Raw genomic sequence first — 57,671 nt, forward strand, 5'->3', positions numbered from 1 at the left:
CCTCAGACATATCTGGACCATAGATAAAGTAGTAATTCATCTCACCTCCTTGCGCCCAGAAGCTTGTAACTCCCATACGCTCATGAGCAAAGTCGAAGTACGTCTTAAACGTGTTGTCAAAAAACACACCGTACGCCTTCTTTTGATGTAGCCCTATGTAAAAAGGAACTGCTTTATATATTGGATCTTGATCCTTTGCAAATGCATATTGATCTGTTGCCCAGTTATGCACTCGCTTTCCTCGTAAATTAGAATGCATAGGCTTATCACCTAGCCCATAATAGGACTCTGCATGCTGTGCTTTCTTACTCATCTTAACGATATTACCTCCATACTGGAAGCTCTCCTCGTAGTGAAAACCTAATTCGTCTTCATTAATAAGATTCCCTTTTGTATCGTAAATACTTGTCTGTAAACTCTCTTTCTCAATACGTATGTGAAGCTTTGCAGTATGTACGTGATAATATTTATCATCATCTGTAAGTTCCAGATGATTGTAGCCACGAGGTGCATCTTCATCTATCGCATAAGAAAAGTCTGGCTCAAAAACGCCACCTGTTGCAAAGCGAAAACGTATCACACTATCTCGCAACACAGTAAGTTCTAAAATCACCTCATTTGAGGTAGTAAAATATAAGATATCTGTCTCGTGTTTGACATCTACCACGTTTTTAGGAAATTGATTCCCTTTTTGCTCTAATTCTGTATTTACAATCATAGTAATTGTTATTTCCTTTCAAATAAACACTATATCGTGTAAAAATGAAGTTAATTCGTAATTAGTTATTAACGCTAACGTTTTCGTAAGCTCAGAAATGGTATTTATATCACCTTTAGAGTGTTTGGAACGCACAATCACAGCTCTTTTGCTAGATGTTCATCCCGCTTTCCATTTCAATTCCTCATCGCGACTTTGGTCTGCTCTTGCGGGATTTTCATTGCAATCGGGGTTATAGAGTCCCGCAAGTGTGCATTTATATAAGCCTCATTATTTTCTCAGTTTACCGAAGTGAAACCTAGTACGTTAACTACTTTTTCAATTCAAAAACCACTCCCGCCAAAGGCCCTATCTTCACTTCCGCCGAGTGGTCTTTTCCATTCCATGAAGTTTCGGTAACATCGAGTGTTTTGTTGTGATAATCACCCGTTCCAGCATACTTACTTGCGTCGCTGTTATATATTTCGCGTAAGCTTCCTTTAAAAGGTAACCCTATGCGATACTGAGGCTGCGGCGTAGGTGTCATATTAAAGACACACACAACTACACTATTCTCATCATTACCTTTTCTAATGTAACTTAGTATGGCATTTGTATTATCATCATGTGCAATCCATTCAAACCCTTCTGGTTCAAACTGCTTCTCGTACAATGCTGGTGTAGCTGTATACAGACCATTAATATCTTTAAAAGCACTTAGTGCTGCTTTATGAATATCATATTCAAGCACGTACCAATCTAACTGTTCTTGAAAATTCCACTCTGTACCTTGACCAAATTCGCTACCCATAAATAGTAACTTACTACCAGGATGCGTATACATATAGGTATATAAAAGGCGAAGATTTGCAAAGCGTTGCCACTCATCTCCAGGCATTCTACCTATGATAGATTTTTTACCATAAACCACCTCATCATGAGATAATGGTAGCATAAAGTTCTCTGTAAAACCATAGGTCATTGAGAAGCTAATCTCATTGTGGTGATGATTTCTATAGATAGTATCTCTTTTAAAATAAGCAAGGGTATCATGCATCCATCCCATCATCCACTTCATCCCAAAACCTAAGCCTCCTGAAAATACTGGCCTACTCACTGCTGGAAAATTAGTAGACTCCTCTGCAATGGTTTGAACATCTGGAAAACTAGCATACACCTCTGCATTAAGCTCCTTTAGAAACGAAATTACAGCGAGGTTTTCTCTTCCTCCTTGATCATTAGGCTCCCACTCGCCTTCTTCTCTACTATAATCGAGGTAAAGCATAGAAGCGACAGCGTCTACTCTCAAGCCATCTACATGATATTGCTCTAACCAGAAAAGCGCATTACTAATCAAGAAGCTTCTTACTTCATTACGTTCGTAATTAAAGATAAGTGACTTCCAGTCGGGATGCCATCCTTTCTTTCTATCTGGATGTTCATAACATGCTGTGCCATCAAAGTTACCAAGGCCGTGTGCATCTTCTGGAAAATGAGAAGGTACCCAGTCTAAAATTACTCCAATGTCATTTTGATGCAGCGCATCTATCAAAGTCATTAACTCCTCAGGATATCCAAAACGAGAGGTAGGCGCAAAATACCCTGTGATTTGATATCCCCAGCTAGGATCATAAGGATGCTCCATCACTGGCATAAACTCCACATGTGTAAAATTTAATTCTTTCACATAAGCCACGAGTTCGCTGGCTAGTTCTGTATAGCTAAGGCTACGATTTCCTTCATTTTGCTTTCTTCTCCAGCTTGCAAGGTGCATTTCATACACAGAGTACGGCGCATTGAGACTGTTGTGCTTATGGCGTTTTTTCATCCATGCAGCATCCTTCCAGTTGTGATTTGTTTTATAAACTACAGAAGCGGTTTGAGGTGGGTGCTCTGCTCGTCTCGCGTAAGGGTCTGCCTTTTCTGTGACAATACCATTGTGGTTAGAGTGAATTTTGTATTTGTATACTTCACCATGAGATACTTTTGGGATAAAACCTTCCCAAATCCCGCTTCCATCCCACCGTACGTTGAGAATATGCTCGTCTTCATTCCAGTAATTAAAATCACCTACTACAGATACTCGCTTTGCACTAGGTGCCCATACGGAAAAATAAGTTCCATCTACACCATCTACAGTTATGGGATGACTACCCATTTTATCATGAAGACGGTAGTGTTTTCCTCCCTTAAAAAGGTCAATGTCAAATGCTGTAAATAAGCTATGTGCTATTACTTCTGCCATTAAATAGTTGTTCCTGACACTATTGTAGCTCCATTCTTTACAACCACGATGCCATCTCGCACTACATAAGTATCTGTTTCTACATCGTCTAGATGTTTTCCTCCAGTAATACGAACATCGTCTCCTATTTTTGCATTTTTATCAATAATACAGTTGGTTATAAAACAGCGATCTCCTATACCTACGTGTGGGATACCTTTATCACGAGCCGCATTAATCTCTTCAAGATCTAAGAAGCGATTGCTACCCATTACATAGCAGTTTTCAATAACCGTTCCTTTACCTATACGTGATCGTATTCCTATCACAGAATTTGCAATACGACTACCGTGTATGATACTACCTTCTGCTACTATAGATTTTTCAAGTGTTGTTCCTGAAATCTTTGTAGGTGGCAATACTCGAGGTCTCGTGAGTATAGTCTGTCCTTTATTAAATAAATTAAATTTAGGCATATCTGACGTCAAGTCTATGTTTGCCTCAAAAAAGGAATCGATATTCCCTATATCTGTCCAATACCCTTCATAGGCATAACTAAGCACCTTATGGTTTTCTATAGATTGCGGAATAATCTCTTTCCCAAAATCCATAGTATCCGTCCCCTCTAGCAGATCGATCAATAAGTCTTTATTAAAAATATAAATCCCCATAGATGCGAGATAATGTTTACCCTCGCTCTTCATTGCTGGCGAAACCTCAGATTCCCATTCTGGAAGAAGTTCGGCAGCTGGTTTTTCTATAAAAGAGTCAATCATATTATCCTCCTTAGTTTTGAGAATACCAAACGACGTAGCATCTTTTGCATTAACAGGCAGTGATGCAATACTTATCTCTGCTCCCGAAGCCTTGTGAGCATCAAGCATTTCATTAAAATCCATTTGATATAATTGATCTCCAGAGAGTATCATAATATAATCAGACTCATAACCTTTAAAGTGGTGCAAACACTGTCTTACAGCATCTGCAGTACCTTGAAACCAACCTTTGTTTTCTGGAGTTTGCTCTGCAGCAAGAATATCTACAAAAGCATCAGAAAAATAAGAAAATTGGTAGGTATGCTTAATATGTTTATTAAGTGAAGCCGAGTTAAACTGAGTTAACACGAACATCCTTTTAATATTTGAATTCAAACAATTTGAAATAGGAATATCTACTAGACGATATTTACCTGCAATAGGAACAGCGGGTTTTGATCTCTGTGCTGTGAGTGGATATAATCTTGAGCCTTGACCTCCTCCTAATATAATCGCTAGTACTTCCTTATTCATTATTTATTGCTTTTAGAGTTTGGAATTTTTATTTTTTGATAGTTACTTTTTTTGGTATCATTTCTTCATATAACGAGGCGTAAGTTCCAGCTGCATTTTCCCAGCTGTGGTCTATCTCCATCATTTGTTTTTGATTTGCACTAAAGGCTTTCTTATCCTTATAAAAAAGAGAAGCTCGTTCTATACTGTATACAACATCCCATACAGAAGTTTGATCATGACAAATACCATTACCGCCATCACCTATGTCTACTACTGTATCTTTTAAACCTCCCGTACGGCGTACAATAGGCATACAACCATATCTCAAGCTATACAACTGATTTAAACCACAAGGCTCCACCCTACTAGGCATTAAAAGAAAATCTGCTCCAGCATATACTTGGTGTGACATCCTTTCTTCATAACCTATATGAGCATTATATCTTCCTTTATAAGTGGTTTTAAGTTCCTCTAGCTGGCGTTCTACTTCTGGCGAGCCGCTTCCTAGTAAAATGATATTAATATCGTGTTGCTTTAACGCAGTATCGATAATCTCAGGCAGTAAATCTGCTCCTTTTTCCCAAACAAGTCTACCTATAAACCCAAAGAGTGGTTTTGAGGCGTCTAGTCCAAACTCATCACAAATAGCCTTTTTATTAGCCTCACGGCCTTTAGCTCTTGTCCTTATTGTATAATTTTTAATAAGATAATCGTCGGTGGCAGGATTCCATGTTTCGGCATCAATACCGTTTAGAATTCCCACGCACTTTAATTTCTCTTCTCTAAGCAAGCCTTCTAATCCATTTGCTTTTTCTTGTAATTCCACCATATATGATGGAGAAACTGTATTCACTCGCCATGCACATTTAATAGCAGCAGCAAGTGGATTTATATCACCGTACCAATCTAGGAGTCCTAGATCGCTTTCGCGAAAGCGTGGTAACATCCCTACCATATCGTGAGGAAAATTACCTTGGTACTGCGCATTATGAATTGAAAGTAATGTAGGCACCTTTATAAGACTATCAAACTCTGGGCAATGCTGCATCATAAAGGGTATAAAACCAGTATGGTGATCATGACAATGTATGATGTCTAACTTTCTCTTTAAACTCAGCACCCACTGCAGCACTACTCGCTGAAAGGCAACAAAGCGCAAAGAATCGTCCTCATACCCGTATACATTTTTTCTATCTGTGAGTTCTGTAATTCTTACCACAAATAATGGAAAACCAAGCTCATTATCTACATCAATTACTTCGCTGAAATACGTCTTACCTTCAATCACTAAGTCATGACAAAAAACAATGGTGCCATTTGCATGTTCGACCCAGCTTGTTTTATAGTACGGCATAATAACCGCAGCAGTATGACCTATGCGATTTTGATATTTAGGAAGAGCTCCTACCACATCTGCCAGTCCACCCACTTTTGCAACAGGATAACACTCGGCACTTACGTGAAGAATATTCATAGTTTCAGGTAATTAGATAACATCTTAAATGTAACCGTTATTAAGAGTACGATGCTTTATGAGCTATTAAATATAGGTTAAATCACAAATAACTAAGCATGTTTTCGCAGGATTTATAGACAATTACTACAATTAATTTCACAAATTATTAATGATTAAGTAACATTACCTAATTAATCATTAATAATAGCGCCTTATGATTAGTATCATTTTATACAACCTCACGTCATTTTCACAATGCTTTAACGACCAAGTGTGAACTAATGAATTAACTTTACTTAAAAAGAAAATAGTTATGAGAAGAATAATTGGAGTATTTGCTTTGTTAAGCATTTTTACAAGTTGCAAGGGGTCTGCTCAGGAGAGTAAAAAAGAAAGTTTTGAGATTACAAAAACAGATGCCGAGTGGAAAGCACAACTCACAGAAGAGCAGTATTATGTATTGCGCTTAGAAGGTACAGAGCGACCGAATTCTAGCCCGCTCAATAATGTGAAAGAAGCAGGAACTTTTCACTGTGCTGCTTGTGACACACCGCTATTTAAAACAAAAGATAAATTTGACAGTGGTACTGGCTGGCCTAGTTTTGACAAAGGTATAGAAGGAAATATAGCGTATAGCTCTGATCGTAAACTTGGTTATACAAGAACCGAAGAGCATTGTGCTACTTGTGGTGGACATCTAGGACACGTTTTTAACGATGGACCTAAAGAAACTACTGGAAAGAGACATTGTATTAATGGAGACGCACTCGTATTTGTGCCTGAATCAAAATAATATGAGCTACCCAATAGAAAAAACAGAGGCAGAGTGGCTCGAGGAGCTGGGCCCAGAACGTTATCGCATACTGAGAGAAAAAGGAACAGAACGCCCATTTACTGGAACTTATAATCTACACAATGAAGAAGGCGCTTATCATTGTGGTGCTTGTGATCAAAAGCTTTTTGAAAGCGCATCAAAATTTGACAGTGGTTGTGGATGGCCTAGTTTTGACGAGTCCATACCGGGAACTGTAGCGTATGTACGTGACAAAACGTTAGGGATGATAAGAACAGAAATTCTATGTTCTAATTGTGGTTCCCACTTGGGACACGTCTTTGATGACGGCCCTACTGCAAGCGGACAACGATACTGTGTGAATTCGCTCAGTATAGACTTTGAAAAATAAAATATTTGAAAATAACGCTTTCGCGAAAGCGTAAAAACAACATTAAAAACCGAAGCAAACACTTCGGTTTTTCTGTTTTATATATGACGGGATAATCCGTATTTTTGAACTACAATAATTAGACTTAAAAAAATCTAGATATGAGCAAATATGATGTAATCGTTTTAGGAAGTGGTCCAGGCGGATATGTAACAGCAATACGCGCAAGCCAGTTAGGCTTAAAAACAGCGGTTATTGAAAAAGAAAGCCTAGGAGGTGTTTGTCTGAACTGGGGTTGTATCCCTACAAAAGCCCTTCTTAAAAGTGCTCAAGTATTTGAATACTTAAATCACGCAGAAGACTACGGTCTTAAAGCATCAGGAGTAGAAAAAGACTTTACTGCAGTTGTTAAACGTAGCCGTGGTGTTGCTGAGGGAATGAGCAAAGGTGTTCAATTCTTAATGAAGAAAAATAAAATAGACGTTATAAACGGTTACGGAAAAATCAAGCCTGGTAAAAAGGTAGATGTAGACGGTAAAGAATATAGCGCAAACCATATTATCATTGCAACGGGAGCTCGCTCACGTGAGTTACCTAATCTTAAGCAAGATGGTGAGACGGTAATAGGTTACCGTAAAGCGATGACACTTGAGAAGCAACCTAAATCTATGATTGTAGTAGGATCTGGAGCAATAGGTGTTGAGTTTGCTAGTTTTTATAACACAATGGGTACAGATGTAACTATTGTAGAGTACTTACCAAACGTTGTTCCTGTAGAGGATGAAGATGTATCAAAACAATTTGAGCGTTCTATGAAGAAAGCTGGAATTAAAGTGATGACAAACTCTTCTGTAGAGAAGGTTGAAAAAACAAAGACTGGTGTAAAAGCTACGGTAAAGACTAAAAAAGGAGAAGAAATCCTTGAGGCTGATATCGTATTAAGTGCTGTAGGAATCAAAACTAATATTGAAAACATAGGCTTAGAGGATGTAGGTATCGTAACAGATAAGGATAAAATTATCGTTAACGATTTTTACCAAACTAACATGCCAGGTTACTATGCAATAGGTGATGTAACTCCTGGTCCTGCTCTTGCTCACGTAGCATCTGCAGAAGGAATTACTTGTGTAGAGAAAATTGCAGGTATGAACGTAGAAAAAATAGACTACGGCAACATACCAGGATGTACATATGCAACTCCTGAGATTGCGTCTGTAGGAATGACAGAAAAGCAAGCAAAAGAAGCTGGATACGAATTAAAAGTGGGTAAATTCCCTTTTTCTGCTTCTGGTAAAGCAAGTGCTTCTGGAGCAAAAGACGGTTTTGTAAAAGTAATCTTTGATGCAAAATACGGTGAGTGGCTAGGATGTCACATGATAGGTGCAGGAGTTACAGATATGATAGCAGAAGCTGTCTTAGGACGTAAACTTGAAACTACAGGTCATGAAGTTTTAAAAACCATTCACCCACACCCTACAATGAGTGAGGCTGTAATGGAAGCAGTAGCAGATGCTTATGGAGAAGTAATTCACTTATAAAAGCTACACTTTATACATATAAAGTTTTTAGAAAATCCTGCCTTTGGCAGGATTTTCTGTTTTATAACCTCTCAAAATAGTTAGCTTTACTACCGGCACTTAACAGTTGTATTATGAAACATTCCGCTCTCTCAAAGTCATTATTCCTTTTAGTAATTTTCTTATCGCTGGCATCATGTGGATCCACTTCAAATGTGAGTAACTTTTCACCACTTACTACGGTAAATACTGCGGAGTCCTTAAAGAAACCATATGTTATGTTAATATCCTTAGATGGTTTTAGACATGATTATGTAAATACTTATAACCCTCCTTATCTAAGTTCATTTATAGAAGAAGGATCTCAAGCCGCTTCTCTAATACCATCTTTTCCCACAAAAACATTCCCTAATCATTACACGATCGCAACAGGAATGTATCCTGATAACCACGGGCTGCTTGCAAACTCATACTATGATTATGATAAGAAAAAAACGTACAGCATAGGTAATCGAGAGACCGTGGTAGATGGGTCTTTTTATAAAGGAACTCCATTATGGGTAAATGCAAATAGTGAAGGTATGGTAACAGCTAGTTACTTTTTTGTTGGCACAGAAGCAGATATACAAGGTGTACACCCTACTTACTATTATAATTACGATGGAAAAGTAACCAATCAAGAACGCGTAGATCAAGCAATAAAGTGGTTAGAAATGCCCGAAGAAACAAGACCACATCTTATCACTTTATACTTCTCTGATATGGATGATACTGGACATCGTTACGGTCCCAACAATAAAGAAAAACTTAGAGAAGCGCTATTTAAACTAGATAGTACACTAGGAGATTTATTTAGTCGCGTTGATAACACGGGATTACCAGTTAATATTGTCATTGTCTCAGACCATGGTATGGCAGAGCAATCTATTGAAAAACTCATTAGTACGGAGCCACTAATCAATGATGCTCTTTACAACATGGTTGACAATGGTGTCATTCTCAATATACACCCTCATAATAATGAGGAAACTGATAACATCTTCAACCGATTAAAGAAACTAGAAAACAAATTCACGGTTTATAAAACCAAAGACACACCACATTTTGAATATGTCCCAAAGAATAAAAACTGGGGACCCATACAAGTAATTCCTGACGATGGGTATTACTTTAGCTCAAGTAAGAGTATCGAAAGAAGAAAAGCTGGAAACCAAGAAGTATTTGGTGTGCATGGGTATACTCCTGCTTTAAAAGATATGCACGGCATTCTTTATGCAAAAGGTCCAGCAATAAACGTGGGAGGAAGTTTACCTTCTGTAAAAAACATTCACGTATACCCTATGATATGTAAAATTCTAGGGCTAGCTGTGCCGACTAATGTAGATGGTAAATTATCTTACTTAAAAGGTATGCTACAAGAATAACTCCTTAATGAATAGCCTTAAAATATCTTTCAATCCTTCATCAAGAAATTCTCAATAGCAAGATTATAGCTATTAAGACCAAAGCCTACTATTACACCTTTTACATATTTAGAGAGGTATGAATGATGTCTAAACTCTTCTCTCGCAAATGTATTTGAAATATGGACTTCTATAACAGGCGTACTTATAGATGCTACAGCGTCTCCTAGTCCTACAGAGGTATGAGAATAAGCTGCTCCGTTTAAAATCACTCCGTCAAAGGTATCGTTTGCTTCGTGCAATTTTGAAATGAGCTCTCCTTCTATATTACTTTGAAAATAGCTAAGCTCAGTATCTTTATATGCAAATTGAAGTTTTGTAAAGTAATCCTCAAAAGTTTCGGTCCCGTAAATTTCTGGTTCACGCTTACCTAGCATATTTAAATTAGGGCCATTTATTATAAGTAATTTCATAGTTTATAGTTGTTGAGTACGCTTTCGCGAAAGCATAAAAATACAGATTTACAAGGCGTAAAAAAAGCGCCTCTACTGAGGCGCTTTTGATAATTCTTTTTACTTATGATTTAAAATGCAAATCCAGCTCCTATCATGAATACTCTATTACGAGCATCAAGGTCAAAACCTCCTAAATCTTCACTACTAAAAACGTCAGAAAGTCCTAGATTATAACGTGCGTTAAAGAATAAACCATTGTTAAGTTTATATCCTAAACCACCTACAACAGCAAAGTCTACCGTGTTTATAGCGTCGTTATTAAAATCAATATCTCCAGAATCTCCATCAGGATTAGAATCAATCTCGCTATTTACATTAAATCCTATTTGCGGCCCTACTTCTCCATAAAACCCATCTACAAAATAATACTTTGCTAGTACTGGTACATTAATATAATCTAGCTGAAACTCGACATCATCTCCGTTATTAACACTCTGGATATCATATCCTTGCCCCGAATAATAAACCTCTGGTTGTATTGAGAATTTCTCTGTGATAGGCACTTCTACAAATCCTCCAAAATGGAAGCTTGTTCTTGCATCTGGATCATCAAAATCGTCTCCTCCTACGGTTGCAAAGTTAACTCCTCCTTTTGCTCCAAAAGACACCTCATCTTGTGCTTGAACTGCTACAGTCCCAAATAAGGCTGCGATTGCTACTACTACTATTTTTTTCATGTTTGTGTTTGTTTTAAATGATATTCAAAGCTATTCATCATCGTGTTAAATGCGTGTTAGGCACTTTCTAAACTCTTGTTAATTGAGAATCCTTTAATAATTGTATTTTCACTTTCGTGAAATGGGAAACAGGCATATCAAACTACAAAAGTTACTTACGTATAGAACGTGGTCTCTCTGAGAACACTATAGACAACTATGCTCGCGACTTAAAAAAACTAACGCGTCATCTGGAGCAATTAGATAGTGCCCCAGACCCTATTACTATATCTAAAGATGACATTCAAGATTTTATATATACCATAGCAAAGGAAGTACAAGCTAGATCACAAGCGCGTATCATCTCTGGGCTAAAAGGTTTTTTTAATTACCTGATATTTGAAGATTATAGAAAAGACAATCCTCTAGACCTTATTGAATCTCCTCGCCTAGGAAGAAAACTACCAGACACACTCGCCGAAGAAGAAATAGACGCTCTTATTTCCGCCATTAATCTTTCTACGCCTCAGGGCGAACGTAATCGCGCCATGCTAGAGACACTTTATTCCTGCGGTCTACGTGTAACAGAATTAATAAGCCTAAAGCTTTCTGACCTATATTTTGAAGAAGGGTTTATAAATGTGATAGGTAAGGGAGACAAACAGCGCTTTGTCCCTATAAGTGAGCATACTCAAAAGTATATCGACATTTACCGCAATGAAATACGAACGCATATAGACGTCAAGCCAGAGCATGTAGATATTTTATTTTTAAATAGAAGAGGTCGCCAGCTCACACGCGCCATGATTTTTACGATCATAAAAGATCTCGCAGTAAAAGCTGGAATTAAGAAAAGTATTAGTCCGCATACGTTTCGTCACAGCTTTGCTACCCACCTTTTACAAAATGGCGCCGATTTGAGAAGTATTCAGCAAATGTTAGGTCACGAGAGCATCACAACTACCGAAATCTATATGCATGTAGACCGCAGTGATCTCGCTCGCGTGATGGAGCAATATCACCCTAGAAAGGAATCTTAGGATTTTGTTTCAATTTTTCGCGAAAGCGTACTTGTATTACTTAACTATAAGTATTTCTTCCTGCCTTCCCGAAACATATCTAAAGCCATCTTCACCCCAAAATCCTGCTTCCTCAAGCATGATTCTAATGTCCTTATTCCACTCTGGAATGGTTACTGTAGTATTGAGTTCGATAGCGTATGCGGTGTTCTCATAAAGCTTGTAGTCTCCTGTTCCTGGCACACCACCTTGAGAATCCCACATCCCAATCGTAGGGCCAGCGGCATGACCGTATAGTCCAAGTGGGTGCGTATAGATAGAAGGAACAAGGCCTTCTGCCTTAGTTTCTTTTAGTGATTTTAAAAGAATCTCATTTCCAGTTTTACCTGTCTCAAAATTTGACGCAAGCACATCTTGCACACGGTTACCATCTGCAAATGCTTTACTCAAGAATGCTGGTAGTTCTTTCTCGTCATCCTTTAAAACGTATGCGTGTTGCTGGCAATCTGTATTGAGACGTAAGTAGGTTATTCCAAAATCACAATGTAGCAAGTCACCCTTCTGGATTACTTTGCCTTCTGGTCTATTAGAAAATGACACAATATGACTTTCTAATTTCTCTTCAGAACGCTGGATATCAACTGTAGGGTGAAACCATGTTTCTAATCCCATATCTGTAACTCGCTGGCGTAAATACCACACCACATCATCTGTAGTTGTAACACCTGGGACAATCACTTTATAGCTAAAGGCATCCTTAATAATATCATGCGTCACATCTACTAGCTGTTCAAAATATTTCATTTCAAGTGCCGTGCGTGTTTCTAGCCATCCTATAGCTAGATTCTGTGCAGAGACTACTTTTGCTTGTTGAGCAGATGATAGTTTTGATATAAATGCCTCATAATCTGTCTTTACAATTCCATCTGCAAGACCAAAATCATCAGAATAATTAAGACCAATTTTTGCAGGATTTCGCTCCTCTATAATCTCTAAAAGACGTGCCCATTGATCTGGTTGTTTTTCTTTATCCCATGCAGAGATGATATTCTTCCCTACGTTGTATCTAGCTACTGCTAGCTTTTCAATCGTGTTTTTTTCTTTATTTCTATAAAAAACTAATATGGTTCTTCTTCTCGCATTGAGCCACGTAGATGGAAGCATTGTTTTAATAACGGGATCTTCATTATATTCTCTAGAAATCACAACCCACATATCGATATCTGCACGATCCATTAAAGTAGGTAACAAATTATCAAATCTATCTGCCAAGACCTCATCGATTACGTCTGCTCTATCTCGTTCTGTTAAAATCTGACCGTACATACACGTAAACGGAAGTACTAAAAATAATAGTAATGTTTTCATAGTTAAGTTGCTAGTCCTTAAAAATACTAAAAACAAAAAAGAGTATTCATCTGAATACTCTTTTCTTAATTATAAATTGATGTATGACTATTTTATTTGTCGCCTTTATTTTTGCGCTTTTTCTTGCGCTCTTTCTTTTGCTTTTTTACTTTCTTTTCTGCATTTCCTGTTTCCTCTTCAATAATAAGTCTTTCTACTTGCTCTTCCGGAAGGAAATCATCAAGTAATGCTTTGAAGTCTTTTTTTTGTGTTTCTACACTCTTTTTACGGTCTTCTAGAGGAGACTCTTCGTCAAACTGAATTTCTATAAGTTTTGCATAATGGTCCTTCAAGTAGCTCTTTAAAACCTCTTTAGTAAATGCATCAAGCCCTAAAAGTTCTTCATACATTTCTGCCCTCTCTATGCTAAGTAGATTTGCATCAGGCTTCTCATTATAAGATGCTGCTACTCCAGGTGTAGATGGAACTAAACGTCTACCTCTTCCGCTATAGTTTGTTCCATTTTGACCTCCATAACTTTGAGCTTCTACACTCACTAAGGACAACATCATTACTATCACTATAAAATATCTCATAAACTAGACTTTCTATTTTTGCAAATATGCATAATTATTTCGTGAATACTCATATTCAATAATGATGCCCAAATTATTAATCCTTAATTACATCAAGTATTTCTGGCAATAAGGTTAGTGCAGTTAAAGCAATTGCGCCACCTAGGTTTTTATGATCTGCAGCTCTTGATTGTTTGCGCTGTTCTCTTTCTTGCTTTCTTTTATCACGACTAGTAACTTCTGTTCCTTGGTATAATGATGTTGTATTAGCCGGACTTTTTACACCGCTAGGGCTGGCGATTACCTCTTGCGCGTCTTCAATAAGATCAATTCCCGTACCTCTTATCATAATCACACTACTCACTCTTTCCTCATCGTAATGTGCCTCCATCATATCATAAGCTATAGAAATTCCAGAGGAAGCCATCGCAATAAAGTCACCCTTAAATAAACTTTCTACCGCCTCTTGCAATACTGCTGCTTTACTTACTTCTGTAAAGGAAAGAATATTTGCACTTATCGCTCCATAGGTTCCTATCGCTATCATATCATTATCATCAAGCCTTTTAATGAGCAGCTTTATTCCTTGCTCTATGTAAAACTTATCTTCGGGAGAGATTCCTGCCTTTCCCGTCTCTACCAGGATATAAAGTTGCTGGGCATCATCACTTGGGAAGTTTTCGGCAGCATAGGTGATGAGATGTTCTGCTTTTATAATGGTAGACTTGGTCTCACTTTCGTTTTGGGCAGATAGTTGGAATGCAATAAATAATAGGGCTAGTGTGAAGATACATTTCATAGGTCATACATTTTAAATGAGTTGTAAACCTATACTCTATACGATGTCATTTCCAGTTAGAATGAGCAAAAGCCTAGTACCAATGAGCGAAGTAGTATAATGTATTTATTACGCTTTCGCGAAAGCGTAACCTCAACTCTATAAACTATTTAAATATTCTTTTAAGGTTTGGCCTCGCTGTATTTTCCCTGTCGCCGTACGCTGAAAGGAAGTTAATGAAACCGCCAGCTTAGGTAGCTCAAAAGGTCCAAAAGCTGATGCATCAGTAATATAGTCTTTTATAAAAAGAGGTTCTTCTTGCTCTACAAATAACGTTAATTGCTCGCCCAGCAGTTCATCTGGAAATCCGGCTACAAAGTATGGAACGTGGATATATGGCGCCAATTTAGCTTCTATTTGTTCTGGAAACAATTTTACTCCACCACTATTTATCACATTATCAATACGACCTAGCCAGATAAACTTTTTATAGGTTATAAGCTTTACAAGATCATTTGTAATCACCGGATCTGAGCTCACTTTAGGAGCTTTTATAACAAGGCAGTCTCTGCTATCTGTATCCACTGTTACTTTATCCAGTACTTTAAAAGGGATAATTCCTTCTTTATTTTTTTTTGGATTTACTCTTCTCGCTGCAATATGAGTAACGGTTTCTGTCATTCCATAGGTTTCATAAACCTTAGTTTTTAGTCCTTGCAGCCTTAATGAAAGTGCTGGAGATATTGCTCCTCCTCCTACAATGAGCTTTGAAAGTAAGTGTAATCGCGATAACGAATTATCAAGCTGAAAAGGCGTCATTGCACAAAAATCATATGTTCTATACACAGCATCCAGCGGATTGGATTTTGGTTGCGCCATATCTATACGCCATCCCAATGTCATCGCCCTTACAAGCATCATTTTACCAGCGATGTAATGCGCAGGAAGACACAACAATGCCGTTGTCTTTTCAAAAACATTAAAATGTTTTGCAGTTGCTTTTGCACTATTGATCATATGTTCCTTGTTTATCTTAATAAGCTTAGGTGTTCCCGTAGATCCAGAGGTATGTACCGTCACATACTTCTTAGCATCTAGCCACTCTATAATAAACTCACCAACAGATTCCTCATAAGGTTCTCCTTCTTTAATAAAGGTATGCGCTTGCTCCTTTAATGAAGCAATGGTAAATGAAGCACCGTTAAGTTTAAATTTAGGGTGTAAGCGCGTATATTTTTCAGCAAGCTCCGTCATATCATTTAAATATACGGGTTCCTTGTAAGATTAATATTAAGCAAATGTAAAATGTAAGTCTGCTCAACTATTTAAGCAGTAACAGGAGGCTTTACACTACCTGTGAGTTTCTCTTTCCAGTTAGACCATTTATATTTTCTGGCAAAAATAAACATGAGAATAGGCAGTATTATGAAGATAGGAACAATCTGGCCTATAGCCGAAGGCTCTGCAACATCACGAAAGATAGAATTAGTTTGTAACGCACTCCAATCTGATGTCACTAATAGTGCAATAAACATATTATTTGCTGCATGAAATCCTAGTGCAAGCTCCATTCCATCATCCATAAGCGTTATAATGCCAAGAAAGAAACCTAGACCTATATACACTGATAAAATACTGTATCCTAGTTTTTCTATTTCTGGATTAAGCGCGTGCATGAGTCCAAAAATGAGTGAAGTAATAATAAGAGGCACGAGCTTATTACCCGCAGCGACTCCTATTCCCTGCATTAAATATCCTCTAAAAAGAAACTCTTCAAAAGAAGTTTGTAAGGGTAACAAAATTAATGTGATGGCTAGAAGCCCAAGAAAAGGCATGAGATTAAAATTCCACACAAGATCTTCTGGAGCAAAATAGTATGCCACTAATGTCGATACTACAGAAAAGACACCCCAAATAGCAAAGGCAAAGAAAAAACGAGACCAATCTATGTTTTTTCTAGCGGTTACTAGCTTTGTAAATCGCTGTTTATGGATATACTTTACCACAACAACGAGTCCAAGTAGCCCTCCTAAAAAGGTACAAAGTGCAAGTATTAAGTAGAGATTGCTTTCTCCCTCAAAAAGCGGAAAGAAGTTCTCTTCACCTGCTTCTAGAAAAGTATTTATATCACCAGCTCTCATCCACGAGCCTGCCATTAGTGGAATTGCTCCTAAAATTTGCCAGCCTACAAAAAATATGATTAAGAAACCTATTATATATCTCCATCCCTCGTGTAAGCTCTTGTACGCCTGCTCTATATACATATGTTATATTTTAAAATCCCAATACTTGTTATTATCCGTTCTCAAAGTCCCATTCACTACTTCTAGTGGTGAAGGAATATTATTTATAAAAAGGCTTCCAGTACCCAGTCCCTGAGGTCCTTTTACTCCTATTTTGTGCGTCCATTGTGCGATAGCATTAAGACCAACATTACTTTCTAATGCAGAGGTAACCCACCATGCAATTCCTAATGAATCTGCTACGTCAATCCACTCTTGACTTCCTTTAAAACCTCCTATAAAACTAGGCTTTAAAATAATATATTGCGGTTTTATGGTATCGAGCAATTCTTGTTTTGACGCAAGATTTGTTACTCCTATGAGTTCTTCATCTAGCGCTATGGGTGTAGGTGTACTGGTACATAAGTCGGCCATTTCTTTCCACTGTTTTGTAGCAATAGGTTGTTCTATCGAGTGAATATCTAGCTCGGCTAGTTGGGCTAGGACTTCTTTAGCTTTCGCGAAAGCAAAACCACCATTTGCATCTACCCTCAAGGTAAGTTGCTCTTTATTGTAATTCTTTCTTATAGAGGAAAGAATGGCCATTTCGTCTTTAAAGTCAATAGCACCTATTTTCATTTTTATACAATCAAAACCTTGCTCAAGCTTTTCGGCTACTTGGGTTCTCATAAAATCCTCATCTCCCATCCACACAAGTCCGTTAATATCTATAGCAGATGTTCCTTTTGTAAAAGAAGATGGAAATAGAACAAAGGGATCGCTAGATGCAAGCGATAAAAATGCCATCTCAACACCTGCCTGTATACTTGGATATTCCATTAGCTCGTCCCAAAGTGCCTGAGGTCCTTTTGAAATGTGAGCGCATACCCATTGCAATTTTTCTTCATAGCCTGGCACATCATCATAACTAAGACCTCTAAGAATACCACACTCACCTATGCCCGTTTTACCAGCATCTTGAATAATGATATACCATGTCTCTTTAGTACGCAAGACCCCTCGAGAAGTACCACTAGGTCTCTTAAATTCTAAAATGTGCTTTTTATAATGTGCTTTCAATAGGATTGTATTAGTCTCGTAAAAGTACTTAATCATATGCATACTTTACTAACAGAAAGATATTCTAAAGATCTCAGGTTTCCCGTATTTTCCTTAAAAAATAAGCGCTTCATCCTCTATTTATTGCCTTACATCTATGTTTTTTTACATGCCTGCTAAACCATAAAATTAATAATCCTCTTATTTACAGCTACTTAAGTTAAATTTTTACTAGTGAAAAATATTCGAAATATATTTTTTGTGATATAAAAAAAACCTAATTTTATATATATAAACGTCACTATTATGATTGCATATCCTACAAAGGGACATTTATTAGTAGCCGAACCATCTATCCTAGGTGATACATCATTCACTAGGTCTGTAATACTTCTTGCAGATCATAATGATGAAGGCTCTGTAGGGTTTATTCTCAATAAACCGCTGGATGTCACACTATCAGATTTAATTGAAGGTATAGAAGAATGTGAGATGCCTATATATAATGGCGGTCCTGTAGAACAAGAGAATCTCTATTTTATACACACTGCTCCAGACCTCATAGAAGGCAGCCTAGAGATAGCATCAGGTATTTACTGGGGTGGTAATTTTGAGAGAGCGCTAGACCTAATCATGAATAAAGAGATATGCTGTGAGAAAATTAAATTTTTTCTAGGCTATAGCGGCTGGGAGAGTAACCAGCTCAACCAAGAGATTATTCAAAACAGTTGGGTTATTCTTGAAAATGATCAACATGACGAGCTACTCAAAGATAACCACACAGCACTGTGGAGAGATAAAATTATTGAGATAGGCGGTGATTATGCATTATGGTCTAATGCTCCAGAAAATCCTCAATATAATTAACCTAGACGTACTTTTACATTAAGCTTTTTAAGTAACTCCCTAGATGTCTCTATTGTAAACTCCTTTTTTCTATATTTTGTTATGGGCTGTATTCCCATAATGGTGTTTGTAATGAAGAGCTCATCTGCCTTTTGCAATTCAAACGGTGATATAGAAGCCTCTTCAAAAGTATAGTCATCCATCAACCCTATAATACTAATGAGTTGTTTTCTAACAACTCCACGCAAGCAACCATCAGAAAGTGGTGGCGTTTTAATGTGGGTTCCTTTTACAAGGAATAAATTACCTTGCAAAGCTTCGGCTATATTTTTCTCATTATTGACAAGCAGACAATTATCATATCCGTTATCTTGAGCATAAATACTTCCTGTAACATGTACAATCTTATTAGTTGTTTTAAGTGTAGATATTAAATCTGCATTTATATAATGGTCTTTATACAACTCAACCTCATGAGGCTCTTCATTGAGAAGATAAAAAGGATTAGGGTGCGCTTTCGCGAAAGCGTAATAACCCACACCGCGCTCCTCTGGCAAGTAGGTGCCACCGCCAGATCTATACACTGTGATACGTATACGCGCTGTTTGATCAATTAAACCTGACGCCGTCAATGTCTTTAAGAGTTCTTCCTCAAGAAATTCTGGTGTAAACTCCATTGGGATTTCCATGCGAAGTATACGCATAGAAGCCATAAGTCTAAAGTAGTGGTCTTCCCAGAAAAGGAGCTTCCCATTTACTGCTTTAATTGTTTCAAAAAGTCCATCGCCATAAAGCAGACCTCTATTAAATGGATTAAGTTGCGCATCCTCTGGTGAGAATATTGTTCCGTTGTAATTTACCATAAAAAAACCGCCTCTTAGGGAGGCGGTGCAAAGATATTAATTAGGCTTTAGTTATGAAGAGCCTATTACTTGTTTCAACTCTGAAATTTGGTTTTCCCAAAACATTTTACCCTCATCAATCTCATCTTCCTCTGCAAAATCTGTTACCATGATAGATACATCTTTTGTGATTTCGTCTACTTGCAGGCGTAATTCAAAATAATACTCCTCTCCCTCGTCTGCTTCCCACTGGAATTTTATGCGGTCACCGTTCTTTTTAGTAAGAAGTTTTGCTATTTCCTCACTTCCGTCCCAAATAAAAGTATAGTGGTCACCTCTTAAATTTACATTATCTGCAAACCACTCACTCATTCCTGATGGAGTAGCTATATATTGGTATAATAAAGAAGGAGAAGCTCTTACAACAAACTCAATCTCATATTTTATTTTATCGCTCATAGAAAGGTATTAATGGAACGACAATATATTGAAAGTAATTTGTAGAACAAAGTAATTAAATTGATTTTATTTAAGAAAGAGGTTTGCACAACCACAAATATATTTTATATTTGCACCCGCTTAGGCACATTGCTTATGCGAGCATACAAAATTGCTTTTATTATTTATTGGCAATTTTAAATTATGGCGAGGTAGCTCAGCTGGTTAGAGCGTCGGATTCATAACTCGGAGGTCGGGGGATCGTGCCCCCCTCTCGCTACATAATTATAAAGGCTTTACAGAAATGTAAAGCCTTTTTTATTGCGGTTATTGCAGCGTTAGAATTTCATATTTCTTAAAGAACCCTCTTATATTCAGTATATTTAAAATTAATCTCTCTCTAAAAAAACTAGTTTCCCATTCGTTATCTGAAATATCTATTCAACAGCAACTTTTGCAAATTCTTTTAAATTATTTCCATTGAGATTATCTTACTTGAAATAGAAGTACTTCCTATCAAATAAAATTTACAAGATAGATTTACACCAATTCTTCAAAACTTCTTCAACCAAACGTATTTTACCCAGGTCTTGATTGTACTTAGGCAGAAACTAATGTCTATTATAAGTTTATAGAATCAAACTTCTCTTGATGTGGAGTACGCTTTCGCGAAAGCGTAAAAAGAATATACAAAGTGCGTATAACTGACCCTATCATTTGTAGGTAACAATATCAATATAGAATAAGTGAAACACTATCACAATAATGAATATTCATTTTTTATACATCCATGTAACATATTCAAAATAAATATTTTACAGTAAAATCTTAAAGTAGAAAGAGACTAGAATTACACGCAAATTCAAGAATACTATATGTGCTATTTTAAATCTTTTTGATGTATAAACAGCTTGTTTTTAATGGCATCTTGATATTTCCTTAAGACAACATCATTTTGTTCTATTCTCGCATCGCCCCAGTGGTGCCACTGAAAACCTATTTTATCAGACCAATATACCCAGTCCCAGTTAATGTAACATATTGCTTTAATTCCAGGTTGATTTTCCACCATTTTGAAATAAGGTGCAAACCAATCGTTCCATGATTTTTCTCCATCCAGCACCCCTACTTCTCTTGGAGTACTTTCTCCTATCATCACGGGTTTTTTATGTGTATTCGCTTTCGCGAAAAAAGCCTCTAACCCCTCATTTGTAAATTCTTCAGGGCTAAAAATATCGATACCCCACCAATCCACATATTCATCTCCTGGGTAAAACTCCATAAGTTTAGGCATTGCCATAAAATTTGCCGATCCTCCTCCAGAACACCACACCGTTGCCGAATGAATGTTTTTTGATTTAAAATCTGTCGCAATTCTTATGAATACAGCCTTATAACTTTCTGGCGAATAACCGTTCCAAGCTCCCTCAAATTCGTACCCTATTCGGGTAAAAGAAGGACGATCTAACGGAAGTAATGCTCTATAAAATGCCTCAAGCTCCTCATCATAGTCTCCAGCTGCGACTGCTTTGTCAAGACCAGCTCCCGTATCATTACCTCCAGTAAATGCCAGTCCTATTTGCGGCATAATTCCGTGAGGCAAGGAATCAAGTGTCTTTTTTAAATCTACTCCCCACTTTTCAATTGTTTCTGTATCGCTAGCGATATTAACATACGTCATATACAAGCTAGGCGTATATAAAGTTCCAACGGCATTTACATAGTCATTAAAGCCATCAGGATCTTGGCCAGCACCGTGATATATACCATCTTTGGGCTCATATTTTGCTTGATAATTTTCTCTTTCAAGCATACTACTAGTGGTCTGGCAGCTTAATAGAAAAAGGCTACTAAATGCACATAAGAAGCGTACTAAGTAATTGATGTTAATCATTTTGATAGGGTTATTTAGAAATTATTGGATTCATATCTAGATTTCTATTTTCAAACCAAGAAAAGGTTGCCGAGTTTGTGCTTTCACTCCCTAAGGAAGTGGTATATAAGCCATAAAATGCTCCAACAAAGCCTCCTGCTGTTTTAGTACTTAAGAAAGTAGCATCGACTCCCTGAGCAATAAGGTTCCAGTTTATATTATCACTTGAATAATAAAAATCATACGTACTGCCTTGGGCTTCAATTTTCAAAAAGAGTACCCCCGCTTCATCTATCTCTTTTGTTGCGAGAACCTTCATCTTCTCGCCTTCAGATTTATTTAAAACGATTACTTCATTTCCATCTCGTAATGACTTACTTACATAATAATAGTGAGATTCATTTTGAAATATGATGAGACCGGCATGCTCATTTTCTTTTCTAGGGGTAAAATCAAGCGCCGTGGTAACAATTCCTTTTTTATGTTCTTGCCTATACCCTAAGAAACTAGGATTTGTAGGCGTACCACAACTTTCTGGTCTCGTTTTTATTGTAACACTAGAAGTGCCTAAGTCGTACCACTTTGTTCGTGGTGTTCTCAAAAACGACCATTTCAGATTTAGCGAATCATTTTTGAAATCATCATAAAAGTAAGTTCGCTTTTTAAATCGTTTATTTTCTGAAAGTGCGTTTCCAACATATATTGGGTAAGTATCTTTTACTAAGGAACCCCCTAAATCGACTTTTGGCCATCCATTTCCCCAGATAACAGGTGCCATGAATGTTTCCCGCCCCGTATTGTAATGGTTATCCTCATAAGGCCTACATCCTAAAAAGACACTCCACCATTGTCCATTATCATCGGTTATAAAGTCTGAATGACCCGTTGAAGTCACTGGGTTGATTCGGTCTGGATCAAGGTCTCGTTGTGTAAGTATGGGATTGCTAGGGTTACTTTCATAAGGACCCCATACATTATTACTTCTAAAAACTACTTCGGAGTGATTATCACTCGTGCCACCTTCGGCCGCAATGAGGTAATAGAAATCATCTTTTTTAAAAATATGAGGACCTTCTATCCATATTGGATTTACAGAATTAGTTGAGCCTTTATCTACAATAATCTTTTCCTCGCCTATCACGCTTCCTTTATTTAAATCAAACTCATACATCCTCAAAGTACGATGCCCTCCATAGGCTTCACCATCTAGTGGTGGAACACTATTATACAAGATGTAAGCAGTACCGTCCTCATCTATAAATAATGATGGATCTATACCTTTTACTTCAGGTATAAAGGTGGGATTACTCCAGCCGCCCTCAATATGTCGTGTGGAGATTATAAAATTCTCTCCATTATCTATAAGGGTAGATGTAATATAAAACACGCCATTATGATGCCTAATTGCTGGTGCAAAAATACCTCTAGAAACCCCCAAACCATCAAGATTAAGCTGTTCTGGACGATCTAATGCATATGAGATTTGTTCCCAATCTACTAGATTTCTACTATGAAAAATAGGTATCCCAGGGAAATAAGCAAACGTAGAGTTCACCATATAATAATCAGACCCAACCTTGCAAATACTAGGGTCAGGATAAAAACCTTGAAGAATAGGATTTTGGATAGAAACTTCCACCAAGGATTGCTCAACAAGCTCTTCAGCTTGTGCATTTTTACAACTTATTACAAAACTTATTAGAATGCAATACATTGCAATTTTTAAAACATAGTTTTTGGTAATCATATAGAGCTAATGTTTGAATCTAACTGGAACTGTAAATTCGATCTATAAATTAAATGACATCACTTAGCAAGATGCTTTGTAACTGCTAAGAGTGGTAATTAAAAATGTGAACTAAGAAATCCATACTACGACCGAGATATACACTTTAACTCCAAGAGAAAGTACGTATCTATTGCAATACTGTATACATAATCACAACAACTTATTATCCTTATAGTGATAAACCTGCACCTTTTAAATAGGATTCTTTGACAATGTTTCAATCTAAAAATCCAAAACAAAGAATCATCACTCCTAAGGAGTACAGACAACAAATAGTTACTATTATGAATATAATTTAAGTGCCTAAGGCTCTACTTACCCTTGATGAAGTAGAACCAGCAATTCCAATGGCCGTTATGGTCTATCCACCAGCTCGGCCTATCAATACCTAATTAATCATTAGAGACAAATACCGCTACTATGATATCTTATGAGATTGATTATAACATGGAATAATGACAACTTAGTAAAGTGACTCCAGAGATATCTTTAGAGCAATATTTACTACACTTTAACTACCTATAATAATTAAAAAAATCATCCCGAGATAAGTAATAGATTTTATGGCTTTAAGATAAGTTCGACGATAAGGAAAGTTTTTCAAAATCTATTGAAACTCCATCTAAAGCGTTCTAAACTTAGTAACTAAAGCGCTAACTCACAACCTATTATCTCGGAATGATTGTATTACAATATTTAATCTATTTGATTGATATATTTTTCACCAATACCTCTGTGGTAGGCGCATCTGCTATTCCCTCAAATCCAGGTTGCTTTCCACCTACCTCAACAATTATATCTTGTGGCTCAAAAACTTTCTGGCCATCATCATTTATTCGTGCATAGGTCTCAGGAGCAACCTCAAATGAAACCGTTTTAGACGATCCCGCTGCTAATGAAATACGCTTAAATGCAACAAGACTACGATTAGGATTCATTCCCTCTACTCCTTGGTGTTTTACATAAACCTGAACAACTTCATCTCCATTCAAATCTCCTGCATTATGAACATCTACCGAAAATTTGAGTGGTGCTTTTACTCCTATTTGTTCGTTTAGAGTAAGATTGTCATATTTGAAAGTTGTGTAGCTCAGTCCATGACCAAAAGGGAAAAGTGGTTCTCCTTTGAAATATTTATAGGTTCTACCTTCCATGTCATAAGATTTAAAATCAGGCAGATCATTAACACTCTTATAAAAAGTAACAGGTAATTTCCCTCCAGGATTATAATCTCCAAATAACACATCAGCTATTGCTTGACCACCAAACTCACCTGGATACCAAGCTTCAAGTATAGCGGGCACTTTATCTGCTGCCCAATTAACTGCAAGAGCACTTCCATTCATCAAAACGATAACGGTTGGTTTACCAAGTGCTTGAACTTTTTTCATAAGTTCTATTTGAGTTTTAGGGAGTGTAATTTCTGATCGGTCACCCTTATCGAATCCTTCTAGTAATACCGGCATCTCTTCTCCCTCAATATCTGGTGAGAGACCCAAACAAAGAATAACAACTTCAGACTTTCTTGCTGCCTCTAGGGCTGGAGTAATTAAATCCTGATTCATTTTTGCCCATACAAAATGAGCTTGCGGATCTGCATGGTAATTATAATAGTCAATGCGTACTTTACTCACTTCTCCTTCGTCAAGTGCTACATCAAAATATTTAGTCTTAGGCTCGTGGTCATCCATGAACTCAAACTGTAAAGAATCATTTACATATAATTTAGCAGCGCTACTCGCTTTTACTCCAATTCTATAGGTACCACTCTCTGGGGCTGTAAGCTCTCCAGACCAACGTACCGAGAAGGTATCAGTACCTAAACTATCAATTGGCTTTTCTGGCATCCAAATGAAATTTACATTTTCATCTACTCTAGTAAATGCAGGTTCACCTTTCCATGAACGATTAGCAAAATATTCTGCTTTTAAACCAGGCTTACCAGAATGTGATAATGCAGAAGCTGGAATAACATCAAGAATAGGCCAACCTTCAGCAACATCACTTCCTAAAGCGTAATGTACTTGAGCATTTGGAAGTTTTTCTCGTATAGATTTTAGCGGTGTATAATAGTTTGCAGGTGTACCGTGATAATTCCCTAGTAATGCTTGCTTTGAATTTGCATTAGGACCTATAACAGCAATAGATTTTATATCCTTATTCAATGGCAAGAGGTTATTCTCATTTTTGAGTAACACCATTGATTCTCTCGCAACCTTTTTAGACAATTCATAATGCTCTTCACTTGCAACCACATCATAAGAAATATCTGCCCACTTAACATTATCATCAAACATTCCTAATTTAAAACGCGCAGAAAACAGTCTTGTTAGCGCAATATCTAATTTGGACTCATCTATCAGCTTTTTGAGAACAGCTTCCGTAAGAGAAGGATCATAAACGCTTCCACAATTTAAATCTGTACCTCTATCAACTGCTAATGCTCCTGCGGCTGCCGGAGTTTCTGCCAATCCATGTTTTCCAGGTTCCCAGAAATCATTGATTGCCCAACAATCTGAAACAACATATCCTTTAAATCCCCAATCATCTCGCAAGATCCTATTAAGTAATAGATTACTACCACAACAAGCTTCATCTCGATATCTATTATACGCGCACATGACCGAGTGTACATTTGCTTCTTTGACTGCTGCCTCAAAGGCAGGTAAATAAGTTTCGTATAAATCCTTATCTGTAGTATGATAATTATCCTCATGCCTAGATTTCTCTGGACCACTATGTACCGCAAAATGCTTTGCAGTGGCAACCACCTTTAAGTAATCTGGATCATCACCTTGTAGTCCCGTAATATAGTTTACACCCATACGACTAGTTAAATAAGGATCTTCTCCATATGTTTCTTGCCCACGCCCCCATCTAGGATCTCTAAATATATTAATGTTAGGAGTCCAGAACGTTAAACCCTGATAAATACCTCTTTTACCTTCATTTACAAACTTATGGTGTTTTGCTCGAGCTTCATCAGACACAGCGACACCCATCTCGTGAATTAATTCCGAATCCCAAGTAGCACCCATTCCAATTCCTTGTGGAAATACTGTTGCTAGTCCAGCTCTCGCCACACCGTGTAAGCATTCATTCCACCAGTTATACTCAGGTACTCCTAATCTCTCGATAGCTGGAGCATCATAACGCATTTGAGAAACTTTCTCTTCCAAAGTCATTTGACTAATCAAATCTTTGACACGATCTTCTCGTGGAAGTTTCTGGTTTTGAAATGCAAATTCATAAGAGATTGCCTTTTCTTCACAACTCGAGAGCAATGCAATACATATTGCTAAAATTGATATAGTAAGTATTCTATTCATTCGGCTACTGTAAAAATTAAACTATTTATAAATGCAAGAATTTTATTCTCAACACTCCCAAATTTAATCTCTTTATCAGCACACTGGCTAGAAGACATAAAGCAGTACATGCCATTTATGTTGCGATTAAGTGCTTATATGCCCCAAATGCAACATTTGAACTATATCGTGCTTCATTTCTCTTACATGACCGAAACTAGCCAATTGCTAAGGGAGAAATGTATCTAGTGAAGAGATTTGATTGTAAGTGATGTTTTAAAAAATGCTATTATAATGTATTTCTTAAAGGAAATAGAAGATTATATGTTAATCAATCTCTAGGCTGAGCCTCCGTAGGTAGAATTCCAAAATGCGCTTTAAAACACTTCGTAAAGTATGAAGGTGAGGAAAAGCCAACTTTATAACAGACTTCACTTACGTTGGCATTTTCAGTTTGCAATATCTGTTTAGCTCGCTCTAATCTAAGCTTACGCACAAATTCATTAACTGTTTGCCCCGTGAGTGATTTAACCTTGCGATAGAGTTGACTCCTGCTAAGGCTAAGTTCTGATGCTAATGACTCGACACTTAAATTAGAATCACTCATATTATTATTTACATAAGTTAGTACCTTCTGTATAAATACTTTATCAATAGAGGTTGCACTAGCATTCTCATCTGATCCACTTATGGCTCCAAAATATTTATCAAATATCAACTGTCTACTCTTTATGAGCTGCTCTAAACGTAATTTAAGTAGTCTTAAATCAAAGGGCTTTACCATATAGGCATCTGCGCCATACCCTATTCCCTCTATACGATCGTCTATGCGCGCTTTGGCTGTAAGCATTAACAAGGGAATGTGGCTTGTGCGTATGTCGTTTTTAATTTGCTTACAGAATTCAAAACCATCCATTTCCGGCATTATCACATCAGTAATAATAATATCTGGATTCGATTCTTTAGCAACATTAAGTCCTTCAACCCCGTTAGCCGCCTGTAAAATTTTATATGTCCCTTTAAGTTCGCTACGCAAGTATTTTCTAAGTTCCGTGTTGTCCTCCACTATCAATAGGGTGTGCGATCTATGTGTAGGTACAACATCAATTTCTTCTGGGATATTTGTTATGAATGTTTGTGGAGTTTTTTCTTTCTGTATCTCGAGATCTGTTTCTATGGATATTAATTCTTTCTTTTTAAAATGCTTTTTACCAGAGGGCAATAATATTCTAAAAGTTGTTCCTTCCCCATACTTACTATCTACCCTAATTTCACCTCGATGGAGCTGCACCAAATCCTTTACAACCTCTAGACCTATACCTGTCCCACCATAATAAGTTTTATTAAGATTTTCTACTTGGTAAAAACGATTAAATATACGTTTGAGTTGTTTCTTTTTAAGTCCTGGTCCAGTGTCGCTAATGATGATTTCGACTACTGCAATTTTTTTATCGGGATTAATTAACGGCATTATCTCGCCAGCCTCATTTAATTTTACCTCTACATTTATTGCTCCGCCGTCTGGGGTTACTTTTATAGCATTTGACATGATATTGAAAATAACTTTTTCGAGCATGCCTTCATCTGCATATAACTTCACATCTGGGATTGCGGCGTCTACCGAAAGATATATATTACGATTAAATGCTTCCTCTTTAAAATATGAGATAATATCTTGTGTAAAACTAAGTGCATTAATCTTCTTTGCTCGTATTCGTAATTTATTCAATTCAAGCTTACGCAGGTCCATCAATTCATTAATGAGCCTAAATAATCGATCGGTATTTTTATAAATGATATGATGCTTTTCCTTTATACGTTGTGGCAAATTGAGTGTTGTGTCATTGAGAATATCCTTCAGCGGACTAATCATTAAAGTAAGTGGAGTTCTAAACTCATGTGAGATGTTTGTAAAAAACTGTAGCTTTTTCTCGTGTAATATGTCTTCTTGTTCACGTTGAGCACGCTCGTTTGAGATTGCCTCTTTTTCGCGTAAGCGTTGCTTTGAAATCTTACTTATAATGTAAAGGCCTAGTACAAATAACAAGACATAACATACAATCGCTAGATTAGTCTTCCACCAGGGAGGAAGAATTTTAATTTTTAATTCTAGAATATCTTGATTCCAAACACCATCATTGTTAGCAACCTTTACTTTAAAAGTATAATCGCCATTATCTAGATTGGTATAAGTAGCACTTCTTGCATTTCCTACATAATTCCAAGTTGTTTCTAGCCCCTCAAGATAGTAGGCATATTGATTTTTTTCAGGACGTGTAAAACTTACTCCAGCATACTCAATAGTAAATACAGATTGCTTGTGATTAAATATAATTTCACTAGTCTCGGCGATTGATTTTTTAATAGGAGCATCCTCTTGTGAAGGATCTACCTCTTCATTATAGATTTTTAAACCTGTAAAATATAAAGAAGGAACGTTGTTATTTATTACAATCTTGGCTGGGTTAAAAAAGTCAACTCCCCTATAATTACCAAAATATAATGTACCATCACCATCCTTTAAGACTGCATTAAAATTGAAATCGTTAGAGAGTAAACCATCACTACTGGTGTACTCTGTAAACGTGTTTTTTAACACATTATATTTAGTAATTCCAGAATTACCTGCAAACCACATATTGCCGTCGTTACCCTCAATAATACTTACTACGTTATCATTACTCAATCCGCTGTTGGTGTTTAGCCATCTAAAAGAGTCATCACGTATACTATAATGACACACCCCAGCACCTCTAGTTCCTATCCACATATCACCATTTGAGCTTTGATATATGGATAATATATGGCGCGCACTCTTTCTATTTTCGCCTGGCTTTTCCATACGGTCTACTAATGAAATCGCACGCCACTCTTTATTTGCAGATTGGTCAATTTTAAAAAGCCCATCTGTAGATCCTAACCATATCGCAGAATCACGGTCTACGAGCACCTTACGCACATCACTAGTCTCAATGCCCAAACTTTTAAAAGCTTCATCATCTTGATGTACAATTGTCTTAGTGACTGGATCAAGAGTATGCAACCCTCCATAAAAAGTACCTATAATGATTGTTCCATTTTCATCTTCGGCAAAGCTCAAAATAGCATCAGAGATAAGGGCTCCATCCGTATTTACGCTATTAAAATTTTTAAATATTTGAGAACCTTTCTTTAAGAAGTAGATACCATTATCCCAGCTCCCTATCCACACATTCTCTTTGCTATCTATAAAAATTGTTTGAAGATAGTCACTATCTAATCCTGCATACAGATTTGTGTTTTGTCCGTTTACGTGCGTAACTTTATTCGAACTGGGATCATAGATATCAAGACCACCGCCATCCATAACTACCCAGATATTACCTTCGGCACCTTTTGCAATACCAGTGACAGAGCCTACAGTAAGCGAATTGTTATTATTAGACAGGCTCTCAATATTATCAAACTTATCATATAAGCTATCACTTACAGCTACGCCATTATTGTAATACCCCATCCATACTCTATCATTATCATCCAGAAAAAGTGACCAGATGGAGTTTGATAAAATACTATTATCATCCGTACGATCAGATAGATAGTGTGTAATGAGCGTTCCGTCACTTCTCAGATGAAATAAACCATCGTTCTCACTACCGAACAATAAAGAATTATCTGGTAAAGTGATTGCAGAAAGTATACGCTTTCGCGAAAGCGGGAAATGCTCCACCTTACTTACTGTCGTTCCATTTTTCAACGTAAGTTTATAAATTCCTTTAGATATAGTCCCTAACCATAAATTATCTTCATTGTCAAAAACAAGCGTCTGTATTTGAGTCTGAAGCACCTCAGCGTTTTCTAATTCACTAGGAGGCAACAATACTTGATTAGTATGTTGATCATAAATACGAAGTCCATCTAAGGTTCCCAGAAAGGAGAAATCTGATGTACTATTTTTTTTAATACTAGACTGCCCGAGAGTGCTAGCCCCCTTATAATCGTCTAGTTTTTTACTTTCTAAAGTTGCTGTATTTAGTATAAAAAACCCTTCTTCTTTGGTGCCCAGTAAGAGCTCATTTTCTTTAGATGCTCCTATAATTAAGACTGACACATTTGCTATCGCCTCATTGCCAATACTTATTTTTTCAAATCTATCTAGAGTTTTATTATAGCGATTAAGGCCATCTTCTGTGCCTACCCATAGTATGTTTGCGTCATCTAAATACATACTATACACAAGATTACTTGATAGAGAGGTAGGAGTATCAACTTGATGTCTATACAAGGTATATTCTACACCATCAAATTTGTACAATCCGCTGCCGTTGGTCCCTATCCAGATAAAATCATAATCGTCTTGTATAATAGACGAGATCCCTACTTTAGATATTCCATCCTTTATGCTTACAAAATTTAAAGATTTTGTACCATTCTGTGCTTGAGGCAACAATGACTGAAGACAAAACAATATCGTAATCAGTAAAAGTAATTTTCTGAAAATCATAAATAATTAAAAATTATTGTGTCCTAAAGGTACTGTCTTTTCTAAGAATAAATTAATCTCAAGCACCTCTACCTGTCGCAGTGAAGAAGGGTGATTATGATTTCCAGTTTTTCTTATCTAAAAACTTGATCATCCTAGATGCGCGTTATGGGTAATTTGAGGTGAGTGCAGCAGTAATATGTTCTTATAAAAGAACTACTATAAGCGTACTCCCAGAAATAAACAGAAAAAAATACAACTCAGGTTCATTGGTTTTCTATTTTAAAACGTCTTAAAAGCACGCGTAGAATCTCTCTCAATGAGGGAGGTGCAAATCACTTTTGTTTGGTGATCTCCAAAGTGTTTCTTTTCTAGTCTTTTTATAAGCATCGTCGCTGCTGTCATTCCTATTTTTCTTGCATGCTGACTCACTGTTGTGACCGCAGGTGTTAGAAATTTTTGCAAGTCATTATTTGTAAAGCTTATGACAGAAACATCTTCAGGAATCCTTTTTCCTAACGTTTTTAAAAGCTGTACTGCATTGAGAGTTGCTGTTTCTTCAAAGCATAAAAGCGCATCGATACGATGCGTACTAAGCACCTCTATAAGGCATTCTGTAATGTCTTCACTTTTACCGATACTAAAAATCATTTCGGGTTGATCCGGATTATAATCTTTAATAGCACTTTTATATCCAGCCGCCCTCAATTTACCTACAGATAACGCATCTAGTTTTGATACTACTGCAACATGTTTACATCCAGATTGTATTAGTTTTCTAGTGGCATTATAAGCTGCATCAAAGTCATCTACAATTATTTTATCACAAGACACATTATCTACCACTCGGTCAAATAACACAAGCGGTATCCCCTCGTCTGCAACATTTTTTAAATGCCTATAGTCCTTTCTAACTTCTGTCTCCTCTGCTATAGACAAGATAATACCATCTAATGCTCCATTTTTAAGCAACTCAATAGTCTTCACTTCTTTTTCATAAGAATCGTCAGATATACAAGAGATAAGTGTGTAGTCGTTTGCACTACACACTTCCTCAATACCCGCAAAAGCTTTAGAAAAAAAATTATTTTGAATATTAGGCACAACCACACCTATTGTTTTGGTCTGACTGTTCCTTAAACTTCTCGCAATACTATTTGGCTTATACTTAACAAAACTCGCATATTTTTGAATCTCAATTTTTGTGTCCTTACTTATCTCTACGCTATTATTTAAAGCCTTAGAAACAGTACTTATGGATACACCAAAATTTTCAGCAATCATTTTAAGTGTAATTCTTTGTGCCATTTCCTGTCTGATTCTATCAATGTTAGTTCACTATGTCTGGCTTACAAGAATTAATTTCCCTTGTTGTAATCTGCAAGAAATTTCTCGAGTCCAGAAGTAGTAAGTGGGTGATTAAGCAATCCTTCAATGGCACTTAAAGGTCCTGTCATCACATCTGCACCTAGTTTTGCACAGTTAATAACGTGCATTGTATGTCTTACTGATGCGGCTAGAATTTCTGTCTCAAACCCATAATTATCGTAAATCAATTTAATTTCTGCAATCAAATTGAGTCCATCTGTAGCAATATCATCCAGACGTCCTATAAATGGTGATACATAGGTAGCACCGGCCTTTGCGGCAAGTAATGCCTGCCCTGCCGAAAACACCAAGGTTACATTTGTTTTAATTCCCTTATCACTAAAATATTTACAAGCCTTTACACCGCTTGCTATCATAGGTAATTTTACAACTATTTGAGGATGTAACGCAGCGAGTTCCTCTCCCTCCTTTACCATGTTTTCAAAATCTGTCGCAATAACTTCGGCACTTACGTCACCATCTACTAGCTCACAAATATCTCTGTAATGTTGCAGTATATTCTCCTTTCCACGTATGTTTTCCTTAGCCATAAGTGACGGATTTGTAGTTACCCCATCAAGCACACCCAGTGCTTGGGCTTCTTTTATCTGATCGAGGTTTGCAGTATCTATAAAAAATTTCATTTTCTGTTTTCTTTAATATTTATGTGTATATTACTTACGCTTTCGCGAAAGCGTAACCTATCTCAATTACTTCTTAATCCAAACGTCTTCCATCTCTTCGAGTGTTTTTCCTTTGGTCTCTGGTATAAATTTCCAAATAAAAAGCATCGCCAGTACGCTCATACCTCCGTAAACCCAATACGCAAAACCGTGATTAAACTGCTCTGTGAGGTAGGTGTTATCATCCATCATAGGAAAGGTAAGCGATACTAGGTAGTTTGCTATCCATTGTGCCGCTACTGCGATAGACATTGCACGACCTCTAATTTTATTAGGAAAAATTTCTGAGAGTAACACCCATGTAACAGGACCCCAACTCACGGCAAAACTTGCTACATAAACCATCATACATGCAAGTGCGAGATATCCAGTAGCGCCGGTAAAAAAGACAAATCCTAATGAGAACATAGCAACAGCCATTCCTAACGCACCTATCATCATTAAAGGTTTACGCCCATATTTATCTACCGTTTTTACGGCAACGATGGTAAATAAGAAGTTTACAATACCTACAATAATCGTGAGTAAGAGTGCACCATCTGTATTAGGATCTATCTTTTTAAATATTTCGGGAGCATAATATAAAACCACATTAATCCCTACAAATTGCTGGAATATGGAAAGTAAAACCCCCACTATAATCACTAGCCATCCAAAGGAAAGTAATTTACCTGAGTGCTGCGTGAGCGACCCTTTGATCTGATCTAAAATATGTTGCCCAGCCACTTTTCCATTCACTTTTTCAAGTACGTCAAGTGCCTCTTGGGGCTTGTTACGCAGCATTAATGAGCGTGGTGTATCTGGAACTCCTAATAAAAATATGAAAAAGAGCCCTGCAGGTATAATTTCACTAGCAAACATATAGCGCCATCCTACCGTATTAAGCCACTCGTCAGACCCTCCAGTTTTTGAGATAAAGTAGTTTACAAAATAAACTACCATAAATCCAGCAACGATAGCCAGCTGATTGTAAGAAACAAGCTTCCCTCTAATATTTGCAGGTGCAATCTCTGCAATATATAATGGTGACATCATAGACGCAAGTCCCACTCCCATACCACCAATAATTCTGTAAACGATAAAAACAGTACTAAATGTATGATCACCTTGACCTATACTCTCAAAAAACAACTCTGGCATCGCCGAGCCTATGGCAGATATCAAGAAAAGTATAGCCGCAAGAATTAATCCATTCCTTCTTCCTAGCCAGCGACTTACAAGACCACTCAAAGCTCCACCTATAATACAGCCTATAAGGGCACTGGACACTATAAATCCTTTGAAAGCATTTGCTGCTGTCTCACTAAGCCCTTTAGGCATTACAAAGAAGCTATCTAGAGAACCTACGGTTCCAGAAATAACACCTGTATCATACCCGAAAAGGAGTCCTCCTAAAGTTGCAACTACAGTAAGTTTGAGTAAATAGCCTGATTTTTTATCGTTTGACATCTAATTAAGATTATATGTATTGATTAATGATGTTCTCAAAAAGCTCTTGCTTTCCACTAATTAATGGTAACTCTCCGTTTTCTTGAGCTATTTTGTATAAATCAGTAAGGTCTAGTTTTCCGTTTTCAAATTCCTTTCCATTACCTCCGTCAAATGAGCTATACCTATCTGTCACCATCTTTTTATAAGGTGAAGATGTAAGAATTTTATCTGCTGTGATTAAAGCACGTGCAAACGTATCTGCACCTCCTATGTGTGCAAGAAAAACATCTTCCATATCTGTAGAGTTTCTGCGCACTTTTGCATCAAAGTTTACACCACCGCCTTGCATTCCGCCAGCTTGTAAGAATACAAGCATCGCTTCTGTAGTTTCTTGAATATTATTAGGAAACTGATCTGTATCCCATCCATTCTGGTAATCACCACGGTTTGCATCAATACTACCTAGCATTCCCGCTTTTGCAGAGACTGCAAGCTCGTGCTGGAAAGTGTGCTGCGCAAGTGTAGCGTGGTTCACCTCTATATTCATTTTAAAATCCTTCTCAAGACCGTATTCATGTAAAAAGCCTATTGCAGTAGCAGCGTCAAAGTCATACTGATGCTTCATAGGTTCCATAGGCTTTGGCTCGATAAAGAAATTTCCTTTAAAACCTTGGCTACGTGCATAATCTCTAGCCATTCCAAAGAAACGACCTAGATGGTCTTGCTCACGTTTTAAATCTGTGTTGAGTAAAGACATATATCCTTCACGACCACCCCAGAACACATAGTTCTCTCCATCTAATTTCATGGTAGCATCTAGTGCCAGTTTTATCTGTCCGCCTGCTCTTGCAAGGACATTAAAATCTGGATTACTCACAGCACCATTCATATATCTAGGGTTAGAAAAGCAGTTTGCCGTTCCCCATAATAATTTGATACCAGTATCTGCTTGCTTTTGTTTGATATAGTCTGTAATACCGTGAATTCTTTTTTCACTTTCGGCAAAGGTTGCTCCCTCTTCTACAAGATCAAAATCATGAAAACAGAAGTAGTCAAATCCCATTTTTGTAATAAATTCAAATGCTGCATCCGCTTTCGCGAAAGCGGCATCCATTGGATCTTTTGGTGCATCCCAAGGAAAGTTTTGTGTTCCAGGACCAAATGGATCTGCGCCCTGCCCACAGAAGGTATGCCAGTAAGCAATTGAAAATCTAAAATGCTCACGCATAGTTTTACCTGCCACTACTTGGTCGGGGTTGTAATATTTAAACGCAAGCGGATTATCTGAATCTTTGCCTTCAAATTTGATTTTTTCTATGTTGTTGAAATAAGTTTTTGTCGCCATTAGTTATGTTTTTGTACTATGAATTCTAATTCTGTTTTCCAGTTATTATATGCCGCTTCGTAGGGCTCTTTATTTTTAATAGGGATATAGGTCATCACGTGGTCGTTCTTTGTAATACTTTCTCCAAAACGATCAAAATCACCATCTGTAAGTCCGGCGGCTCTTGCTGCACCTACGGCACCCGTAGTATTATAAATCTCTATTTCTTGACCTATGAGAGTTGCTACTGTATTTGCAAATATTTCAGAACGGAATAGATTATCATTTCCTGCTCTTATAACGTTGATTTCGGTTTGATCTTTCTTAAGTATATCCATCCCATAGACAAATGAGAAAGCAATACCCTCCAGTGCAGCCCTATATAAATGAGCATTGCTATGCTGGTTGAGATTGAGATTACAAAAGTGCGTACCCACATTTTTGTTATCCAGCATACGTTCTGCACCGTTACCAAAAGGGATCACAAGAACTCCATCTGATCCTATAGGTAATTTTGAAGCCTTACGATTCATGTTCTCGTATGAATTCTCTACACTATTATTGCGTAACCAGCGATACTGGATACCCGCACCATTGATATTGAGTAATCTCCCTACAGTGGGAAGCTCTTTTGTATAATTTACATGAGCAAAATGATTTACTTTACGTATTTCTTTAAATTCACTTTGATCTGTTACTGCATAAATCACCCCTGAAGTTCCGCCGGTAGCGGCAACTTCTCCAGGTCTAAAAATGTTAAGTGACAGTGCATTGTTAGGTTGGTCACCAGATCTGTAGGTCACAGAGATTCCCTTAGGTAAACCTGTAGCCTTAGCTGCCGCAGTGTGCACTTTACCTTGATCTTTAAAGTTATCTACAACATCAGGGGTAAGACTGTGATCAATTCCATAATAATCTAGAAGCTCTGTAGCGACTTTATTTGTTTTATAATTCCATAAAGTACCTTCGGCTAGACCATTTTTTGTGGTTACTAGTTCTCCTGTAAGTTTATAGGCTATGTAGTCTCCTGGTAACATATATTTATGAATCTGTTCATAAATATGTGGCTGGTTATCTTTAACCCATTTTAACTTAGATGCAGTGAAGTTTCCTGGTGCGTTGAGTAACTCTGTGGCGCAAAACTCATGACCTAAATCTTGATATGCCTTGTCTCCTATTGCTACAGCTCTACTATCACACCATATGATAGAATTGCGAAGGCTATTACCCTCTTTATCTACTAGTACTAAACCGTGCATCTGGTATGAAATACCGATGGCAGTAATTTTAGTGGCATCTATATTTGCTTCCTGAAGAATGCGTTTTGTCGCTTTACAAATGTAATCCCACCATTGTTCTGGATCTTGCTCTGCCCAGTCTCTTTGTATGGCGATAATCTCCATTTCGCCTGGTGGCTCATGCAATGAAGCCAGTTTTTTGCCCGTCGCGGCCTCAACTATGGCAACTTTTACCGACGAACTCCCGATGTCATATCCTATAGTATACAATATATGTTATTTTAAATTTTAATAAATTTTATCTGTTTCCTATCATTAGTAAGGATATCATACACACGATTTTTTATGAATGCATACTCAAACTCACCAATTACCTCATCACATTAAAGAAGAGTTGCTGCTACTTTTTATGTACTCTAGAATGCTAAATATGGTCATACTCAATTTCATTTTTGCTACAAAAAGAAATGCGTGGATAATGTATGTTTAACAAGAAGCTAAAAATAGTCTTAGACCTAAATTGAGCTTAGAACAAATCGAGCATCTTATAGAACAAATGATGCGAATAGCAGTAAAAACAACAATTTACAGCCTCATACAAAGGATCAAATCAAAACTTTTGAATTATAAGCAACGCTTATTTTCTTGCAAGAACTTTACGTGCTTTAGAAACAATTGCAGCTGCATTGAGCTCATATTTCTCCATAAGTTGTTCTGGTGTCCCACTCTCTCCAAAGGTGTCTTGCGTCGCTACAAATTCTTGTGGTGTGGGATGTGTAATTGCTAATTCTCTTGCCACACTTTCTCCTAATCCGCCTAGAAAATTATGTTCCTCTGCAGTTACAACACAGCCCGTTTTCTTAATAGATGTAAGAATAGCCTCTGCATCTAGTGGCTTTATGGTATGTATATTTATTACCTCTGCGCTTATCCCTTCTTCATGTAAGGTTTTGGCTGCTTCAAGTGCTTCCCATACAAGATGTCCTGTGGCTACAATCGTAACGTCTGTTCCTTCTTGGAGCAGTACCGCTTTTCCTATTTCAAATTTTTGATCTTCTGGCGTAAAATTAGGAACTACTGGACGGCCAAATCTTAGGTACACAGGACCCTCAAAATCTGCAATTGCGAGGGTTGCGGCTTTAGTCTGGTTGTAATCACAGGTATTAATTACCGTCATCCCAGGTAACATTTTCATGAGTCCTATGTCTTCAAGGATTTGGTGTGTAGCTCCATCTTCGCCAAGCGTAAGACCAGCGTGAGAGGCACAAATTTTTACATTCTTATCTGAGTATGCTATAGACTGGCGTATCTGGTCATACACACGACCTGTTGAAAAATTTGCAAAGGTCCCTGTAAATGGGATTTTACCACCTATAGTCAATCCAGCAGCAATGCCCATCATATTTGCTTCGGCAATGCCTATTTGGAAAAAACGCTCTGGGTTTTCATCTATAAAGGTTTGTATTTTTAGAGAGCCTATGAGATCTGCACACAAGGAAACTACCTTTGGATTCGTTCTTCCTAACTCGGTCATTCCCGCTCCAAAACCTGATCTTGTGTCTTTACTGCCTGTATTTTCGTATGTTTTCATTCGTTATTTATTGTAGTATTATGTGCTTGCGTAAAAATTATCTAGCCTGCGTTATAGTCTTTATTCACATTTTCGCGAAAGCGAAATATTAATAGTCACCTAAAGTTTCTGGGTTTTGACTTAATGCTAGCACTAGTTGCTCATCGCTGGGTGCTTTACCATGCCAAGCGTGAGTGTGCATCATAAAATCTACTCCGTTACCCATTACCGTATGTAAGAGCACACAGACGGGTTTACCATTTCCAGCAAGCGTTTTTGCTTTATGGAGTCCCTCTATTACAGCGGTCATATCGTTACCTCGATCAACATCCAGTACTATCCAACCAAATGCCTCAAACTTTGCTCGTATGCTCCCCATATGTAAGACATCATCTGTGCTTCCATCTATCTGCTGGCCATTGAGATCTACTGTTGCAATAAGGTTATCTACCTTTTTTGCACTAGCATACATAATTGCCTCCCAGTTTTGTCCCTCTTGCAATTCTCCATCACCCATTAAGGTGTAAATGGTATGGTTATCGTTATTGAGTTTTTTTGCTTGTGCAGCACCTATTGCTACACTCATACCCTGTCCTAAAGAACCAGATGCTATGCGCACTCCAGGTAAACCCTCATGCGTAGTGGGATGCCCTTGAAGTCTAGAATTTAAAAGTCTAAATGTGTTAAGCTCTTCTATAGGAAAGTATCCTGATCGCGCAAGCACACTATAAAATACAGGTGAAATATGTCCGTTTGAGAGGAAAAATAAATCTTCGCCTACTCCATCCATATCAAATCCCTCCTTACGATCCATCACTTCTTGATATAATGCTACAAGAAATTCTGTACAGCCCAGAGAACCTCCAGGGTGGCCTGAGTTTACTTTATGTACTTGTCTTAAAATATCGCGACGCACTTGCTGTACAAATGCCTCTAATTTTGGTATGTCTGCCATTATCATTTTATATTGATTAATTTTTATTTAATAGTGTATTTAATGTTGTCGTTCTAGCCACTAGCTAGAATTATTTTGTAAGTTCAAAGCTTCACTTTGAGAACCATCTTTTTAACTCATAGTGTAAATTCATCTATGATGCAACACTTGTTATAGCACTGTCTAATATCTAGAGACTTTGCCACAGGAGAACGTAGTAAGGATGAAAAAAGACGAAATAATTTGCACAGATATTGATTACACGTGGCATCATTATATTTTTACTGCAAATTAAAATTCAAACCCTTTTAAGGAGCATACAAACGATGCATATACTATTACAAATGTTGTATCTGTGTATTTATGGCCACAATAGACCGCAGGATTTCTTATGTTTATTAAAATTTTAAAGACAACTATGCAGTTATTTCCAGCTACAAATTTTCAAGAATCTTTTGGGTCAAAAAAGTCAAGCTTATTTACGATACAGAACTCCAACGGGATGACCGCCCAGATTACAAATTATGGAGCAACACTCGTTAGTTTGTGGGTAAAGAATGCTTTGGGCAAAGAAAACGATGTGGTTTTAGGATATGAGCGATTATCTGATTATCGCAAAATGACTAATCCGTATTTTGGAAGAACTATTGGCCGTTATGGAAATCGCATCTCAAATAGTCAATTTACTATTGAGAATAAGGTTTTTACACTAGAGAAAAACGATGGACGTCATAATCTACATGCTGGAAGCGATGCATTTCATACTGTAATATGGGATCTTGTTACACATACTACAAACACACTAACACTATCCTACCTATCACCACATCTTGAAGGTGGATTCCCAGGAAATCTAACTGTTTCTGTTATATTTAAAATCACAGAAGAGAATGCTTTAGATATATCTTATAAGGCAACAACAGATGCTACAACCCATGTTAACCTCACTCATCACTCTTACTTTAATCTCAACTTAGATAAAACGGAGCCTATAGACAATCACTTGCTCCAAATACACGGAAGGTCATACCTCCCGATAGATAAAGAATGTATCCCTACAGACCATATAGAAGCGGTTTCTAATACTCCGTTCGACTTTAGAAATTTTAAAAAAATAGGACAAGACATTAATGCTCCAAATGAACAAATGGCACTAGCAGGTGGCTATGATCACAATTTTATTCTTGATGGGAAAGAAATGAGAGTTGTCGCACAAGTAAGTAGTCCATCCTCAGGGATTACGATGACTGTTACTACAGATGAGCCTGGATTGCAGTTTTATAGTGGTAATCACATATCCTCTACTCCTGTTGGAAAATATAATGAGACCTACATTGACAGAGGTGGTTTTTGTCTTGAGACGCAGCACTTTCCAGATAGCCCCAATAGAGCTGATTTTCCATCTACTCTTTTAGAGGCTGGATCCGTTTACACTTCAAAGTGCATATATACTTTCAGCATAACTAAATAAATATAAACGCTTTATAGCAGTGCTTTCTGTCTTAACGACATATTCTAAAAATAAATTTAGAACGTAACATTATAATCTTCTTTAGACTTTACTAATTTTTGATACTTAAATTTGTGCAGAATGGTAATTATAAAGCATGAAGCAAAAACTAGCATCACTTATTTATTGGATTAAAAGTTTACTAGTCAAGGTATTTAAAAAATATGATGGTAGATGGGCTTATATCATCACCACAACCATAGCCTTAGCACTCTTTATAGGCGGTATTAAATTATTTATATCCCTTACAGAAACTTTAAAAAGCACCTATCTAGCTGAGTCTGATACGGCAATCTCTAATTATGTAGCTAGCTTCCGGACACCTTACCTCACTAGTTATTTTGTTTTTGTCACAGATCTAGGTGATGCGTTAGGCTATGTAATCACATTTGTATTATGTACGATTATATTTTACTTTACGTTTAAAAAATGGAGATACGTTGCTCAGCTTGCATTTGTAATGGTGCTTGCACTTAGTTCTAATCTTCTCTTAAAACAGATAATTAATAGAGCGCGACCAGATGTAGAACACCTCGTTAAGGTAGAAACTCTGAGTTACCCAAGCGGGCACGCTATGATGGCAATGGCTTTTTACGGAACCTTGTTGTTTTTAATTAGTAAGTTTCCAATTAAGAGGCTCTATAAAATCCTATTTATCACTTTGTGCTTAATCCTGATTTTAAGTATCGGTATAAGTCGTATTTATTTAGGAGTACACTATCCCTCAGATATTGCAGGTGGATTTATTGCAGGCTTTGTTTGGGTAGTATTTTGTGTGATTGTTTTTGATCTAATTCAGATTTTTAAACGTGATCCAGCTACCTAAATATATGTTTTAAGCTTTCGCGAAAGCAAGAAGAAACACACTCACAGTATCTTTAAAAAGAAATCTAATGAACTATAGAAAATATATACCTCACCTATTTATTGTCACTCTCGCAATCATTCTCACTATAAGCTGTGCAAATAGCTACAACGGCCAGAGCGATGAAGAAGAAAAAACAACGATTCAAAAAAAATCTAAGGAGGACTATACAATTATAAATACTTGGAAAATGCCAGAAATTTTAAATGAGGTAAGTGGTATCTCGTGGATTTCTGAAAACACCATAGCCTGTGTAGAGGATGAGGACGGTATCATTTTTATATATGATCTCAAAAAGGAAAAAGTCATTCAAGAGATAACATTTGCTGGTAGTGGAGACTATGAGGGTATCGCGATTAATGACAAGGATGCTTATGTGATGCGTAGTGATGGATTGATTTATGAGGTATCACGCTTTCGCGAAAGCGAACCTGAAATAACTACTTTTCAAACAGCATTTACCGCTCGTAATAATATAGAAACACTCACGCTAGACGCCGAAAAAAATAGCCTCGTAGTAACACCAAAAGATCGCGATCAAAATGATGACTTTAAAGGTTTGTATTATATCACGCTAGATGCAAAAACGATGGATGAAAAGCCGCTTTTACGCATAGATATGAATGATAAAGCTTTTAAGGATTATAAAAAGAAAAAAGCATATCGCACCTTTAGTCCCTCTGACGTGGCAATACATCCAGTGACAGGCGACTACTATGTGCTCGAAGGTAAAAACCCAAAGCTAGCGATACTAGATAGCGATGGTACAATTAAAAAAGTATACAAGCTAGATAAAGACCACTTTGCCCAGCCAGAGGGAATTACTTTTAGTCCTGACGGAAAACTTTTTATATCTAACGAAGCTAGAAAGGACGAAGCAACTATTGTAGAGGTGGTTTTTAAATAAAAAAAAGATTCTCTTGTTAATTAAAACAATACATTCTTAAAAGAAGCATAATTTACTCACCATAAATTTATAGGCATAGCATTTATGCCGTTCCATGATACTGCCTTTACAATTTATGGAAACAAGTTGAATGAGATTTTCACTCCTTCTATAATCATTCCCGTGCCTATGATACCTATAATTAATCCCATAATTTTACCTATTACGGAAATTACATTATTGCCTAAAACCTTTACGATAAGTGTACTTGCGCTAAAAGTAACATACATTAACAAACACATAATTCCAAAAATTACAATCACCATGCCTATCTGTATATAAGTGGCATCTGAGACAGTATTCATGGCTGTAACAATGGTTCCTGGACCTGCAATAATCGGTATAGCTAAGGGTGAGATAGCAATATTTTCATCTATGTCTACTTCCTTTAAATGTTTGACATTAACTTTTTTAGACTGTAACATATCAAATCCAATAAGAAACACTAGGATGCCACCAAATATTTTGAAAGCAGGAATTGTTATTTGGAATAACTCAAAGATAAATTTACCTAACAAGACAAAACCTGCTACAATAATAAACGCAACTATGTTTGCCCTTTTATTGATATTCTGCTTTGTCTTTTTATCTGCTCCCTCTGTAAGCGATAAAAAGATGGTCATGTTTGAGATAGGATTTGTTATAGCAAAAAAGCCTGTAAATACAGTAATTGCAAACGTAAATAGGTTATCCATTAATCGCTAGGTTGTTTCTACTAGTTAATTTTTAAAATGATATATAAACGCTGTAATACCCTTATTATCTAGTGTTAAATATAGACTATTTAAGAAATATCATAAAAATAAGGAGATTAATATTTTCTAATGATTCCCACAGTATGAACATTCTCAAATAGTTACTCTTACTGAAAATCAGCTGCTTTAAAAGGATATTTTCTTGGTGTTTTTTGAATGGTTATCCAATGTGCTACGGTAAACGATTTCACACCCCATTGTCCATTAAAACGACCTAGACCTGAGTTTTTAACTCCTCCAAATGGTGCATAGGCACTATCATTAACTGGCTGATCATTAATGTGCGTCATTCCAGCTTCAATGCCTTGTGCAAATGCCATTCCTTTTGCTTCGTCTTGTGTAAACACAGAGCTAGATAAACCGTAATCTGTAGCATTTGCTAATCGTAGCGCATCTTCTGTATCTTTTGCTCGAGCAATTGACACTGCTGGTCCAAAAATCTCATTTTGAAACAATGGGCAGTTTTCGTCAACGTCTACAAAAACGTGTGGCGGCATATGTAAACCTTCAGCTTCACCACCTAATGCCATTTTATATCCTTGTTCTTTTGCATCGTCTATTAAGCCTTTAACAGTATCAAACTGATTTTGGTCAATAATAGGACCTATAAACGTATCCGGATCATTCATATCCAAACGTTTTAAGGTCTTAACTTTTGCTATAAACTTCTCTGTAAATTCGTTATAGACTTTATCTTCCACGATAATTCTGTTGATAGCCATACAGATTTGACCTTGGTTCATAAATTTACCCCAAGCAGCAGCTTCAACCGCTTGATCAATATCTGCATCTTCTAGCACCACAAACGGACTGTTACCACCTAATTCTAACTCGATATTTTTAATGATATCTGCTTCCAGAGCATTTTTACCAACTTGACGACCAACTGGTGTTGAGCCTGTAAACGAAATTAGTTTTGAAATAGGATGCTTTGTAATTGCCGTACCAATAGTGCTTCCTCCCCCTGGCAAAACGCTTAATAACCCTTTCGGGAAACCTGCCTCTTCTAAAAAAGAAGCGAAAATTAATCCGCCTGTTACTATAGACGTTGATGCCGGTTTTAAGACCACAGCGTTACCAACTGCCAATGCTGGACCTAAAGTACGCGCGGTTAATTGACCCGGAAAATTCCAAGGAGAAATTAAACCAATAACACCTAATGGTTTTCTAACAGCCATAGATTCTTTACCATCAATATCTTGTGGTAATATTTTACCTTCTACTAATAATGGTAAATGCACAGCACTTTCAAAAACGCTAGCAACCAATTCTGCTTCAAAATACCCTTTTGCTAATGTTGCTCCTACTTCTTTTCTTGCCCATTCTGCAAACTCTTGTTTTCGGTTTCTTACCACTTCGGCTAGTTTAAGCATCATTCTACTCTTTTCAGGAGGTAGTACGGCTGCCCATTTTATCTGCGCAACTGCTGCTTGTTCAAAAGCTTCATTTACATCATCTGTAGTAGCTCCATTTAAAGAGAATAACTCCTCTTGGTTCCAAGGGTTAATATCTTTAATTGCTGGTCCTTTTCCGTCTTTCCATTCGCCACCAACAAATATTTTTCTCGTATAATCCGGTAATTTAACTTGTGTTTTCATATTCATTGTGTTTTAATAGTTAATACTAAAGTGTCACGATTACTTTACCCACTGTTCTTCCTTTTTCAACTTCAGTATGGGCAGCAGCCATATCTTCAAAAGCAAACGTTTTGTAAATGTTTGCTTTAATGCTACCGTTTTCTAACATTTCTTTTAAGGTGTTCATATCTTCAGCACTAGAGTGTACTAAAATGTCTGCAACGGTTTTGTTCTCCTTTTTGGCTGATGCTTTCAAGTCATCTAAGTCCATACCTACTGTTGTATAAGCTGTACCACCGCTTTTTAAAACTTTTACTGAATTTTCTAATACTTCACCACCTTGCGTATCTAACACAAAGTCGATATCAGATAGAATTTCTTCAAACTTTTCAGTGTGATAATCAATTGCATTATCTGCTCCAATAGAGGTGACAAATTCGCTATTTTTTGCCGAGGCAGTAGTATTCACAAAAGCTCCCATTGCTTTTGCAATTTGAATCGCAAAATGACCAACACCACCAGAACCAGCTTGTATTAGTACTTTATCACCTTTGTTAATCCTTCCTTCTAAGATTTGTAATGCAGTTAAAGCAGCTAAAGTTGTAGCTGCAGCTTCTTCAAAAGAGACGTTGTCTGGCATTATAGCCAAATGTGCTTCTGGCGCAGCAACAAATTCCGCGTAAGCGTTACCAACACCAGGGAAGTTTACCATACCAAAGACTTTGTCGCCTATTTTAAAATTGGTAACATCAGTACCAACTTCTGTTATGGTTCCTGCTATGTCCCAGCCTAAAATTACAGGTCGTTTTTCACCGTACATCATATTAAGCATCTTATCTTGATACTTTGGTTTTACATCTGCCGGATTTAATGAAATAGCCTTTACCGCTACTAATACTTCGTTATCTTTTATGCTTGGTTTTGCTATTTCTGCTAAATGAAGGTTTTCTGGTCCTCCTGCTTTTTCTAATACTATTGCTTTCATAGTGTGCGTTTTTCAGTTAGATTTTATTTACCGTTTTGCTTTGCTGTTGCTTTTGGTGAGGCACCTTGCTTTAACGTTTTGTTTCTGAATTTTACGGTTTGAGGAAGCTGCAAGTTTACTTGGTTTATTTCTTGAATTTCTACTTGAAGTTTATCAAACTTGATATCTTCTAAATGTCCTCCCAGTGTTATATCTTCAGATAAAAAGTGAAAGTGCATTCCCGGAATCACTACGTTTCCAATATAATCTGGCGTAAATAAGCCTACTAAAGTTCCTTTAATATTATCTCTAGTATACATTACTCTTGTATCTAAATATTCAAATAGAGAAACATCTTCATTTTCTACTTTATGTGCAGATGCCATTTTTAGATACCCAAACTCCCCTTTAATTCTGTAGGCGTAAAAACTGTTTTTAGAAGTAGAGTATTTTTGAAGTTCTTTGTTTAGTTCTTCGTAAGAGGTAATGTTTTCAACGGTTACCGTTTTTTTGGGTTGAAAATTTATCATCGTCATATTAGGCGATTCTAAATCTTCTGGTGCCTCTTTAATTCCGCCTTCAGCATCGATAGTATATACCACACCGTCAACAGCAACCAGTTCACCTGCTAGGTGATTTACGGTACCAATACCAATATTACCTTGCTGTACCATTTGTTCTGGCGTAAAATCACCTTCATAAATACTATTTAACAACGCAACCGTTGGCGCATATTGATGAATGGTGTTTTCCGTATGTGGTGCTAATCCGTAATCATCTACGTTGTGTGGATGCGGATGTTCGTGATCCTGCGTTTCTGTAGTTGAAACTGCTTCTTTTTTGTCCTGATTTCCACAGCTTGCTAAAATTGCCAAGGAAACTAATAGAATTACTTTTTTCATAAGAGTGCTTTTAAGTTGATTATTGATTTCTCTTAAATTTCTGTAACGAAATTCATATACTGCTTTAAATCACCTATCACAGCTTCTTCCATTAGTTTGCCTGTTTTTACTGCATAAGGTTGATTAAAGTGAATGTCCCAAACATCAGATTCTTTTCTCCAATGCTCGTAAACTGCTAGGGTGTCTTTTTGATCATCTACTGTGTATAAATCAAAAAGGATATTTCCTTCTTCCTCTTTTCTTGTGTGGGTAATGTGATCTTCAAACTGCTCTATAAGTGCTTCTCTAAATTCAGTTTTTAGTTTAAAAATGAAGAAAATAATAAATACGTCATCTTCAGGATTTGCGGATTTAGAATGGTCTGGAAGCGGATTTGTATCGCCTAAAAAGTAGAAATCTGGAGCAGATTGTAAGGCGGTCTGTCCTACCTCCATTAACTTTTTGGTATGTGGCTCATTATCGTGAGCTGTAATAGCAGCTTTATCTGTCCAACGTTCGTAAACAAAAAACACATTGTCTTCTGCTTTAGATACAAATACTCTAATCTCTTTATTACCAGCCTCTTTTTGTGTTGCCGATTGTGCTTCTTTAAGCGTTGCTGCAAACGTATCTTTGTGTTCTGGTTTTGCTGTAAATTTTACTATTGTACTTTTCATAATATATAGATTTAAACTTTTACAATTGAGTAATCACTGTCTCTTCAGGAAATCTAGATTTCGGTAATTTTGCATTAAAGTCACTGTCTTTTCTATAACCTAAAGACACAACTGCAAGAGCGGTGAAGCCTTTTTCGCGTAAGCTAAATTCTTCGTCTAAGGCTTTTACATCTACACCTTCCATTGGGCAAGCATCAATACCTAAGGCAGCTGCACCTAATAAAAGTGCGCCCATATTTAAATACACTTGCTTTTCCATCCAGTGTGGTAAATCTTTAAGGTCGTAGCGGTGAATATTTGCAAATAGCATACGACCACCGTGCATTTGATCTTTAAACTCTTGTGCTGCAAAGCGACCATCTTGGTCTTCTTGTTCTAGAATGCTGTTCATATAATCATCGTCTGCATCTGTGCGAGCTGCAATAACAATTACGTGAGATGCGTCTAAGACTTTTGGTGTGTTGAATTTGAAAAATCCTTGTGTCCCTTTTGCAATTCGTTCTTTGCCTTCTTGAGTATCTGCAATTAAAAAATGCCAAGGCTGTAGGTTTACGCTAGACGGACTTAAACGCAGTACATCTTTTATTTGTTGAAAATCTGCATCTGATATTTTCTTAGTTGCATCAAATTCTTTTGCAGAGTAACGGTTGTTTAATATTTCTGTTAGATTCATTTTATAATTTATTTAACTTATTGATTATTAATACTATCAAAATTATAGTGCAAATGTATGCGTGAAGTTGATACGCGTCAATAACGGTTAAGAAGTATAGTATATAAAATAAATTATAATACACTATGTATCAGGTAATTAAATATATAATAAATTACTATAAAAAGTATAGTTGCATACTATTTTAAAGCATATTATCTTTGCATCGTTTTAAATGTTATGAAAATGGATAGAAAGGAATTGTTTGAAAAGAAACCAAGAATTAAAATCAACGATAAAATATCATATTGCCCAACAAGCGCGGCAATGGAATTGATAGGTGGAAAATGGAAGAGTGTTATACTAACCCATTTAATAGGCGATAAAAAACGCTATAATGAATTACGGAAGGAAATTCCTGGTATTACTGAGCGTACGTTGAGCTTACAATTAAAGAAATTAGAAGCAGATGGTATTATAAGTAGAAAGGTTTTTACTAAAAAACCGCCATTAAAAGTAGAATATACGCTTACGGAGTTTGGGCAAACATTGGTTCCTATTTTAAACCTAATTGTTGATTGGGGATTACACGCTGCCGAAACCAAAGGTGAGTTTTTGTTTGAGGAGTAATATAAATTCTGATCATAGATATAACTTCACGTTTTAATATGATGATATACCATTTGAATGCAAAAGCATTGATAGGTTTTACAATCGTTAAGACCAACCTATCTGCTATCATAAAGTAATGAATAAGGGCGCCTTAACACCTAAAACTAACAAAGGGTATCTCTCGATACCCTTTGAATCACAAACTACGTGTACATAAACAAACTAATTCAAATAATTGTGAGTCTTGTGATGGTTTATCCTCTTATAACTTTAATTAAATCGATAGCAAAGGCTGTCTTTTCTTCTATTTTTTTATAATCCCATGCGCCATTCTCATCTACTGCTATGAGCTTTGAGCCTAGACCTACACAGGTTACTCCTGCATTAAACCATTCTTCTAAGCTTTCTTTTGTAGGAGAAACACCGCCTGTAGGCATTACTGAAGTCCAAGGACATGGTCCTTTTATAGCTTTTACAAACTGGGCTCCATAAATACCTCCTGGAAATAGTTTTACAATCTCACAGCCTAGTTCTTCGGCGCGAGCAATTTCTGTTAGTGATCCACAGCCTGGTGACCATAGTACTTTTCTTCTATTACACACCATGGCGATATCTTCACGTAATACGGGAGTTACGACAAAGTTTGCTCCTAGCTGCAGGTATAAAGAAGCTGCTGCTGCGTCTGTAACACTACCTACACCAAGTATTAACTCAGGTAATTCCGCTTTCGCGAAAGCGCACAACTCATCAAACACTTTATGTGCATTATCACCGCGGCTGGTAAACTCTATTACTCGAGCACCACCGTTATAACAAGCTTGTAATATATGCTTGCCTACCTCAACAGATTCATTATAAAACAAAGGAACAATTCCCGTGTCTTTCATTGCTTGTGCTACTTCTAATCTTGTAAATCTTGCCATAATTATCTTGAAACTTTTCCTGATTGATCTCCATCCATAAATCGTTCTATATCTTGCAAAGAGACCAAGTTGTAATCACCATAAATGGTATGTTTTAAACAACAAGACGCTACAGCAATATCTACTGCACGCTGCTTGTTTATAGGGTCATCTATGAGGCCAAAGGCTAGACCACCCATAAATGCATCTCCACTACCTACGCGGTCTACCACGGGCGTTACTTCTTGTATGTGTGCTCTATACACTTGCTCTCCATCATATAATAATCCTCCTATGCGCTGGTGAGATGCACTCACAGAGTATCTTAATGTGGTCGCAACCTGCTTGAGGTTAGGGCATAGTTTAAAAAGCTTATCATACAAAACAGGAAGTGATTTTTCATCTTGATAGTTAGGACCTACTTTGTCCTCACCTAGCATAAAAAAAGCAGTGTCTATATCTCCTAATATCAAATTACTATAGTTAAGAAGTTCAGGCATTACATCCTTAGGCTCCTTGCCCCATTTCCAAAGCTTTGAACGGTAATTTAAATCTGTAGAGATGGTGAGTCCCATCTTACTTGCTACTTTTACAGCCTCTAGACACTCTAGCGCTGCTGCTTCTGATATTGCTGGGGTAATACCACTCCAGTGAAACCATGTTGCACCTTCAAAAATAGCTTCCCAGTCAAAACATCCTTTTGTGATAGTAGCCATAGAGCTACCAGCGCGATCATAGACCACGTTGCTAGCTCTTGTTCCGGCTCCTGTTTCTAGAAAGTAAATCCCTAGTCTATCTCCACCTCTTGTTATATACTTATCGCCTACTCCAATTTTTTTAATTTCTTGAAGTGCTGTATCGCCTATTTCATTATTAGGAAGCCTAGTAACAAAGTCTGCAGAGACGCCTAGATTATTAAGTGAGACTGCTACATTAAATTCGCCTCCACCATAGGTTACCCCAAAAGTTTTGGCTTGAGAAAATCTCAAGAATCGCTCTGTAGAGAGCCGTAACATAATCTCACCAAAAGTGACTACTTTACTCATATTCTAAGAATATATTTTTTTTTTAAATACCTAATGCTTGACCACCACCTACTTGAATTGTCTCGGCAGTTAAGAAGGCCGCATCTTTACTCGCAAGGAATGATACTACACCCGCTACATCATCTGGCTGACCAAGACGACCTAACATAATATTATTTGCCCATGAAGCAAACACTTCTGGCTTAGTCTCTTTAATTTGCTTGTGGAAAGGTGTATCAATAGTTCCTGGTGATACTGCATTCACACGGATACCATATTCTGCAAGATCCTTTGCTAGTGCTCTCGTGATTGTGTGAACTCCAGCTTTTGAAGTACCATAAATACCTGCTCCTGGTCCACCTGCATTCCATCCAGCATTAGATGTATAGTTAATGATTGTAGGGTGATCTCCTTTCTTAAGGAATGGTATTGCTGCTCTAGACGCAAAGAATACTGAGTCTAAGTTAAGCGCCATTACAAATCTGTAAAACTCTGTAGTCATTTCTTCAAATCTTGAACGACCACCTAGTCCTCCAGCGTTGTTTACAAGCACATCAATCTTACCGTACTTCTCCCCTATTTTTTTAATATTCTCCGTTACCGCTTCATCATTAGTAACGTCAAAGCCATAATACTCTGCAGTAATACCATCTGCCTTAAGCTCCTCAAGTCTTTTTGCTCCTTCTTCATCTTGAATTCCGTTAATTACAACGGTATATCCATCGTGACCTAATCGTTTTGCTACTGCAAATCCTATTCCTCCTGTGGCGCCAGTTATAACGGCTACTTTTCCTTTGTTACTCATAATATTAATTTTTACTTTTTATTATTATCTATTTGATTTAAGAAGTTCAATTTTAGGTATCAATATCCATACACTTGCGATTACAATAAATGCTAATGCTGCACCTATTACAAATGCTGGTGTATAGTTACCACCTACTGTTAATTTAGGTACTAATGCAACGAGCCCTGCTCCTGTGAGTTTTGCCGCTGTTCCGGCAAAACCTGATAGCGTACCTACTGTCTTTTTACCATACAAATCACTTGGTAGTGTTTGCACATTTCCTATTGCTGTTTGGAACCCAAATAGCACTACTGCCATTATTAAAACAGCTGCTATAGGTGATCCTGGATTTGATAATGCAAGAAGCGCAGGAAGCATAATGACACAACCTAGTGTTATTACCATCTTACGAGTCTTGTTAATATTCCATCCTGATTTTAATCTATTTTGTGCTAATAAACCACCAAACCAAGCTCCAAACATAGCTCCTACATAAGGAACCCATCCGTAGATTCCAATGGCTTTTACATCCATGCCATACACTTCTGAAAGGTATATAGGGATCCAAAAAACAAATAACCACCATATTGGATCTATCGCTGCAGAGGCTATAATCACACCCCAGCTTTGCTTCTTTGATAGCAACTCTCCTACCGAAGGGTTGTACTCAACTAATTTCTCACCTTCTTCTGTTTCTTCTTTTATCTTTTGACCCTTTAGAATATGTTGTTTTTCTAATTCTGTTAACCAAGGGTGGCTCTTAGGTGGTGCTTTTACTAAAATTAACCAAGGAACTAACCACAATAGACCAATAAGTCCTATGATTATGAATATCATTTGCCAGCTAAAATAAACAGTCAAGAAGGCAATCGTGGGGATTGCAACAATACCACCTATAGCGGCTCCAGAATTAAATAATCCTTGTGCAAATGCTCTTTCTGTGGCTGGGAACCACTCTGCATTTCCTTTGGCCGCTCCAGGCCAGTTACCTGCTTCAGAGATTCCTAAAATTGATCTAAAGATTGAGAAACTCAATACTCCATTTGCTAGTGCGTGTAATGCTGTCGCGATGGACCAGAACCCTATTGATAATACAAAACCAAACCTGGTTCCAATCTTGTCAAATATTTTTCCAAAAATGGATTGTCCAAAAGCATATGAAAACATAAAAACCACCGATATCAAAGCGTAAATTTCTTTTCTTTCGGTAGTGGTCTTATCTGGATATAAATCTTCTGCTATGCTAGGCCATAAAACAACTAGAGCTTGGCGGTCTATATAATTAATAACAGTTGCCAGCGCTATAAGTCCTACAACCCACCATCTTAGTCCTTTAAGTTTCATAAACTATAATTTTAAATCTAATTAGTTACTTTAAATAGGGCAAAAAATTACCCTAGCCATGCGTACATGACTTTTAATATTTTCAACTTTTCTTTGAGTTTTACGCTTTCGCGAAAGCTTACTTTATACCTTAAATATTATAGCAATATTGATACAAAGCTTTAAAGTGTTTTTTCATCATTGCCTTTGCTTCCTGAGGATTTTGTTGCTCGATTGCGAGATAAATTTTCTCATGTTCTTCTATGGCCGATTGTGACATTCCGGAATCACAAACGTGATATTTTTCAAAATTTGTAATAATTTCTGGAGTGATAATAAGCATGAAATTATTCATGGTACTATTACCTGATGCCTTTGCAATAGCAAGGTGAAAAAGTAAATCTTCTTGCACCGCGTCTTCACCATTAATTACTTTTTCTGTGTAAGCATCTAGTGCTTCTCTCATTTTTTTGAGATCACAATCTGTGCGTCTCAATGCAGCTAGTCTAGCAGTTTTAAGTTCTAACAAAATTCGAGTTTCGACTAACGATTTGAAGTCTGGATCTTCAAGTTTAAGGATATCATCTATCATCCCATTAAGAGCAATGACCCCAATATTTGCCACAAAAGTTCCACTCTGTGGTATAGATTTTAGAATTCCATAAAACTCTAGTTTTTGAATGGCTTCTCTTACACTACTACGAGTCACCTCAAAACGCTCAGATAACATACGCTCTGAAGGTAGCTTATCACCTGGTTCCAAATTTTTGAGATTTATAATATCTCTAATTTGACCTATGATTGCCTTTCCAGAATCATTATTTTCAATCGTCTTTGTACGTGTCTCCAGTTTCATATCGTAACAATTTAATTTCTTAACAGCTCAACTAAGCTTCTTCAAAAATCAGTTGAGAAGTTATAGAAAGTTATTGATTTATAATAGATAACAATGTGATTTACCATTTTAATTAATGCTTAACTTCTATATCGTAAACTCTAATATCTGCATAAGCATTCTCATCTCTCGTTTGAAGATAATTACCAACCTTGAAGTAGTTTTCAAAAACTCCCCATCGTTGCATGTGTATATCTTCATAGGTTTTATACTCTTGACCATTGAGGGAAATTACCATTTTACCTTCTTCTACTTCTACCTCAATTGTAAATTTTTTAAAACCTACATTTTGTTCAAAATTAAACCCTTCATCATCAACCCACGATTCTTTTTTTAAAATTTCTACAGGTCCTACGTCAGGCGTTCTTAACTTCTTTGTTTTTACTCTTATTTTGCCATTCTGCCAATAAATCTTTAATATAGGAGGCGCATTATTATCTTTCTGTCCAATCTCATCACGCTGCTCATTAGTAAGTCTACCGTGTATCTGCGTAATAATTGTTTTGTGATACTTGCCATTCTCATCACGAGAAATTCTATCCATGGCCATTTTCACTTTAAGTTTACCACCTTGTGCAAAAGTCCAGTTTACAGAATTATTACCTGGCACCATTTGCTCTCTGAGCTCTGACCTAGAATATTTTGTATTTGTAGTGGTCTGTGCAGGTACTGCATGAAAAACAAGAGCTCCTTTTGTAGAGTCATTGTACATGTAGGGCTTTAAAACTTCATTTGTTGCATAATCCAAAATCTCTGGAGGGTCCACTTCAATAATCTTAGGCTCACCTACTGGAATTGTTACTTTCCAGTGAGATAGATCTACCTTTGGTAACTTATATTTTTTACGCTTTTTCTTTCTTTTTGATATTTTACTAGCACTAACTTCATCTTGTTCAAGAGATGAAGTACCACTATTTTCTGAAGTTTGCCCAAAGGACAAACTTACAGAAAGTAATAGTGTGCTTAATAATATGAAAGTCTTCAACATAATTGTTCTATTGTACTGCTGCAGTAAAATTATCTACTCTTGCTTCTACATTTGCATTATATATAAGAATACTCACTGTGCTGCTTACCCCAGAGTTAAAATCAAGTGTAGTAAGAGTGTAATCTTCTTCAGATCCTGTAAACTCTACAATTGCAGCGCCTTGTGCCACGGTAAGATCTGTATAACCTCCACCTGGTAAAATAGCAACAGTTGCTTCTCCTCCGGCTCCTTCTAATCTATAAGAGTACGTAATAGTATAATCTGTATTAGGCGTCACCTCAATTTCTTGGTATGCAATTCTGCTCCCGTCACTTGGAAATTTTGCTGCTTGCCCTCCATCAGGAACAGAAGAACTTGTGTTGATCTGGATAACTCCTCCTAAATCAGAGTTTCTCCAAGAATCACGTCCATCTCCAGTACCATCTGGTAAAGAGTTATCTTCAAAACTAGCTTCTAGTATTACTGGAATAATCGCATCTGGTTCTTCTGGCTCAATCACCTCAATATCTGATGAAAATGTACTTGTCATACCTAAAGCATCTGAAGCTGTCAATGTAATCGTATATACTCCTTCTGCTGCATATTGATTTTGACCATCAATTGTCGTTGACGTATTACCATCTCCGTAATCCCAAGCATATGTTGTTGCGCTTGTTGAAAGGTTTGAAAATGTATAAATGTCAAAGTTATTTACATCTCTTGTAGCAGAAAAGTTAGCTTCTGGAGGCATTGTATCTGCGCGACTTCCCGCCTCTGGAAGATCTAATTCATTTTCACAAGAAACTGAAATAACTATACCTATTAAAAGAAAAACAAATTTTCTTGGTGTTATAAAATATCTCATAGTATTATTTTTATTATTAGTAGCCTGGATTTTGCGTCAATTGACCATTACTCAAGTTAACCTCAAACTGAGGAAGTGGTAATAAGAGATCTGTAGCGCTAAAGCTATGTCCGTTGGCATTAGAAAAATCAGTTAGTACTTGTTGTGCTGCTCCAAATCTTTTTAAATCATGGATTCTATGATTTTCAAAAGCTAATTCAACACGACGTTCTATTAGTAATTGCTCTGATGTAACTTCTTCTACAATATCAGTCAAGCCTGCTCTATTTCTAACTGCTTGAAAAGATTCTAAAGCATTTGATGATTGTGTTACTGCACCTCCAGCTAGAATAGCCTCGACGTGCATAAGTAATACATCAGAATATCTTAGTATAATCCAATCATTACCTGCACTTGTAGGATCTGAGCTTGTAGGCTCAATTCCTAAGTTTGCATCACCATTAGGTAAATATTTTACAACTTGAGTTTGTGTAGTTTGACCAGGATCAACGCGCTTTGAATATTGTGCTCTCTCACCTCCAAATTCATCTAAAGCTGCAATAGCCTCATCTGTCACATAATTTACTCCACTAGTACGTCCTACACCGTTGAGCATCTCTGCCGAAAAGTTTTGACTATCTAAAGAAGAACTCGCTACATAACCAACAGTAAAGATGTTTTCACCATTTGCTTCGTTATAAAACACATCTCTAAAATCAGATTCAAGAGCGTACTCTTCACTAGCTATAATTTCTTCAAGTAGTACTTGAGCTTCTCCATAGTTGCTTCCTTGTGTTAAATACACTTTGGCTAAAATTCCTTGAGCAGCTGCTTTTGATGCTCTATTTGCCGTAGTCGTACTTCCTAACTTAGAAGCCGCAGATTGTAAATCTGCTACAATAAAGCTATAGATTTCACTAGAAGGCACACGTGTAAATTGTGTCTCTACATCTTCTATTAATATAGGTCTGTCTATTAATGGTACATCTCCAAAAGAACGCACAAGATTAAAATAAGCTAATGCTCTCATAAAACGAGCTTCTCCCTCCATACGATCACCATCTGTAATTGCTAGGTCAATATTTTCAAGAACTAGATTTGCTCTTGTAATGACACTGTACATACTACGGTAGTAATCAAACACAAAACCGTTTGTAGGTTGTACAGTAAAGCTATCAAACTGGCCTGCTTCTCCTTCTCCACTTTTTGATCTTGTATTATCACTTAACATTTCTGTTACGTAAAACTCTATTTGCTGCCCATGATTAAGATTATTATCTGTAATCTCAAGACTATTAACTCCTTGTAGCGCATCGTAAACTGTAGTAAGAACAGATTCAAGATCACTCTCATTTGTTGGAAAAGTATCACCTACCAACACGGCTGTTGGTACAGGCTCTAAAAAATCGTCACCGCAAGATGCAAAGCTCACAACAACTAATAACATCATTAAAAATTTATATGTTTTCATAGTTCTGTCT

At 36.9% G+C, this 57,671-nt stretch carries 49 protein-coding genes and 1 tRNA gene (1 of these 50 running past the window's edge); 11 read left to right on the top strand and 39 right to left on the bottom strand.

The window, feature by feature from the left end; translation table 11 throughout:
- The 4 genes from ACJJVU_RS12725 to ACJJVU_RS12740 form a co-directional block, all read right to left on the bottom strand.
- Positions 1-718, bottom strand: partial view of a glycoside hydrolase family 31 protein gene (locus tag ACJJVU_RS12725; RefSeq protein WP_405226091.1) — the 5' portion only. Its footprint begins 1,685 nt before the window's first position; only the first 718 of its 2,403 coding nucleotides appear in the window; it begins with the start codon at positions 716-718; the stop codon falls past the left edge of the window.
- Positions 719-1,028: 310 nt separating this feature from the next.
- Positions 1,029-2,942, bottom strand: a complete 1,914-nt coding sequence (gene glgB, locus ACJJVU_RS12730; protein ID WP_405226094.1) for a 1,4-alpha-glucan branching protein GlgB — start codon at positions 2,940-2,942, stop codon at positions 1,029-1,031.
- A complete protein-coding gene (locus tag ACJJVU_RS12735) occupies positions 2,942-4,213 on the bottom strand; it encodes a glucose-1-phosphate adenylyltransferase (protein ID WP_405227521.1) in 1,272 nt (423 codons plus the stop codon). Before ACJJVU_RS12735 ends, glgB begins: the two co-directional genes overlap by 1 nt.
- Positions 4,214-4,238: 25 nt before the next feature.
- Complete coding sequence (locus ACJJVU_RS12740; protein WP_405226097.1) at positions 4,239-5,666, bottom strand: glycogen synthase; 1,428 nt, start codon at positions 5,664-5,666, stop codon at positions 4,239-4,241.
- Between the two features lie 295 nt (positions 5,667-5,961).
- On the opposite strand from ACJJVU_RS12740, the gene msrB (ACJJVU_RS12745) reads away from it, so the two are divergent.
- The 4 genes from msrB (ACJJVU_RS12745) to ACJJVU_RS12760 all read left to right on the top strand — a co-directional run bounded on the left by msrB (ACJJVU_RS12745) (position 5,962) and on the right by ACJJVU_RS12760 (position 9,752).
- Positions 5,962-6,441, top strand: a complete 480-nt coding sequence (gene msrB, locus ACJJVU_RS12745) for a peptide-methionine (R)-S-oxide reductase MsrB (protein ID WP_298325994.1) — start codon at positions 5,962-5,964, stop codon at positions 6,439-6,441.
- 1 nt (position 6,442) lies between these two features.
- Complete coding sequence (gene msrB, locus ACJJVU_RS12750) at positions 6,443-6,832, top strand: peptide-methionine (R)-S-oxide reductase MsrB (protein WP_405226100.1); 390 nt, start codon at positions 6,443-6,445, stop codon at positions 6,830-6,832.
- Positions 6,833-6,972: 140 nt separating this feature from the next.
- The gene (gene lpdA, locus ACJJVU_RS12755; RefSeq protein WP_405226103.1) at positions 6,973-8,349 is read left to right on the top strand and encodes a dihydrolipoyl dehydrogenase; all 1,377 of its coding nucleotides are present in this window, start codon (positions 6,973-6,975) and stop codon (positions 8,347-8,349) included.
- Positions 8,350-8,462: 113 nt separating this feature from the next.
- Positions 8,463-9,752 carry an ectonucleotide pyrophosphatase/phosphodiesterase gene (locus ACJJVU_RS12760; RefSeq protein ID WP_405226106.1) on the top strand — a complete coding sequence of 430 codons (1,290 nt, stop codon included), beginning with the start codon at positions 8,463-8,465 and terminating at the stop codon, positions 9,750-9,752.
- A gap of 29 nt (positions 9,753-9,781) precedes the next feature.
- On the opposite strand, the gene aroQ is transcribed toward ACJJVU_RS12760, so the two are convergent.
- Together aroQ and ACJJVU_RS12770 are read right to left on the bottom strand one after the other, a co-directional pair.
- Entirely contained in the window at positions 9,782-10,204 is a 423-nt protein-coding gene (gene aroQ, locus ACJJVU_RS12765) for a type II 3-dehydroquinate dehydratase (RefSeq protein WP_298326009.1), read from the bottom strand.
- Between the two features lie 110 nt (positions 10,205-10,314).
- Positions 10,315-10,923: a porin family protein gene (locus ACJJVU_RS12770; protein ID WP_298326011.1), complete on the bottom strand. Its 609-nt coding sequence runs from the start codon at positions 10,921-10,923 to the stop codon at positions 10,315-10,317.
- A 116-nt stretch (positions 10,924-11,039) separates the two neighbouring features.
- Between ACJJVU_RS12770 and xerD the strand changes: the two genes are divergently transcribed.
- Positions 11,040-11,942: a site-specific tyrosine recombinase XerD gene (xerD, locus tag ACJJVU_RS12775; RefSeq protein ID WP_405226111.1), complete on the top strand. Its 903-nt coding sequence runs from the start codon at positions 11,040-11,042 to the stop codon at positions 11,940-11,942.
- A gap of 36 nt (positions 11,943-11,978) precedes the next feature.
- Here xerD and ACJJVU_RS12780 read toward each other — a convergent pair whose 3' ends face one another.
- From ACJJVU_RS12780 to ACJJVU_RS12805, 6 genes are all read right to left on the bottom strand, one after another.
- The gene (locus ACJJVU_RS12780; RefSeq protein ID WP_405226114.1) at positions 11,979-13,289 is read right to left on the bottom strand and encodes a M24 family metallopeptidase; all 1,311 of its coding nucleotides are present in this window, start codon (positions 13,287-13,289) and stop codon (positions 11,979-11,981) included.
- 92 nt (positions 13,290-13,381) lie between these two features.
- Positions 13,382-13,864, bottom strand: coding sequence for a hypothetical protein (locus tag ACJJVU_RS12785; RefSeq protein ID WP_405226117.1), 483 nt, complete (start codon positions 13,862-13,864; stop codon positions 13,382-13,384).
- 76 nt (positions 13,865-13,940) lie between these two features.
- The gene (locus ACJJVU_RS12790; protein ID WP_405226120.1) at positions 13,941-14,642 is read right to left on the bottom strand and encodes a hypothetical protein; all 702 of its coding nucleotides are present in this window, start codon (positions 14,640-14,642) and stop codon (positions 13,941-13,943) included.
- A 138-nt stretch (positions 14,643-14,780) separates the two neighbouring features.
- Entirely contained in the window at positions 14,781-15,875 is a 1,095-nt protein-coding gene (locus ACJJVU_RS12795; RefSeq protein ID WP_405226123.1) for an AMP-binding protein, read from the bottom strand.
- A 71-nt stretch (positions 15,876-15,946) separates the two neighbouring features.
- A complete protein-coding gene (locus tag ACJJVU_RS12800) occupies positions 15,947-16,885 on the bottom strand; it encodes a CPBP family intramembrane glutamic endopeptidase (protein ID WP_405226126.1) in 939 nt (312 codons plus the stop codon).
- A 3-nt stretch (positions 16,886-16,888) separates the two neighbouring features.
- A complete protein-coding gene (locus ACJJVU_RS12805) occupies positions 16,889-17,923 on the bottom strand; it encodes an o-succinylbenzoate synthase (protein ID WP_405227524.1) in 1,035 nt (344 codons plus the stop codon).
- Positions 17,924-18,208: 285 nt separating this feature from the next.
- Here ACJJVU_RS12805 and ACJJVU_RS12810 point away from each other — a divergent pair, with 285 nt between their 5' ends.
- Positions 18,209-18,769 carry a YqgE/AlgH family protein gene (locus tag ACJJVU_RS12810; protein WP_108878253.1) on the top strand — a complete coding sequence of 187 codons (561 nt, stop codon included), beginning with the start codon at positions 18,209-18,211 and terminating at the stop codon, positions 18,767-18,769.
- Here ACJJVU_RS12810 and ACJJVU_RS12815 read toward each other — a convergent pair.
- Both ACJJVU_RS12815 and ACJJVU_RS12820 read right to left on the bottom strand, forming a co-directional pair.
- Complete coding sequence (locus ACJJVU_RS12815; protein WP_405226129.1) at positions 18,766-19,611, bottom strand: aminotransferase class IV; 846 nt, start codon at positions 19,609-19,611, stop codon at positions 18,766-18,768. The genes ACJJVU_RS12810 and ACJJVU_RS12815 overlap by 4 nt on opposite strands.
- Positions 19,612-19,662: 51 nt before the next feature.
- Positions 19,663-20,049 (bottom strand): START-like domain-containing protein, encoded by a 387-nt coding sequence (locus ACJJVU_RS12820; RefSeq protein ID WP_298326040.1) that lies wholly within the window; start codon positions 20,047-20,049, stop codon positions 19,663-19,665.
- Between the two features lie 185 nt (positions 20,050-20,234).
- Here ACJJVU_RS12820 and ACJJVU_RS12825 point away from each other — a divergent pair.
- A tRNA-Met gene (locus tag ACJJVU_RS12825) sits at positions 20,235-20,308 on the top strand.
- A 600-nt stretch (positions 20,309-20,908) separates the two neighbouring features.
- On the opposite strand, the gene ACJJVU_RS12830 is transcribed toward ACJJVU_RS12825, so the two are convergent.
- From ACJJVU_RS12830 to ACJJVU_RS12880, 11 genes are all read right to left on the bottom strand, one after another.
- Positions 20,909-21,922, bottom strand: a complete 1,014-nt coding sequence (locus ACJJVU_RS12830) for a glycosyl hydrolase (RefSeq protein ID WP_405226133.1) — start codon at positions 21,920-21,922, stop codon at positions 20,909-20,911.
- Positions 21,923-21,932: 10 nt separating this feature from the next.
- Positions 21,933-23,648 (bottom strand): glycoside hydrolase family 43 protein, encoded by a 1,716-nt coding sequence (locus ACJJVU_RS12835; protein WP_405226135.1) that lies wholly within the window; start codon positions 23,646-23,648, stop codon positions 21,933-21,935.
- Positions 23,649-24,391: 743 nt separating this feature from the next.
- On the bottom strand, positions 24,392-27,019 hold the full coding sequence (locus ACJJVU_RS12840; protein ID WP_405226138.1) for a glycoside hydrolase family 3 C-terminal domain-containing protein: 2,628 nt from the start codon (positions 27,017-27,019) through the stop codon (positions 24,392-24,394).
- Positions 27,020-27,329: 310 nt separating this feature from the next.
- Positions 27,330-31,481, bottom strand: a complete 4,152-nt coding sequence (locus tag ACJJVU_RS12845) for a two-component regulator propeller domain-containing protein (protein ID WP_405226141.1) — start codon at positions 31,479-31,481, stop codon at positions 27,330-27,332.
- Between the two features lie 261 nt (positions 31,482-31,742).
- Positions 31,743-32,768: a LacI family DNA-binding transcriptional regulator gene (locus ACJJVU_RS12850; RefSeq protein WP_405226144.1), complete on the bottom strand. Its 1,026-nt coding sequence runs from the start codon at positions 32,766-32,768 to the stop codon at positions 31,743-31,745.
- A 50-nt stretch (positions 32,769-32,818) separates the two neighbouring features.
- Positions 32,819-33,472, bottom strand: coding sequence for a fructose-6-phosphate aldolase (gene fsa / locus ACJJVU_RS12855; protein WP_405226147.1), 654 nt, complete (start codon positions 33,470-33,472; stop codon positions 32,819-32,821).
- A gap of 66 nt (positions 33,473-33,538) precedes the next feature.
- Positions 33,539-34,960 (bottom strand): D-xylose transporter XylE, encoded by a 1,422-nt coding sequence (gene xylE / locus ACJJVU_RS12860; protein ID WP_405226150.1) that lies wholly within the window; start codon positions 34,958-34,960, stop codon positions 33,539-33,541.
- A 10-nt stretch (positions 34,961-34,970) separates the two neighbouring features.
- On the bottom strand, positions 34,971-36,287 hold the full coding sequence (gene xylA / locus ACJJVU_RS12865) for a xylose isomerase (protein WP_405226152.1): 1,317 nt from the start codon (positions 36,285-36,287) through the stop codon (positions 34,971-34,973).
- Complete coding sequence (locus ACJJVU_RS12870; RefSeq protein ID WP_405226155.1) at positions 36,287-37,774, bottom strand: xylulokinase; 1,488 nt, start codon at positions 37,772-37,774, stop codon at positions 36,287-36,289. Before ACJJVU_RS12870 ends, xylA begins: the two co-directional genes overlap by 1 nt.
- A 367-nt stretch (positions 37,775-38,141) precedes the next feature.
- Positions 38,142-39,095, bottom strand: coding sequence for a transketolase family protein (locus tag ACJJVU_RS12875; RefSeq protein ID WP_405226158.1), 954 nt, complete (start codon positions 39,093-39,095; stop codon positions 38,142-38,144).
- Between the two features lie 88 nt (positions 39,096-39,183).
- Positions 39,184-40,029, bottom strand: coding sequence for a transketolase (locus ACJJVU_RS12880; RefSeq protein ID WP_405226160.1), 846 nt, complete (start codon positions 40,027-40,029; stop codon positions 39,184-39,186).
- Positions 40,030-40,426: 397 nt separating this feature from the next.
- Here ACJJVU_RS12880 and ACJJVU_RS12885 point away from each other — a divergent pair, with 397 nt between their 5' ends.
- From ACJJVU_RS12885 to ACJJVU_RS12895, 3 genes are all read left to right on the top strand, one after another.
- Entirely contained in the window at positions 40,427-41,479 is a 1,053-nt protein-coding gene (locus ACJJVU_RS12885) for an aldose epimerase family protein (RefSeq protein ID WP_405226163.1), read from the top strand.
- A 136-nt stretch (positions 41,480-41,615) separates the two neighbouring features.
- Positions 41,616-42,344, top strand: coding sequence for a phosphatase PAP2 family protein (locus ACJJVU_RS12890; protein ID WP_405226166.1), 729 nt, complete (start codon positions 41,616-41,618; stop codon positions 42,342-42,344).
- A gap of 67 nt (positions 42,345-42,411) precedes the next feature.
- Complete coding sequence (locus tag ACJJVU_RS12895) at positions 42,412-43,290, top strand: SdiA-regulated domain-containing protein (protein WP_405226169.1); 879 nt, start codon at positions 42,412-42,414, stop codon at positions 43,288-43,290.
- Between the two features lie 113 nt (positions 43,291-43,403).
- On the opposite strand, the gene ACJJVU_RS12900 is transcribed toward ACJJVU_RS12895, so the two are convergent.
- From ACJJVU_RS12900 to nfsB, 6 genes are all read right to left on the bottom strand, one after another.
- On the bottom strand, positions 43,404-44,024 hold the full coding sequence (locus tag ACJJVU_RS12900; RefSeq protein ID WP_405226172.1) for a MarC family protein: 621 nt from the start codon (positions 44,022-44,024) through the stop codon (positions 43,404-43,406).
- A gap of 167 nt (positions 44,025-44,191) precedes the next feature.
- Positions 44,192-45,682, bottom strand: a complete 1,491-nt coding sequence (locus ACJJVU_RS12905) for an aldehyde dehydrogenase family protein (protein ID WP_405226175.1) — start codon at positions 45,680-45,682, stop codon at positions 44,192-44,194.
- Between the two features lie 25 nt (positions 45,683-45,707).
- Positions 45,708-46,646 (bottom strand): NADP-dependent oxidoreductase, encoded by a 939-nt coding sequence (locus tag ACJJVU_RS12910; RefSeq protein WP_405226178.1) that lies wholly within the window; start codon positions 46,644-46,646, stop codon positions 45,708-45,710.
- 23 nt (positions 46,647-46,669) lie between these two features.
- Entirely contained in the window at positions 46,670-47,527 is an 858-nt protein-coding gene (gene budA / locus ACJJVU_RS12915) for an acetolactate decarboxylase (protein WP_405226181.1), read from the bottom strand.
- A gap of 32 nt (positions 47,528-47,559) precedes the next feature.
- Positions 47,560-48,183: a putative quinol monooxygenase gene (locus tag ACJJVU_RS12920; protein WP_405226184.1), complete on the bottom strand. Its 624-nt coding sequence runs from the start codon at positions 48,181-48,183 to the stop codon at positions 47,560-47,562.
- Positions 48,184-48,202: 19 nt separating this feature from the next.
- The gene (nfsB, locus tag ACJJVU_RS12925) at positions 48,203-48,856 is read right to left on the bottom strand and encodes an oxygen-insensitive NAD(P)H nitroreductase (RefSeq protein WP_405226187.1); all 654 of its coding nucleotides are present in this window, start codon (positions 48,854-48,856) and stop codon (positions 48,203-48,205) included.
- 225 nt (positions 48,857-49,081) lie between these two features.
- On the opposite strand from nfsB, the gene ACJJVU_RS12930 reads away from it, so the two are divergent.
- Positions 49,082-49,465, top strand: coding sequence for a helix-turn-helix domain-containing protein (locus tag ACJJVU_RS12930; RefSeq protein ID WP_339847197.1), 384 nt, complete (start codon positions 49,082-49,084; stop codon positions 49,463-49,465).
- Positions 49,466-49,701: 236 nt separating this feature from the next.
- Here ACJJVU_RS12930 and ACJJVU_RS12935 read toward each other — a convergent pair whose 3' ends face one another.
- From ACJJVU_RS12935 to ACJJVU_RS12970, 8 genes are all read right to left on the bottom strand, one after another.
- Positions 49,702-50,370, bottom strand: coding sequence for a bifunctional 4-hydroxy-2-oxoglutarate aldolase/2-dehydro-3-deoxy-phosphogluconate aldolase (locus ACJJVU_RS12935; RefSeq protein ID WP_405226190.1), 669 nt, complete (start codon positions 50,368-50,370; stop codon positions 49,702-49,704).
- 2 nt (positions 50,371-50,372) lie between these two features.
- Positions 50,373-51,395: a sugar kinase gene (locus tag ACJJVU_RS12940; RefSeq protein WP_339847192.1), complete on the bottom strand. Its 1,023-nt coding sequence runs from the start codon at positions 51,393-51,395 to the stop codon at positions 50,373-50,375.
- Between the two features lie 22 nt (positions 51,396-51,417).
- Positions 51,418-52,179, bottom strand: a complete 762-nt coding sequence (locus tag ACJJVU_RS12945) for an SDR family NAD(P)-dependent oxidoreductase (protein WP_298326072.1) — start codon at positions 52,177-52,179, stop codon at positions 51,418-51,420.
- Between the two features lie 24 nt (positions 52,180-52,203).
- Positions 52,204-53,505, bottom strand: coding sequence for an MFS transporter (locus ACJJVU_RS12950; RefSeq protein WP_405226193.1), 1,302 nt, complete (start codon positions 53,503-53,505; stop codon positions 52,204-52,206).
- Between the two features lie 130 nt (positions 53,506-53,635).
- A complete protein-coding gene (locus tag ACJJVU_RS12955; RefSeq protein ID WP_298326078.1) occupies positions 53,636-54,340 on the bottom strand; it encodes a FadR/GntR family transcriptional regulator in 705 nt (234 codons plus the stop codon).
- 112 nt (positions 54,341-54,452) lie between these two features.
- Positions 54,453-55,367: a polysaccharide lyase family 7 protein gene (locus tag ACJJVU_RS12960; RefSeq protein ID WP_405226196.1), complete on the bottom strand. Its 915-nt coding sequence runs from the start codon at positions 55,365-55,367 to the stop codon at positions 54,453-54,455.
- Positions 55,368-55,374: 7 nt separating this feature from the next.
- Positions 55,375-56,211, bottom strand: coding sequence for a PKD domain-containing protein (locus ACJJVU_RS12965; RefSeq protein WP_405226199.1), 837 nt, complete (start codon positions 56,209-56,211; stop codon positions 55,375-55,377).
- Between the two features lie 16 nt (positions 56,212-56,227).
- Complete coding sequence (locus tag ACJJVU_RS12970) at positions 56,228-57,661, bottom strand: RagB/SusD family nutrient uptake outer membrane protein (RefSeq protein WP_405226202.1); 1,434 nt, start codon at positions 57,659-57,661, stop codon at positions 56,228-56,230.
- Positions 57,662-57,671: the final 10 nt, after the last annotated feature.

This window comes from Dokdonia sp. Asnod1-B02 (genome assembly GCF_045063955.1).
Classification (GTDB): domain Bacteria; phylum Bacteroidota; class Bacteroidia; order Flavobacteriales; family Flavobacteriaceae; genus Dokdonia.

Excerpts from the sequence above, each read along its gene's own strand:
- glgB (WP_405226094.1), bottom strand. The coding sequence starts at position 2,942 with ATGGCAGAAGTAATAGCACATAGCTTATTTACAGCATTTGACATTGAC.
- ACJJVU_RS12740 (WP_405226097.1), bottom strand. The coding sequence starts at position 5,666 with ATGAATATTCTTCACGTAAGTGCCGAGTGTTATCCTGTTGCAAAAGTG.
- msrB (WP_298325994.1), top strand. The coding sequence starts at position 5,962 with ATGAGAAGAATAATTGGAGTATTTGCTTTGTTAAGCATTTTTACAAGT.
- msrB (WP_405226100.1), top strand. The coding sequence starts at position 6,443 with ATGAGCTACCCAATAGAAAAAACAGAGGCAGAGTGGCTCGAGGAGCTG.
- lpdA (WP_405226103.1), top strand. The coding sequence starts at position 6,973 with ATGAGCAAATATGATGTAATCGTTTTAGGAAGTGGTCCAGGCGGATAT.
- ACJJVU_RS12760 (WP_405226106.1), top strand. The coding sequence starts at position 8,463 with ATGAAACATTCCGCTCTCTCAAAGTCATTATTCCTTTTAGTAATTTTC.
- aroQ (WP_298326009.1), bottom strand. The coding sequence starts at position 10,204 with ATGAAATTACTTATAATAAATGGCCCTAATTTAAATATGCTAGGTAAG.
- ACJJVU_RS12770 (WP_298326011.1), bottom strand. The coding sequence starts at position 10,923 with ATGAAAAAAATAGTAGTAGTAGCAATCGCAGCCTTATTTGGGACTGTA.
- ACJJVU_RS12780 (WP_405226114.1), bottom strand. The coding sequence starts at position 13,289 with ATGAAAACATTACTATTATTTTTAGTACTTCCGTTTACGTGTATGTAC.
- ACJJVU_RS12785 (WP_405226117.1), bottom strand. The coding sequence starts at position 13,864 with ATGAGATATTTTATAGTGATAGTAATGATGTTGTCCTTAGTGAGTGTA.
- ACJJVU_RS12790 (WP_405226120.1), bottom strand. The coding sequence starts at position 14,642 with ATGAAATGTATCTTCACACTAGCCCTATTATTTATTGCATTCCAACTA.
- ACJJVU_RS12795 (WP_405226123.1), bottom strand. The coding sequence starts at position 15,875 with ATGACGGAGCTTGCTGAAAAATATACGCGCTTACACCCTAAATTTAAA.
- ACJJVU_RS12800 (WP_405226126.1), bottom strand. The coding sequence starts at position 16,885 with ATGTATATAGAGCAGGCGTACAAGAGCTTACACGAGGGATGGAGATAT.
- ACJJVU_RS12810 (WP_108878253.1), top strand. The coding sequence starts at position 18,209 with ATGATTGCATATCCTACAAAGGGACATTTATTAGTAGCCGAACCATCT.
- ACJJVU_RS12815 (WP_405226129.1), bottom strand. The coding sequence starts at position 19,611 with ATGGTAAATTACAACGGAACAATATTCTCACCAGAGGATGCGCAACTT.
- ACJJVU_RS12820 (WP_298326040.1), bottom strand. The coding sequence starts at position 20,049 with ATGAGCGATAAAATAAAATATGAGATTGAGTTTGTTGTAAGAGCTTCT.
- ACJJVU_RS12830 (WP_405226133.1), bottom strand. The coding sequence starts at position 21,922 with ATGATTAACATCAATTACTTAGTACGCTTCTTATGTGCATTTAGTAGC.
- ACJJVU_RS12835 (WP_405226135.1), bottom strand. The coding sequence starts at position 23,648 with ATGATTACCAAAAACTATGTTTTAAAAATTGCAATGTATTGCATTCTA.
- ACJJVU_RS12840 (WP_405226138.1), bottom strand. The coding sequence starts at position 27,019 with ATGAATAGAATACTTACTATATCAATTTTAGCAATATGTATTGCATTG.
- ACJJVU_RS12845 (WP_405226141.1), bottom strand. The coding sequence starts at position 31,481 with ATGATTTTCAGAAAATTACTTTTACTGATTACGATATTGTTTTGTCTT.
- ACJJVU_RS12850 (WP_405226144.1), bottom strand. The coding sequence starts at position 32,768 with ATGGCACAAAGAATTACACTTAAAATGATTGCTGAAAATTTTGGTGTA.
- fsa (WP_405226147.1), bottom strand. The coding sequence starts at position 33,472 with ATGAAATTTTTTATAGATACTGCAAACCTCGATCAGATAAAAGAAGCC.
- xylE (WP_405226150.1), bottom strand. The coding sequence starts at position 34,960 with ATGTCAAACGATAAAAAATCAGGCTATTTACTCAAACTTACTGTAGTT.
- xylA (WP_405226152.1), bottom strand. The coding sequence starts at position 36,287 with ATGGCGACAAAAACTTATTTCAACAACATAGAAAAAATCAAATTTGAA.
- ACJJVU_RS12875 (WP_405226158.1), bottom strand. The coding sequence starts at position 39,095 with ATGAAAACATACGAAAATACAGGCAGTAAAGACACAAGATCAGGTTTT.
- ACJJVU_RS12880 (WP_405226160.1), bottom strand. The coding sequence starts at position 40,029 with ATGGCAGACATACCAAAATTAGAGGCATTTGTACAGCAAGTGCGTCGC.
- ACJJVU_RS12885 (WP_405226163.1), top strand. The coding sequence starts at position 40,427 with ATGCAGTTATTTCCAGCTACAAATTTTCAAGAATCTTTTGGGTCAAAA.
- ACJJVU_RS12890 (WP_405226166.1), top strand. The coding sequence starts at position 41,616 with ATGAAGCAAAAACTAGCATCACTTATTTATTGGATTAAAAGTTTACTA.
- ACJJVU_RS12895 (WP_405226169.1), top strand. The coding sequence starts at position 42,412 with ATGAACTATAGAAAATATATACCTCACCTATTTATTGTCACTCTCGCA.
- ACJJVU_RS12900 (WP_405226172.1), bottom strand. The coding sequence starts at position 44,024 with ATGGATAACCTATTTACGTTTGCAATTACTGTATTTACAGGCTTTTTT.
- ACJJVU_RS12905 (WP_405226175.1), bottom strand. The coding sequence starts at position 45,682 with ATGAAAACACAAGTTAAATTACCGGATTATACGAGAAAAATATTTGTT.
- ACJJVU_RS12910 (WP_405226178.1), bottom strand. The coding sequence starts at position 46,646 with ATGAAAGCAATAGTATTAGAAAAAGCAGGAGGACCAGAAAACCTTCAT.
- budA (WP_405226181.1), bottom strand. The coding sequence starts at position 47,527 with ATGAAAAAAGTAATTCTATTAGTTTCCTTGGCAATTTTAGCAAGCTGT.
- ACJJVU_RS12920 (WP_405226184.1), bottom strand. The coding sequence starts at position 48,183 with ATGAAAAGTACAATAGTAAAATTTACAGCAAAACCAGAACACAAAGAT.
- nfsB (WP_405226187.1), bottom strand. The coding sequence starts at position 48,856 with ATGAATCTAACAGAAATATTAAACAACCGTTACTCTGCAAAAGAATTT.
- ACJJVU_RS12930 (WP_339847197.1), top strand. The coding sequence starts at position 49,082 with ATGGATAGAAAGGAATTGTTTGAAAAGAAACCAAGAATTAAAATCAAC.
- ACJJVU_RS12935 (WP_405226190.1), bottom strand. The coding sequence starts at position 50,370 with ATGGCAAGATTTACAAGATTAGAAGTAGCACAAGCAATGAAAGACACG.
- ACJJVU_RS12940 (WP_339847192.1), bottom strand. The coding sequence starts at position 51,395 with ATGAGTAAAGTAGTCACTTTTGGTGAGATTATGTTACGGCTCTCTACA.
- ACJJVU_RS12945 (WP_298326072.1), bottom strand. The coding sequence starts at position 52,179 with ATGAGTAACAAAGGAAAAGTAGCCGTTATAACTGGCGCCACAGGAGGA.
- ACJJVU_RS12950 (WP_405226193.1), bottom strand. The coding sequence starts at position 53,505 with ATGAAACTTAAAGGACTAAGATGGTGGGTTGTAGGACTTATAGCGCTG.
- ACJJVU_RS12955 (WP_298326078.1), bottom strand. The coding sequence starts at position 54,340 with ATGAAACTGGAGACACGTACAAAGACGATTGAAAATAATGATTCTGGA.
- ACJJVU_RS12960 (WP_405226196.1), bottom strand. The coding sequence starts at position 55,367 with ATGTTGAAGACTTTCATATTATTAAGCACACTATTACTTTCTGTAAGT.
- ACJJVU_RS12965 (WP_405226199.1), bottom strand. The coding sequence starts at position 56,211 with ATGAGATATTTTATAACACCAAGAAAATTTGTTTTTCTTTTAATAGGT.
- ACJJVU_RS12970 (WP_405226202.1), bottom strand. The coding sequence starts at position 57,661 with ATGAAAACATATAAATTTTTAATGATGTTATTAGTTGTTGTGAGCTTT.